Source organism: Bacillus stercoris (genome assembly GCF_029772985.1).
Classification (GTDB): Bacteria; Bacillota; Bacilli; order Bacillales; family Bacillaceae; genus Bacillus; species Bacillus stercoris.
This window is the reverse complement of sequence record NZ_CP121861.1, coordinates 2,522,444-2,580,114: the sequence shown is the minus strand read 5'-3', so window position 1 is coordinate 2,580,114 and position 57,671 is coordinate 2,522,444. Positions and strand designations below refer to the sequence as shown.

The following is a 57,671-nucleotide window of genomic DNA, read 5'->3' as shown; positions in this document are numbered from 1 at the left end:
ATCGTGCAAAAAAGCGGTTCATGGTACTCTTATGAAGAAGAGCGTCTTGGCCAAGGCCGTGAAAATGCAAAACAATTCCTGAAAGAAAATAAAGATATCATGCTGATGATCCAGGAGCAGATTCGCGAACATTACGGCTTGGATAATAACGGAGTAGTGCAGCAGCAAGCTGAAGAGACACAAGAAGAACTCGAATTTGAAGAATAAAAATAAAATAAATTTCAAATGATACAAAAGGCTGAGTGAAAAACTCAGCTTTTTTGTATTTTGCAAAAAAATGATAAAAATATTGCTTTTCTTGACAACTTTTTTAGGGCTTTATTCGTCTAACAAAACGTGTGCAAAATGGAATTTATTTCGGGAGGAAAAAATGAATGACGAGCCCAACCCGCAGAAGAACTGCGAAACGCAGACGGAGAAAACTAAATAAAAGAGGAAAACTTTTGCTTGGTCTTTTAGCAGTGATGGTTTGCATTACGATTTGGAATGCGCTTCATCGAAATAGTGAAGAAAACGAGCCATCTCAAGAAACTGCAGCGGTTTCAAATACCGATCAGAAAAAAGAGGTTAAAAAGAAAACTGCCAAAAAATCAGAGGAACAAATCAAAACAGTAGACCGAAATCAAAACATCAGCAATTATTTAAAAGAGATCGGTTTCAGCGGAACCGCTATGATTGTCAGAAATGGAGAAATCGTAACAAATAAAGGTTTTGGCTATGCAGACCGTGAACATCACATTCAAAATAATCCATTGACGTCTTTTTACGTCGGTTCGTCACAAAAAGCGCTGATTGCAACCGCTATTTTGCAGCTTGAGGAAAAGGGGAAACTTCAGACAAGTGATCCGGTAAGCACGTATTTACCTCATTTTCCTAACGGACAAACGATTACTTTGAAGAATCTGCTTACACATACATCGGGGATAAACGGACATATTGAAGGAAACGGCGCCATTACCCCGGACGATTTAATAAAAGACATAGAACTTCAGGGAATCAAACGTCAGCCTGGCGTATGGGACTACAAGGATTCCAACTATTCTGTTCTCGCTTATATCATTGCTGAAGTAAGCGGTGAGCCGTATGAACAGTACATAAAGAATCATATTTTTAAACCGGCGGGAATGACGCATGCAGGCTTTTACAAAACATATGAAAAAGAACCTTATCCTGCCGTCGGGTATAAGATGAAGGGCAGCAAAACGGTTACACCGTATATACCTGATCTATCTCAGCTGTATGGAGCGGGCGATATTTATATGAGCGCTATAGATATGTACAAATTTGACCAAGCGCTGATAGATGGAAAACTGTATTCACAAAAAAGCTATGAAAAGATGTTTACGCCAGGGAGCAACTCCACATACGGCATGGGATTTTATGTTGCTCCCGGAAGCTATTCAAACCATGGCGTTATGCCGGGCTTCAATATCTTGAACAGCTTTAGTAAATCTGGGCAAACCATTGTTATTTTGTTCTCTAACATTCAAAATAACGCTAAATTGGGCCAAGTAAACAATAAAATATATCAGCTTCTGAATCAAGAATGATCCGTGATCTTCTTTTGGATAAATTGCATTCGGCACGGGAAAAGACGTCGGGTCTGCAAACGTTAAGATGGCAAGCTTGACAAGTATTTCCGACACATTTACAATGAAGTTGTAACATTTGTTTTTTTAACATGATTGTTAAACCATTTAAACTTGACAAGGGCGATGAACATACTCATTCCCTGTGAAGGTTCTGTATGTTGAGAAAACTAGACAATGTACATGCCGACACTTATTTAAGCAACAACCAAGTTCATAGCAAGAGGAGGTGAAAGTATGACCCCAATTATGATGGTTCTCATCTCCATTTTGCTGATTCTACTCGGTTTAGTTGTTGGCTACTTTGTTCGTAAAACCATTGCCGAAGCGAAAATTGCGGGCGCACGCGGTGCAGCCGAGCAAATTCTTGAAGATGCAAAGCGTGATGCTGAAGCACTGAAAAAAGAAGCTCTGCTTGAAGCAAAGGATGAAATCCACAAACTTCGAATAGATGCTGAACAGGAAGTTCGTGAAAGACGAAATGAGCTTCAAAAACAAGAAAACCGTTTACTCCAAAAGGAGGAAAACCTTGATCGCAAACATGAGGGAATTGATAAACGGGAAGCGATGTTGGAGAAGAAAGATCATTCTCTGAATGAACGACAACAACATATTGAAGAGATGGAAAGCAAAGTGGATGAGATGATTCGTATGCAGCAGTCAGAGTTGGAACGAATTTCGAGTCTGACTCGTGATGAAGCAAAGCAAATCATTCTTGAGCGGGTTGAAAACGAGCTTTCACATGACATCGCCATCATGACAAAAGAAACTGAAAACCGTGCGAAAGAAGAGGCGGATAAGAAAGCAAAAAACATTCTTTCACTCGCCTTACAGCGCTGCGCAGCGGACCACGTTGCCGAAACAACGGTATCAGTTGTCAATCTTCCAAATGATGAGATGAAAGGACGTATCATCGGACGGGAAGGGCGTAACATTCGTACGCTTGAAACGCTGACAGGAATTGACCTGATTATTGATGATACACCTGAAGCTGTCATTCTTTCCGGATTTGATCCGATCAGACGTGAGACAGCCAGAATTGCTCTTGATAAACTCGTTCAGGATGGCCGAATTCATCCGGCACGGATTGAAGAAATGGTTGAAAAATCTCGTCGCGAGGTCGATGACTATATTCGTGAGATGGGTGAACAGACGACATTTGAGGTTGGCGTTCACGGCCTCCACCCAGATCTCATCAAGATCCTCGGCCGCTTAAAGTTCCGTACAAGCTACGGTCAAAATGTGCTTAAGCATTCCATGGAAGTCGCATTCTTGGCCGGTCTAATGGCATCGGAGCTTGGTGAAGACGCAAAGCTTGCCAAACGTGCGGGTCTTCTTCACGACATCGGGAAAGCAATTGACCATGAAGTAGAAGGAAGCCACGTTGAAATCGGGGTAGAGCTTGCGACCAAATATAAAGAGCACCCAGTCGTGATTAACAGTATTGCATCACACCACGGGGATGAGGAGCCGACTTCCATTATCGCTGTGCTGGTCGCTGCAGCAGATGCGCTTTCCGCTGCAAGGCCTGGCGCGAGAAGTGAGACGCTCGAGAATTATATTCGAAGGCTTGAAAAACTCGAAGAAATTTCTGAGTCCTACGAAGGTGTTGAAAAATCATTTGCCATTCAGGCTGGACGCGAAGTGCGCATTATGGTGAAGCCGGATTCAATTAATGATCTTGAAGCTCATCGACTGGCGCGAGATATCCGCAAGCGAATTGAGGACGAGCTCGACTATCCAGGTCATATTAAGGTGACTGTAATCAGAGAAACTCGTGCCGTAGAGTATGCAAAATAAAGTGATGCGCTAAGCATCACTTTATTTTTTTGACGGCTAAGGAATTTTCAAGAAGAAAGGATTTACAAAATGAGAATTTTATTTATCGGAGATGTTGTCGGTTCACCGGGCCGTGACATGGTCAAAGAATATGTACCAAAGTTAAAAACAAAATATAAGCCTCACTTTACCATTATTAATGGTGAAAACGCCGCACACGGAAAAGGCCTGACGGAAAAAATTTATCACAGCTTAATCCAGTCCGGCGCAGATGCAATCACAATGGGGAACCACACATGGGACAAAAAAGAAATTTTTGATTTTATAGATGACGTTCCGAATTTGGTTCGCCCGGCAAACTTTCCTGAAGGAACACCGGGGAAAGGGATCACATATGTGAAAGCAAACGGCAAAGAACTTGCGGTTATTAATTTGCAGGGACGTACGTTTTTACCGCCGCTTGATGACCCGTTTTTAAAAGCGGATGAATTGATTGCTGAAGCTGCGAAAAGAACACCGTACATTTTTATCGACTTTCATGCCGAAGCGACAAGTGAAAAGCTCGCGCTTGGCTGGTACACGGATGGACGGGCATCAGCTGTTGTAGGAACTCATACACACGTGCAGACAGCGGATAACCGCATTTTGCCGAAGGGAACGGCATATATTACTGATGTAGGAATGACTGGCCCATATGACGGTATACTGGGAATGGACAGAGAGACGATTATTAAACGATTCAAAACGAACCTTCCAGTCCGGTTTACTGTCGCTGAAGGGAAAACAACGCTCAGCGGAGTTGTCATTGACATAGATGATCAAACGAAAAAAGCCGTGAAAATCGAGCGTGTTTTAATCAATGATGATCACATGTTCTTTGAATAATTGAACATAGGTTATTTTATAAAAATATTAAAAAGAAAAGCAGGAATATAGCAACTCCTTAGTGAATATAGTAAAAATGGAAGGTAGCCCGCTATTTTTGAAAAGCATTGTGGGGATGGCTTTTTGGATAGCAACATCTAATAATGATTGTTCTAATGAACACTCACTTATCCATTGTAAAACTAAGGGGGAGCAGAAATGGAAATCTTAAAAGTTTCAGCAAAATCGAGTCCAAATTCAGTGGCAGGTGCGCTTGCAGGCGTGTTGAGAGAGCGAGGAGCCGCCGAGATTCAAGCGATCGGAGCTGGTGCATTAAACCAGGCTGTAAAAGCTGTGGCGATTGCCAGGGGATTTGTGGCGCCTAGCGGCGTAGATTTGATTTGTATTCCGGCTTTTACAGATATTCAAATCGATGGGGAAGAAAGAACAGCGATTAAATTAATCGTGGAACCTCGCTAAAAACAAATAAAGTATTCTCAACCTGTTTGCGTAATGCAAACAGGTTGTTTTTCATTTATTGTGATATTTTCTCCCAATAGTATTTTTGGCATATAATGGGCGGATATGCAAAATCAGAAATGAGCTAAAACATTTCAAAAAAAAATTCCGCCCATTTTTCAAGACAGATACTTTTGTCCTTCTGAAAAAGACAGTGCTGTTTACGCTTATTCCATATCATGGTACAATCCGAATGTAACAAGAATTTTTCAAGGAGGATTGTACATGCAGAGTGGAAAGATGAAAGCTCTAATGAAAAAGGACGGGGCGTTCGGTGCTGTGCTGACTGAAGTTCCTATTCCTGAGATTGATAAACATGAAGTCCTCATAAAAGTGAAAGCTGCTTCCATATGCGGCACGGATGTGCACATTTATAATTGGGATCAATGGGCACGTCAGAGAATCAAAACACCCTATGTTTTCGGTCATGAGTTCAGCGGAATTGTTGAAGCTGTGGGAGAGAATGTCAGCGGTGTAAAAGCAGGAGAATATGTGTCGGCGGAAACACACATTGTCTGCGGTGAATGTGTCCCTTGTGTAACAGGAAAATCTCATGTTTGTACCAATACTGCGATTATTGGAGTGGACACGGCAGGCTGTTTTGCGGAATATGTAAAAGTTCCCGCTGATAACATCTGGAGAAATCCTGCTGATATGGACCCGTCGATTGCTTCTATTCAAGAGCCTTTAGGAAATGCAGTTCATACCGTACTGGAGAGCCAGCCTGCAGGAGGAACGACTGCAGTGATTGGATGCGGACCGATTGGTCTTATGGCTGTTGCGGTTGCAAAAGCAGCAGGAGCTTCTCAGGTGATAGCAATCGATAAGAATGAATACAGGCTGAGGCTTGCCAAACAAATGGGAGCGACTTGTACTGTTTCTATTGAAAAAGAAGATCCGCTCAAAATTGTAAGCGCTTTAACGAATGGAGAAGGCGCAGATCTTGTTTGTGAGATGTCCGGCCATCCCTCAGCGATTGCCCAAGGTCTTGCGATGGCTGCGAATGGCGGGAGATTTCATATTTTGAGTTTGCCGGAACATCCGGTGACAATTGATTTAACAAATAAAGTGGTATTTAAAGGGCTTACGATCCAAGGAATCACAGGAAGGAAAATGTTTTCAACCTGGCGCCAGGTGTCTCAACTGATCAGTTCAAACGTGCTCGATCTATCACCTGTTATTACCCATCAGTTTCCGTTAGAGGAGTTTGAAAAAGGTTTCGAACTGATGAGAAGCGGCCAGTGCGGAAAAGTAATTTTAATTCCATAAAAGGGGGATAAACATGACGAAGGAATTTGAGTTTTTAAAAGCAGAGCTTGATAGAATGAAAGAAAACCATACATGGCAAGACATAAAACAGCTTGAATCTATGCAAGGCCCATCTGTCACAGTCAATCATCAAAAAGTCATTCAGCTTTCTTCTAATAATTACCTCGGATTTACTTCACATCCTAGACTCATCAACGCCGCACAGGAGGCCGTACAGCAGTATGGAGCCGGCACCGGATCAGTGAGAACGATTGCCGGCACATTTACCATGCATCAAGAACTTGAGAAAAAGCTGGCAGCCTTTAAAAAAACGGAGGCAGCACTTGTATTCCAATCAGGCTTCACAACGAACCAAGGCGTACTTTCAAGTATTCTTACAAAAGAGGATATTGTCATCTCAGATGAGCTGAACCATGCCTCTATTATTGACGGAATTCGACTGACAAAGGCGGATAAAAAGGTGTATCAGCACGTCGATATGAGTGATTTAGAGCGGGTGCTGAGAAAGTCAATGAATTATCGGATGCGTCTGATTGTGACAGACGGCGTATTTTCCATGGATGGCAACATAGCTCCTTTGCCTGATATTGTAGAGCTCGCTGAGAAATATGACGCATTTGTGATGGTGGATGACGCCCATGCATCCGGAGTGCTTGGTGAAAACGGCAGGGGAACAGTGAATCACTTCGGTCTGGATGGCAGAGTCCATATTCAGGTCGGAACACTAAGCAAGGCAATCGGAGTGCTTGGCGGCTATGCTGCAGGTTCAAAGGTGCTGATCGATTATTTGCGCCATAAAGGCCGTCCGTTTTTATTCAGCACATCCCATCCGCCTGCTGTCACTGCCGCTTGTATGGAAGCGATCGATGTCTTGCTGGAAGAGCCGGAGCATATGGAGCGCTTGTGGGAGAATACCGCTTATTTTAAAGCAATGCTTGTAAAAATGGGCCTGACTCTCACGAAGAGTGAAACGCCGATTCTTCCTATTTTAATAGGTGATGAAGGTGTGGCAAAGCAATTTTCTGATCAGCTCCTTGCGCGAGGCGTTTTTGCCCAAAGCATCGTTTTCCCGACTGTAGCAAAGGGTAAAGCCAGAATTCGCACGATTATAACCGCTGAGCATACCAAAGATGAACTGGATCAGGCGCTTGATGCCATCGAAAAGACGGCAAAGGAGCTCCAGCTATTGTAGGAGGAAGAGTAAACTCTTCCTCTTTTGATTCCTTATTGATTATTATTCTCAATGAGTGTATAATGATAGGTTGCCAGTTGTGCAGAGCTTCAATAACCTTTATACTGAAGGGTGGAAGTTTGGTTTGAAAGGAGAAAATATGATATGAATGAAAAACAAAAATTAGAGAGCGGACAAGTAAATCCATCGGACAAAAAATCCGAGAAGGATTACAGCAAGTACTTTGAAGCTGTTTACATTCCGCCTTCCTTAAAAGACGCGAAAAAACGAGGCAAGGAAGCCGTTACTTATCATAATGACTTTAAAATTTCTGAACAATTTAAAGGCTTGGGAGACGGAAGGAAGTTTTATATCCGTACGTATGGATGTCAAATGAATGAACACGATACAGAGGTTATGGCAGGAATCTTTATGGCGCTCGGTTACGAAGCGACAAACTCTGTTGATGATGCCAATGTCATTTTGTTAAACACATGCGCAATCCGTGAAAATGCCGAAAACAAGGTGTTTGGTGAGCTTGGGCACTTAAAAGCACTGAAAAAAAACAATCCCGATCTGATTTTAGGCGTGTGCGGCTGTATGTCTCAAGAGGAATCAGTCGTGAACCGGATTTTGAAAAAACATCCGTTTGTCGATATGATTTTCGGAACCCATAACATTCATCGCCTGCCGGAGCTTTTGTCAGAAGCATACCTTTCAAAAGAAATGGTCGTAGAAGTTTGGTCAAAGGAAGGGGACGTTATTGAAAACCTTCCGAAAGTCCGGAACGGAAAAATTAAGGGCTGGGTCAATATTATGTACGGCTGTGACAAATTCTGTACGTATTGCATTGTGCCGTACACACGCGGAAAAGAAAGAAGCCGCCGCCCTGAGGATATCATTCAGGAAGTGAGAAGGCTTGCGAGTGAAGGCTATAAGGAAATTACACTGTTAGGCCAAAACGTAAACGCATATGGAAAAGACTTTGAAGATATGACGTACGGACTTGGTGATTTGATGGATGAACTGAGAAAAATCGATATCCCGAGAATCCGCTTTACAACAAGTCATCCGCGCGACTTTGATGATCGCCTCATTGAAGTGCTGGCGAAAGGCGGAAATCTGCTTGATCACATTCATCTTCCGGTTCAATCAGGAAGCTCAGAAGTTCTGAAGCTGATGGCCCGCAAATATGACAGAGAGCGTTACATGGAGCTGGTTCGAAAAATTAAAGAAGCAATGCCGAACGCTTCTTTGACAACGGACATTATCGTCGGATTTCCGAACGAAACGGACGAACAGTTTGAAGAAACGCTTTCTCTATATCGTGAGGTGGAGTTTGACAGCGCCTATACGTTCATTTACTCTCCGCGTGAGGGCACTCCGGCTGCTAAGATGAAAGATAATGTACCGATGCGTGTGAAAAAAGAGCGCCTGCAGCGTCTAAACGCACTGGTAAATGAAATTTCTGCTAAAAAAATGAAGGAATACGAAGGCAAGGTTGTCGAAGTATTAGTTGAGGGTGAAAGCAAAAATAACCCTGATATTCTTGCCGGCTATACTGAAAAAAGCAAGCTTGTCAATTTCAAAGGGCCGAAGGAAGCCATAGGCAAAATCGTCCGCGTGAAAATCCAGCAAGCGAAAACATGGTCGCTTGATGGAGAAATGGTAGGAGAAGCAATCGAGGTGAAATAAGATGACGCTCTACTCAAAAAAAGACATTGTGCAGCAGGCACGGAACCTTGCAAAAATGATCTCTGAAACAGAAGAGGTTGATTTTTTCAAACGGGCTGAAGCGCAAATCAATGAGAATGACAAAGTGTCTGCAATCGTTAATCAGATTAAAGCCTTGCAAAAGCAGGCTGTCAATCTGAAGCATTATGAAAAGCATGAAGCGCTCAAACAAGTAGAAGCAAAAATTGACGCGCTGCAAGAAGAGCTTGAAGGGATTCCTGTTATCCAGGAATTCAGAGACTCGCAGATGGAGGTAAATGACCTACTGCAGCTCGTTGCACACACCATTTCCAACCAAGTCACAAATGAAATCATCACGTCAACCGGGGGCGACCTGCTGAAAGGGGAAACCGGTTCAAAGGTGAAGCATTCAAATAACAGCTGTTCTCTCTAAACACGGTGCCTTTACAGGCCCGTGTTTTTTTATCATTTATTTGGTATAAATGAACTAAATAATCTATGTACTAAATATTCAATTAGTTTTTCTATGCTCAGCCGCGAGTAAACTTTATCGCACTTATAAGTAAAGTTTCTAGGCACCCCTGCATACAATGGAACAGAAACTTTGTATTTTTATATTTTATTTATAAAAATGCACACTAGACAAATGCCCAGCATAAGATAACACGAAGAAGAACAAGGAGGCATGCCGGAATGTCTGAATACAGGGAAATTATTACGAAGGCAGTAGTAGCGAAAGGCCGAAAATTCACCCAATGCACAAACACCATCTCCCCTGAGAAAAAACCGAGCAGCATTTTGGGTGGTTGGATTATTAACCACAAGTACGATGCAGAAAAAATTGGGAAAACGGTAGAAATTGAAGGGTATTATGATATAAACGTATGGTACTCATACGCGGACAACACAAAGACAGAGGTTGTCACAGAACGGGTAAAATACGTAGATGTCATTAAACTCAGATACAGAGACAATAATTACTTAGATGATGAGCATGAAGTAATTGCCAAAGTGCTTCAGCAGCCAAACTGCCTTGAAGTGACTATTTCGCCAAATGGAAATAAAATCGTTGTGCAGGCAGAAAGAGAATTTTTGGCGGAAGTGGTAGGAGAAACAAAGGTAGTTGTTGAGGTCAATCCTGATTGGGAAGAGGAAGACGAGGAAGATTGGGAAGATGAGCTTGATGAAGAGCTTGAAGACATCAACCCGGAATTTTTAGTGGGAGATCCTGAAGAATAAAAAAGGGACTAGGGGAGACAGTACCCCCAAGTCTCTTTTTTATATTGATATATCATTCTTTTATCACTTTTTGTTTATGTTATAATGAAGGCTGGAAAATAGAAACGTTGATACATAGTGAGGGATTAAACAATGGCCGGATATACGCCTATGATACAGCAATATTTAAAAATTAAGGCAGAGCACCAGGATGCCTTTTTATTTTTTCGACTGGGTGATTTTTACGAAATGTTTTTTGAGGACGCTAAAAAAGCGTCACAAGAGCTGGAAATTACGTTAACGAGCAGAGACGGCGGTGGGGCGGAAAAAATACCGATGTGCGGTGTGCCGTATCATTCTGCTTCCGCGTATATTGAACAGCTTATTAAAAAAGGATACAAAGTGGCGATTTGTGAACAGACGGAAGATCCGAAGGCCGCAAAGGGTGTTGTAAAAAGAGAAGTGGTTCAGCTTATTACGCCCGGAACTGTAATGGACGGAAAAGGCATCCATGAATCGGAAAATAACTTTATCGCATCTGTTTCAGCCTGCTCGAATGGATACGGGCTTGCGCTTTCCGATTTAACAACGGGAGAAAATTTGGCTGTTTTGATTGAACGGCTTGAAGACGTCATATCAGAAATTTATTCAGTCGGCGCCCGGGAAATCGTGGTTTCAGGAAGCCTGGATGCCGATACAGTCGCACAGCTGAAAGAGCGGTGCGGTGCAACGATTTCAATTGAAGACGGAGAAATAGACGAACACGTCACGATCATTGAGCACTTAAATAATGAAGATGTAACAAAAACATTTATGCGCTTATATGCGTATCTGAAAAGAACCCAAAAGCGTAGCCTTGATCATCTTCAGCCCGTGCAGGTGTATGAGCTTGAGGAAGCGATGAAAATCGACTTGTACTCAAAGCGTAACCTAGAGCTGACCGAAACGATCCGTTCGAAAAATAAAAAAGGCTCCCTTTTGTGGCTGCTGGATGAAACAAAAACGGCAATGGGAGGCCGGCTTCTTAAACAATGGATTGACCGGCCGCTTATCAGAGTCAATCAAATCGAAGAGCGCCAAGAAATGGTGGAAACATTGATGTCCCATTTCTTTGAACGGGAAGATCTGCGTGAACGGTTAAAAGAAGTATATGATTTAGAACGTCTTGCCGGCCGCGTGGCATTCGGAAATGTCAATGCCCGGGATTTGATTCAGCTGAAGGAATCGTTAAAGCAAGTGCCTGGCATCAAACAGCTGGTTGCTTCACTTGCTCATGACAAGGCCAAGGAACGTGCAGAGCGTATTGACCCTTGCGGAGATGTACTTGAACTGCTGGAAGAAGCGCTGTACGAAAACCCTCCTTTATCGTTAAAAGAAGGAAACCTGATAAAAGACGGTTACAATCAAAAGCTTGATGAATACCGTGATGCAAGCAGAAACGGAAAAGACTGGATTGCCCGCCTGGAACAGCAGGAGCGGGAATACACAGGCATTCGCTCTTTAAAGGTCGGCTTTAATAAAGTTTTCGGTTATTACATTGAGGTGACAAAAGCAAATTTGCATTTGCTTGAGGAAGGGCGTTATGAGCGGAAGCAGACGTTAACGAATGCAGAGCGCTACATTACACCAGAATTAAAAGAAAAAGAAGCGCTCATTTTAGAAGCGGAAAATAACATCTGTGAGCTGGAGTACGAGCTGTTTACCGAGCTGCGCGAGAAAGTGAAGCAGTATATTCCGCGGCTTCAGCAGCTTGCAAAACAGATGAGCGAGCTGGATGCGCTGCAATGTTTTGCGACAATTAGTGAAAATCGTCACTACACGAAACCGGAGTTCTCTAAAGATGAAGTCGAAGTGATTGAAGGCAGACACCCGGTTGTTGAAAAAGTCATGGACAGCCAGGAATATGTCCCGAACAACTGTATGATGGGCGATAACAGACAAATGCTTCTCATTACAGGTCCAAACATGTCAGGGAAAAGCACGTATATGAGACAAATCGCGCTCATTTCCATTATGGCGCAAATCGGCTGCTTTGTACCCGCGAAAAAAGCGGTACTTCCGATTTTTGATCAAATTTTTACACGAATCGGCGCTGCAGATGATTTGATTTCCGGACAAAGTACATTTATGGTAGAAATGCTTGAAGCGAAAAATGCAATTGTCAATGCGACGAAAAACAGCCTCATTTTGTTTGATGAAATTGGGCGGGGAACGTCCACTTATGACGGCATGGCGCTGGCACAGGCGATTATTGAATATGTTCACGATCATATCGGCGCCAAGACGCTGTTCAGTACACACTATCACGAGCTGACCGTTCTGGAGGACAAGCTGCCCCAGCTGAAAAACGTTCATGTTCGCGCTGAAGAATATAACGGAACTGTTGTCTTTCTTCATCAAATTAAAGAAGGTGCTGCTGATAAAAGCTATGGTATCCATGTAGCTCAGCTTGCTGAGCTGCCTGAAGATCTGATTGCGCGCGCTCAAGATATTTTAAAAGAGCTGGAGCAGTCAGGAAACAAACCAGAGGTGCCCGTGCATAAATCTCAGGAGGCGAAACCCCAGGTGAAAGAAGAACCGGCACAGCTGTCCTTTTTTGACACAGCGGAAAAGCCGGCTGAAACACCAAAGCTTTCAAAAAAAGAAAAGCAGGTGCTCGATGCCTTCAAATCACTTAATATACTGGATATGACACCGCTTGAAGCGATGAATGAAATGTACAAGCTGCAAAAGAAATTACATTAAAACGGGGTGATGAATGTGGCAAAAGTCATCCAGCTGTCAGATGAGCTTTCAAATAAAATAGCGGCGGGCGAGGTTGTGGAACGGCCCGCCTCAGTCGTCAAGGAATTGGTGGAAAATGCGATCGACGCTGACAGCACAGTCATTGAAATCGATATTGAGGAAGCAGGCCTTGCATCCATTCGGGTTTTGGATAACGGCGAAGGAATGGAGAATGAAGATTGCAAGCGTGCCTTCCGCCGCCACGCAACAAGTAAAATAAAAGATGAAAATGATTTATTCAGGGTAAGAACGCTTGGTTTTAGGGGAGAAGCCCTGCCGAGTATCGCGTCAGTCTCTCATCTGGAAATTACGACAAGCACTGGTGAAGGAGCTGGGACGAAGCTCGTCCTTCAAGGAGGAAACATCATTTCCGAATCGCGGTCCTCAAGCAGGAAGGGAACTGAAATTGTCGTTTCGAACTTGTTTTTTAACACACCGGCCCGTTTGAAATATATGAAAACCGTTCATACAGAGCTTGGAAACATTACAGACGTGGTTAACCGTATTGCTCTGGCGCATCCAGAGGTATCGATCCGTCTGCGCCATCATGGGAAAAACCTGCTTCAAACGAATGGAAACGGAGATGTACGCCATGTCCTGGCAGCGATTTACGGCACTGCTGTCGCCAAAAAAATGCTTCCGCTGCATGTAAGCTCTTTGGATTTTGAAGTGAAGGGATATATCGCTCTCCCAGAGATTACACGGGCGTCGAGAAACTATATGTCGTCTGTGGTCAATGGCCGTTACATTAAAAATTTCCCGCTCGTCAAAGCGGTTCATGAAGGATATCATACGCTTTTGCCGATCGGACGCCATCCCATTACCTTTATAGAAATTACGATGGACCCGATTTTAGTCGATGTCAACGTGCATCCATCGAAGCTTGAGGTCCGGCTCAGCAAGGAAACAGAGCTTCATGACTTAATACGTGACGGAATTAAAGATGTATTTAAACAGCAGCAGCTGATTCCGAGTGCCCAGCTCCCGAAAAAATCAGCACCTGCCATCAAAAATGAGCAGCAGATTATAACCTTTGATGAAAAACCTGCGGAAAAAAAAGTTCCGGAAAAATCGACTGCGCCATCTTATTCACCAATGAAGCTCAGCTCAGTCGTGAAAGAGCCGGCTGATGCGGAGGAAGAATTGCCTCCTCTCCATTTTGATGCTCCACCTATCGATGATGAGGAACAAACCCTTGAGGTGTCCAGTGTTTCAGAAGAACAGTCTGAAACATATGAGCAGGAATACCATGAGGAACAGCCGCCGCCAACGTCTGAGCGGGTTCCGATTATGTACCCGATCGGCCAGATGCACGGGACTTATATATTGGCACAAAATGAGAATGGCTTGTATATTATCGACCAGCACGCCGCCCAAGAACGTATTAAATACGAGTACTTCCGTGAAAAGGTGGGGGAGGTTGAGCCTGAGGTCCAGGATATGATTGTACCGCTGACGTTCCACTACTCCACAAACGAGGCTTTGATTATCGAACAGCACAAACAAGAGCTCGAAAGTGTTGGTGTCTTTTTAGAGTCATTCGGGTCAAACAGCTACATCGTCCGCTGCCACCCGGCCTGGTTTCCAAAGGGAGAAGAAGCCGAGCTGATAGAAGAAATCATTCAGCAGGTGCTCGACTCCAAAAATATTGATATTAAAAAACTCCGTGAGGAAGCCGCGATTATGATGAGCTGCAAAGGCTCCATCAAAGCAAATCGCCACCTCAGAAATGACGAAATCAAAGCGCTTCTGGACGACCTCCGAAGCACATCAGACCCATTTACATGCCCGCACGGCCGCCCGATCATCATACACCATTCCACTTATGAGATGGAAAAGATGTTCAAACGCGTGATGTAGCGATGTTTGGTGAAGGGCAATATAACCTTTTCTATATTTTGTCTACGCATTTCAAGCATTGAGATATTCTTCGGAATAGCTTAATGCTTTTTTTATTGTGTTCTTTCAGTGATATGAATTTAAACATTTGAAGTCATCTTGACTGTAGAAAATAAAGACTTACGTCAGCATAGGGAAGTCATTACATGGATTATGACGGAAGAGGAGCGTTTGGAGTATATAAAAAACATCCAATCATCCCATTTATCCCGATGTATAATATTGGTAAATGAGATGAAAGTAACAAATGGTGCTATTGATTAAAGTATTAGGCTTTGAAGGAGCGGGAAGATTGAAAAGTAAATGAATGGTTTTACCCATTTAAACAACCTTTATCACGTGTATATTGGATTGTAGGGGAGGGATATCATGGTCAAGATCATATTGGCATTTGTTTATCTATTTGGCTTCGTTGTGTTAAGCAATTGGGCTTTCGACGGAATATTTTCCGAGAGCTATTTCTCGCCAATCGGTTTCCTTTGGTCTATTTTATTTACATTTTTCATAGGGGTTTATGCCGGCTTGCCTTTAATCTACAAAAAGTTTTCTCAATCAAGCCGTTTGACTTTGAAAAGTAAAAAGCCGATTTATTTCACTATCGGTACAGCCGTTATTCTCTTTGGGCTTTATTTTCTCAAAAACGAAATCGCCCCCTATTTGATGCTATGTGGCTATTTTTTAACTCCGGCATCAGGTATAGCCCTGACCATCTTATTACAGCCCAAAACCAACAACTGTAAAACAGTATAACCAACAAGAACTAATGAAAGCCCGTCTCATAAGGCGGGCTTTATATAATCAATATTTGCTTTTTATCTCCATCTCCAATTTATTTCGTTGTCATCCTCGTAAATACCCGGCAATGAAATTCCTATTCTTTTTTGCTTGTCATCAACAATAAACCAATTATCTTCGTCTATTAATTCATCGTCTAACTTTTCAATTGCAGAGGGATCATCTTCGTCCATCACGGCCCTAAAGAAGTCTTTGAATTTTTCCATCTTCTCATTAGGAATGATTTCCCTAATAAATTGAGGAGCGGCACTGCTAATGAGCGGGGGCGCTTTAAATTTTTGCTACTAATAGAACTGTGTACTAAATTTTCAATCATGAAAGTAATTTCGTGATTAGGAAAGTAAGTTTACGCCTTCTATATCCTTTCCTTTTACTGATAATTAGGTGGAGGAGAGATGACATGAATTTTGAAACTAAATATCTGATCAGATGGGGTATACCAGGATGGGTTTTTTTACTGATGAGTTTATGGCCATTTGTTATATTTTCTAAAGGCGTACCCGTTAATGATCCAGTGAAAAGTGTTAGCTTTATTTTTAGTGCAGTGGTAATTGGCTATCTCATCTATCAAATTTATTTTGTTATGATTGGTTGTTAGGTTTCTCGGAGAGGGAGTTTATAAATGGTAAAGAACTGTCTCTTAGACCAGGGGAAAGTGGTATTATTTCAACAAACGAAGTGCGTATAGAAAATACAAGGCTAAACAATACTACAAGTTGGAATTCGAATGGCAAAATGAATTATTGAAAATTACTGACGAAAACAAACGTAACTTATTGCGACGCGGTTTTCACATTTATTATCGACAACTCATAGTTTAGGAACTCTATGCTCGTTATTTATATCTTTATTAGTAAATTTACTTCAACTAAATTACCCAATTACTTATGAGAGAACATTGCTTCATACTGGATCAATTGTTTTAAATTGCATTTACATTATTTTATTACCTTCTATCGCCAATCTAATGTTAATGAAGGTGCTTTTTTATATTCTCTGTAAACTGCTTCCGGTAAATCTCAAGATAGACTATTGGCGGTTAACGGCTTTAGTGCGGTGGCAGTTTAGAGTGAATATTTGCCTTGTTTAGAAACTTTGTTGGCATGTTTCGGCAATCGCATGGCAAAACGCCATAAAAACTTCTTATGGCGTCTGCCGTACAGGGAGGTGAGTCAAAAAGACTTTGGATACTCTTAGATTAGTAAAGGAATGAAGCACCAACAATGATCAACAAGATGAACAACACTACGATCAATACGAAGCTGCTTCCGCCTGAATATCCGCCGCCAGAGTATCCACCAGAATATCCACCGTAGAATCCCATGATGTCACCTCCTTTAGTCGAGATAGAATAAGGTATGCGAAACAATAACTTTCGACATAGTTTTAAGTCTAAAAAAGAAGAAATGAATATTTTGTCTAAAGGTGGACCAGTGGATTTCAGCAGACTATTAACAGTTGTACCTCACCTTCATCTTCATCCGCAGCAGTTGCGATTGAACCAACCTTATTTAAAATACATCTCTACTTCAACCCCTGATGAAGTTTTGCGATATCAATGCTTTTTATGTATCCATTGGAGTGTGAAACGGTTGTAAACGTGTGATCCATCATACTTCACGGATATATCCATCTACATAACAAAATTTACATTTACAGGTAATTTAAAATAATGTATATTTTGGGTGAGGGGGTGGAAACACATGGCATGCGGTCCGAAGATCATTATCTTTTTGGATGAACTTGATGATCCGAATGTAAGAATCATTCTAGAATGCAGAATTTAAAATACTACATTGTGTTTGCTCCCTGTTCGTGTGAGCAGGGAGTTTTTTTCGTTTATATAACTGGTGATGTCCAAATATAAGGTGTTATGAATTCTCCATATCTGCCATCGGCATTTTTAAGCGGCTTCTCTATTTGGCTGGTTATCAAAAGCAAGTTCAATGAAAGCCATCAAAGCTGATATCACAACAAGCAAGACATCTGGAATATAAATAGACTGCATAAAGTAATCTGCAAAACAGATCGTTATAAGATTGCTGATAAAATACAGTATAAAAGCAAAAAGTGCAGTCTTTTTCAAAGAAAGTGATTTTTCCAAAATGATAGAGATTATCTTTGTGAGTGGGTCTATGATTACGCCTACAGCAAAGCAGGCTAAAATAAATAAAGCTAATGTTTGATTGGAAGCGTATGTGATGCCAAGTATGGAGAATAATCCTTTCATCCCGAAGAAAAAGCCGCCGAAGATGACTGCAAGTGCAATAGCCACAATAAAAATGACAGATACAATTTCGATTAATTTTGATTTCAGGTTAAAATCCTTAGAGTGCTCGTTCTGTTCTTTTTGGCACAAGGATGACACTCCCTTCACCTGCTTACTCATACAAACCTTTATCCTTAAATAAACCCAAAATATCTATAAGTCTGTTTCTGACGAAAGTAGTATAACATATTTTAACAAAAACAAAAAAGGCCCTTTCCGCTGGGGAAGGGCCTTTTTCACCATGTTAATTTCTGAGATTCGCCGAAGTTTTCTCTTTTTTTGGCCAAATAAAATAGCTGGCTGTAATGAGAAAGTCAATGCCTATAATGACAGTCCACAGTTTAAGAATGCCGCTCAATGCCTCGGTTCGGGCAGAGTCATTGATAAAATAAATCATCCCTGCCAATAGTCCCGCACCAATTAAGTAGGCCAGCACATGTCTTAGCCAGCCTTTCGCACCGTGCTTGGCATGATCCATTCCAAAACGTTTCAGAGGTTTTGCGCCTTTTTTTGTCACATAATATTGAAATTTCTCATCTGCCCATTGAATCATTTGTTTCCCATAAGCGATCGATATACCGATGTAAACAGCTGCAATTCCATGTGCTGCGGTCGCTGAGGCTCCGCGGTAAAGGTCCACACCAGTTGCCGCTAATAAGATCAAATCGATAACTGGAGTTAAGGCAAGGAATAGCAGTCCTAATGTATGTCGTTTGAATAGGTAGCGTACAGCAAGCCCCAAAACAATGACAACCCAAAACGCAATTTCACAGAAAACAATCATCCATGCGATACCGTTCAATCCATTCCCCTCTTTTCAATACAGTTGTATTATTTAAATAATATGTTACCACCTTTGTTTTTGTAACACAACTGTATTATAAAAATTGCCCTCTCATTTTTTTCTTGTTACAATAAAGCTATGCCAAAACAAATTGACCATGAGAAAAGAAGAAAACAAATTGCAGAAGCGACGTGGCGCGTTATTTTAGAACGGGGGATGGAGGGAGCATCAGCCAGGAACATTGCAAAGGAAGCAGGATTGTCATTAGGTGCGCTGCGCCATTATTTTACTACACAGGATGAACTGCTTGCGTTTGCAATGAAACTTGTTCAAGAAAAGGTGACGGCTCGAATTAAGGACATTGCCATGAAGGATTTACTCCCTAAGGAAAAAGTGTTGCACATTTTGCTTGAAATTGTCCCAACGAATGAAGAAACGATAAGAGAGATGGAGGTTTGGTTTGCTTTTACTGCTTATGCCAGACATAAAAAGGATATGTTTGATGCGAATCATGACGGGATTTTCAGCGGCATGCGGAATCTGATTGCCTATTTAGATGAATCCGATTTACTGAAGCAGAATGCTGATAAAAACATTGAAGCTGAGAGGCTTTACGCGCTTGTTGACGGCTTGGCTTTACATGCGATGCTTGACCCTGTGCGAGTGAATAAAGACAGAATCAAGCGGGTCATTATGCAGCATGTAGAGTCAATTTGCGTGGAAGGTACACGCGAGACACAAAAACGAAATCTCTAAGGAACTAGTGCGAAAAGCGATTCTTGTTGGACATGCTTCCAAAAGAATCGCTTTTTTTATATGCAAAGAACAAGGATCTCTGAAAAAAATGGAAAACAATCATACTGTTTGATAAAGTGGAATGAAAGATGGAGGGTGAACAACGGTCCATCATTTAAGAACTTTACATGATAGGGATGGTATAAATGAATCTTACTTATAAGGTGCATCCAATTAAAACAAGGTATCAGGGCTGGACGAATTATTGCTATATCATTGAAGATATTGTAAGCAGATCTGCAATTGTTGTTGACCCCTCATGGGAATTGAGTAAAATAACAACTGCACTTTCTGAACTAAAAGCTGAATTAAAGGCAGTCGCATTGACACATTCTCATTATGATCATGTAAACCTAGTAGACCCGCTGACGAAGATGTTTAACGCTCAAGTTTATATGTCGAAAAAAGAAATTGATTATTATCAATTCCGATGCAGAAATTTAATTAGCCTAGAGGATCATCAGACGATCAGCATAGGGAACACAAGTGCACAATGCCTTCTCACACCGGGGCATACAGCCGGCGGAATGTGTTATTTGTTTTCTGAAAGTATTTTTACCGGAGATACGGTGTTTACAGAAGGGTGCGGCATATGTGAGGATGATGGCAGTTCAGCGGGAGAGATGTTTGATAGCATTCAAAGAATAAAATCGGAGGTTTCACCTCATGTACGGGTGTATCCTGGTCACTCTTTTGGCAAATCGCCCGGCCATTCAATAAAGGATCTTTATCAGCATAATATTTACTTTCAAATTGATAAGAAGGAATACTTTGTGAAATTTCGCACCCGTAAAAATCAAAAAGGCATTTTTGATTTTAAATAATCTTTTTGAATCTATTATCCTATTTTTCTTCGAATATCTAAATGCTTTTTATTTTTCAAAATGATTACATAGGAGGGTGTTATTTATTTTGAAAACTTATTAGTAAGAAAATGAAGCGCATTATCTTGATATGTCGCCCTATACGTGATGCAGGTCCTTTTTCATATATTCTGTTATATCTCCTGATCCTTTATTCCTCAATTGAAAGAAGTAGAAAAACAATTGGGTTAACTGTAGGAAAAATTAACTTGACGGATAATATTTACAGAGGTTACCATCAACTTGAACATGCTACTATTTATCCGGTCATCACTATTTTTTATAAAATCATACAAAAGTGAAACACATCTACTATCGGAAGGGTGGCTTTGAGAGAATGATCACATATGTTTTTCCGGGGCAGGGTTCGCAGAAACAAGGAATGGGCAGCGGCTTATTCAATGAATTTAAAGAACTGACGGATCAGGCAGATGAGATCTTAGGCTATTCAATCAAACGTCTTTGCCTGGAAAATCCTTATTCCAATTTAAATAAAACGCAATTTACTCAGCCGGCGTTATATGTGGTAAACGCACTAAGCTATCTGAAAAAAATCAAGGAAAAAGAAGTTAAGCCTGACTTTGTCGCCGGCCACAGCTTGGGTGAATACAATGCGTTATTTGCAGCTGAAGCCTTTGACTTTGAGACAGGTTTACAGCTTGTCAGAAAAAGAGGCGAGCTGATGAGTCTGGTAAGCAACGGCGGTATGGCAGCTGTTATGGGACTAAATGAAGAGCAGGTTGCAAAGGCTCTGAAAGAACATCATCTACATGATGTTGATATTGCTAATGTGAACGCCCCATATCAAATTGTAATTTCAGGGAAAAAAGATGAGATTGAAAAAGCCGCATCTCTTTTTGATACGTTGACTGAAGTTACAATGGTACTCCCCTTAAACGTAAGCGGCGCGTTTCATTCCAGGTACATGAATAAAGCAAAAGAAGAATTCGAGGAGTTCCTTCATGCCTTTCATTTTTCGTCCCCGTCTATCCCGGTTATTTCAAATGTGTATGCCAAACCGTATACATCCGAATTCATGAAGCAGACGCTGGCCGATCAAATTAATCATTCAGTGAAATGGACTGAGAGCATAAGCTACTTAATGAATAAAGGCCATATGGAGTTTGAGGAGATAGGTCCAGGAAATATTTTAACCGGGTTAATACATCGCATAAAGAAAGATGCGGAACCAATGCCCCGTTAAAAACGTTTGTTCCTATGGCCTTGTACCTCGTTAATTAGAGCTAAAGACAGATTTCCTTTCCTTTAAGGTATAAAGTTTTAAAGAGTCAATCGTTCGTTTGACACTGTTTCTAATTGAATAACTTTATATACTGTTACATAAAGAGGCTGAAAAAAGTTAGACATTTGAACTATGTCAGCCAGATTGCCAAACCATCGCTCTCACATCTAGATGGTCCCTTTTTAACGCACCCACCAATCATAGAGTCGATGTTCTTTGCTGATCCTGTCATCATGTTACATCAATTTTGAGATATCAACATACATCTACGATCACTTCATAAATGAACCGCATCCAGAGCACTAATAGCATTCCTTCCAAAGTTGAATCTCCTTTACTTTTTTCATATAAGACTTTTTTATTTATTTTCTTTCTTTCAATCGCTGCTATATGTCTTTTACAGCATATATAGAACTGAAAAATCAAAATAGCCGTCATAAATATAAAAAAAGAAGGTTATACACATGAATGAACCGCTTGTTTTTATGTTTTCCGGACAAGGTTCCCAATACTATCACATGGGGAAAGAACTATTTAAGGAAAATGCCGTGTTTCGCCAATCGATGCTTGAAATGGATGCCATTGCAGCACGGCGAATCGGCACATCTATTGTTGAAGAAATCTACCATCCAGATAAACGGGTGTCAGATCCGTTTGATCGTATTCTTTTTTCCCATCCAGCTATTTTTATGGTTGAGTATTCCTTATATAAAGTTTTGGAAGACAGGGGAATTTATCCTGATTACGTATTGGGATCAAGCCTGGGAGAATTCGCATCAGCGGCAATTTCTGGTTTGTCAGACGCAGAGGATATACTGGATTGCATACTTGAACAGGCTATTGTCATCCAAAATTCCTGCGATAAAGGTAAAATGCTGGCCATTCTTGACAAACCGCAATTGCTGAAAGATTATCCGCAACTGTTTAGAAATAGTGAACTTATTTCTATCAATTATGATTCGCACTTCGTCATTTCTGGTGAAGAAAATCATATAAAGCAGATTATGGAGGCTTTAAAAGAGAAACAGATTCTTTGCCAGCTGCTTCCTGTATCCTATGCTTTTCATTCTTCGCTTATCGATCCGGCAGAGAGTGCCTATGAAGAATTTTTAAGATCAAAATCTTTTAAAAAACCGTTCATACCGATTGTATCGAGCTTAACGGGAAGCTGCCTTCACGTAATCGACAATCATTTCTTTTGGAATGCGGTCAGAAAACCAATGATGTTTCGTGAAGCGATTCGATATTTGGAAAGCAAGCATACATGCAAGTTTATCGATTTAGGGCCATCCGGCACCTTAGCTGCATTTGTGAAACAGCTGATTCCGGGTGATTCAGCTGACCGCTGCTGCTCAATCATAACACCATTTCATCAGGAGCTGAAAAATCTGAAAACGGTTGAGGGTTTCCGTACACCAGAAAGGAAGTTTACAAGATGATTACATATGTCTTTCCAGGGCAAGGCTCCCAGCAAAAGGGAATGGGACAAGGGTTATTTGAACAATATCAGCATTTGACTGATCAAGCAGATCAAATATTGGGCTATTCAATAGAGAAGCTATGTACAGAGAAATCCTATTTGGATGTAAACCATACTGAATACACGCAGCCTGCTTTATACGTTGTAAATGCACTCAGTTATTTGAAGCGAGTGGAGGAAACCGGCAGAAAACCTGATTTTGCGGCAGGACACAGTTTAGGAGAATACAATGCGTTGTTGGCTGCCGGTGCATTTGATTTTGAAACCGGATTAAGACTTGTCAAAAAAAGAGGAGAATTGATGGGACGCATTACAGGAGGCGGAATGGCTGCTGTGATCGGCCTGAATAAGGAACAAGTTACAGCCGTTTTAGAAGAGAACTGCCTTCATGACATTGATGTGGCGAATGAAAATACGCCTCGGCAAATTGTAATTTCCGGCCCGAAAAAAGAGATTGAAAAAGCTCGGGCTGTTTTTGAAAACACCAAGGATGTAAAGCTGTTTCATCCATTAAATGTGAGCGGAGCTTTTCATTCCAGATATATGAATCAAGCAAAACAGGTCTTTAAGCAATATATTGACTCATTCCAGTTTGCACCTTTGGCGATCCCGGTTATCTCCAATGTCTATGCAGAGCCATACCATCAAGAACGGTTAAAAGATACATTATCTGAACAAATGGACAACACAGTGAAATGGACGGACAGCATTCGTTTCCTGATGGGAAGAGGAGAAATGGAGTTTGAAGAGATTGGGCCTGGCACTGTATTAACCGGCCTCATTCATCGGATTAAAAATGAAGCTGAACCATTGACATATATACCGAAAAAGAACCTCGCGATCAGTGTGCATCTAAAAGAAAAACCCAATGTTCAAGCCGACATTACGGCAGAATCTTTAGGAAGTGCTGAATTTAAACAGGATTATCATCTTACATACGCTTATCTTGCAGGAGGAATGTACCGCGGAATTGCTTCGAAAGAAATGGTAGTAAAGCTCTCAAGAGCGGGAATGATGGGGTTCTTTGGCACAGGCGGTCTGAGCCTGAATGAGGTTGAAGATGCGATCCGTGCTATACAAGGTGAATTAGGGAAAGGACAAGCCTACGGCATCAATCTGGTACACAATATGAAACATACTGAATCAGAGGAAAAAATGATCGATCTTTTATTGAGGAATCAAGTGAGCGTTGTGGAAGCTTCAGCATTTTTAAGTGTCACTCCTGCATTAGTAAGGTACCGCGCAAAAGGAGTGAAACGAAATGAAAATGGTGAGGTTATATGCTCAAATCGTCTCATAGCAAAAATATCACGTCCGGAAGTTGCAGAGTCATTTCTGAGCCCTGCGCCTGAGAATATGCTGCAAAAGCTTTTAGGAGAAAATAAAATCACCATGAATGAAGCTGAGTTGCTGCGGTGCATTCCGATGGCTGACGATATTTGTGTGGAAGCTGATTCAGGCGGTCACACAGATGGCGGTGTGGCATACAGCCTGATGCCGGCGATGACATCTTTAAGAGATGACATGATGAAAAAATATCAATATCGGAAAAAAATAAGAGTTGGTGCAGCTGGAGGGATTGGAACACCTGAGGCAGCGATGGCGGCTTTTATGCTTGGGGCAGATTTTATTCTAACAGGTTCAATCAATCAATGTACGGTTGAGGCGGCAACAAGTGATAAAGTAAAGGATTTGCTTCAGCAGATGAATGTACAAGATACAGCCTATGCGCCTGCAGGCGATATGTTTGAATCGGGCAGTAAAGTGCAAGTGCTAAAAAAAGGCGTGTTCTTTCCCGCACGGGCAAACAAGTTATATGAACTGTACCAGCGGTATGGATCTATACGTGAGCTGGATGCAAAGATGCTGGCCCAGCTTGAGGAGAAATACTTTAAACGCAGTTTAGAAGACATATATAAGGAAATTGCCTTACATTATCCCGCGGCAGACATTGAGAAGGCTGAACAAAACCCGAAGCATAAAATGGCTTTGATTTTCCGATGGTACTTCAGATACAGCTCAAAATTGGCAATCAGCGGAAGCGAACATTCGAAGGTTGATTATCAAATTCACTGCGGTCCCGCGCTGGGAGCCTTTAATCAATGGGTCAAAGGATCGCAATTAGAAAATTGGCGAAACCGTCATGTCGATGAAATCGCGAAAAAATTAATGACAGAAACGGCAGTATTGCTTCATGAACGGATACAATCGATGTATCAGCCGTCGCATGAAACAGACAACATAAGGATAAAAGTTTGAATATTATGAAAATATACCTATAAAAATCATTAAAATGATCCATTGAAGGAGAGAGCGCGTTATGGATAAACAGAGAATCTTTGAAGTATTAATCACCAATATTTGCGAGGTGCTTCCTGAATTAGACGGACACAGATTTGAGCCTGAAGATCAGTTAGTTGAGCTAGGGGCTGACTCTGTAGACAGAGCTGAAATTATCACAATGGTGCTAGAGGATTTATCGTTAAAAATTCCTCGCATTGAGCTATCCGGAGTGAAAAACATCGGTGAATTAGCTGAGGTGCTTTATGACAAAGTGCAATCTGCCTGAGGTCGTAGTGACCGGTGTAGGCGTCACGGCCTCCATCGGTCAAGGAAAAGAGGACTTTGCTTCCTCGCTGCTGTCCGGCAGACATGCCTTTGATGTCATGAAGCGTTCAGGCAGACAAAAAGACAGCCGGTTTATCGGAGCTGAAATCGCATCATTGTCTTATCCCGACCGGCTTTCTAAAAAAATATTGCGGAAAGCATCATTTTCCAGCCGCGCTGCATTGGTAACTCTCACGGAGGCTTGGGAGGAGGCTGAATTGGACGATGCAGATTCCTCACGTATCGGACTGGTAGTTGGCGGGTCAAATTTCCAGCAGAGAGAAACCTTAGAGGTTTATGAAAGCTATCAAGCCCGCTCTGGTTTTATTTCGCCGGCGTATGGCCTGTCTTTCATGGATAGCGATCTTTGCGGGATATGTACAGATCAGTTTGGCATTACAGGATTGGCATATACGTTGGGAGGAGCCTCGGCCAGCGGCCAGTTAGCAGTCATTCATGCGATTCAGCAAGTCCTGTCAGGTGAAGTTGATACTTGCATAGCACTTGGTGCTTTAATGGATCTTTCTTATATGGAATGTGAGGCGCTAAGGGCTTTAGGCGCTATGGGAACGGACAAATATGCTGATGAACCTGAAAAAGCGTGCCGGCCCTTCGATCAAAACAGAGACGGATTTATTTATGGAGAATCGTGCGGTGCATTGGTAATAGAACGAAGGGAGACGGCTTTACAAAGAGGTGTTAAACCTTATGCAGCATTGCCTGGCTGGTCAATTAAACTGGACGGAAACCGGAACCCTGATCCTTCATTAGAAGGAGAGATTCATGTCATCCAGAAGGCGCTAGGGCGTGCCGGCCTTTCACCAGAAGATATTGATTATATTAATCCTCATGGTACAGGTTCTTTTATTGGAGATGAAACAGAATTAAAGGCGCTCCGTGCATGCGGGCTTTCCCATGCTTATATCAATGCAACAAAATCGATAACCGGACACGGGCTTAGTGCGGCGGGCATCGTAGAGATTATTTCTGTTTTGCTGCAAATGAAAAAATCTGCCCTGCATCCGAGCCGGAATTTGGATCATCCAATCGATGATTCCTTTCATTGGGTAAATGAGAAATCGATTTCATACCGCATCAAAAATGCGCTGAGCTTAAGCATGGGGTTTGGTGGAATGAACACTGCGGTTTGTATACAAAACATTGAGAAATGTGGAGGCGAATCATAAATGGTTTCAGCCGGAATAGAAGCGATGAATGTCTTTGGCGGAACGGCATACCTTGATGTCATGGAGCTGGCCAAATACAGACGCTTAGACACTGCCAGATTTGAAAACTTATTAATGAAAGAAAAAGCGGTAGCACTGCCTTATGAAGATCCCGTGACCTTCGGAGTCAATGCAGCTAAGCCGATAATTGATGCTTTATCTGAAGCAGAGAAGGACCGGATTGAATTATTAATCACTTGCTCTGAATCCGGGATTGACTTTGGAAAATCGTTAAGTACATATATCCACGAGCATTTAGGCCTCAACCGCAACTGCCGTTTGTTTGAGATTAAACAGGCATGTTATTCAGGAACGGCTGGATTTCAGATGGCGGTGAATTTTATATTATCCCAGACTTCCCCGGGGGCCAAAGCACTGGTTATCGCCAGTGATATTTCACGTTTTTTAATCGCAGAGGGAGGAGACGCATTAAGCGAAGATTGGTCTTATGCGGAACCAAGCGCCGGGGCGGGAGCGGTGGCCGTTTTAGTTGGCGAAAATCCCGAGGTGTTTCAAATAGATCCCGGAGCAAATGGGTATTACGGCTATGAAGTCATGGACACGTGCCGCCCCATTCCCGACAGTGAAGCGGGTGATTCTGATCTCTCTTTAATGTCATATCTGGATTGCTGCGAACAGACCTTTCTGGAATATCAAAAACGTGTACCGGGAGCCAATTATCAGGACACGTTTCAATATCTTGCTTACCATACGCCCTTTGGCGGGATGGTGAAAGGTGCGCACCGGACAATGATGCGTAAGGTGGCGAAGATGAAAACAGCTGGGATTGAGACGGATTTTTTAAATCGGGTAAAACCAGGTTTAAATTACTGTCAACGGGTTGGAAATATTATGGGGGCAGCCTTGTTTCTGGCATTGGCCAGCACGATCGACCAAGGGAGATTTGATTCGCCTAAACGAATTGGCTGTTTTTCCTACGGATCCGGCTGCTGTTCCGAGTTTTACAGCGGAATTACAACTCCGGAAGGCCAGAAGCGTCAGCGAACATTTGACATTGAGAAGCATTTGGATCGCCGATATCAGCTCTCTATGGAAGAGTATGAGCTGCTGTTTAAGGGGAGCGGGATGGTGCGGTTTGGGACGCGTAATGTAAAGCTAGACTTTGAGATGATACCGGGCATCATGAAGTCTACTCAAGAGAAGCCGCGCTTGTTTTTAGAAGAAATTTCTGAGTTTCATCGGAAGTACAGGTGGATCACGTGACCTATCAAACGATAAAGGTCCGCTTTCAAGCGTCGGTTTGCTATATTACCTTTCACCGCCCTGAAGCGAATAATACGATTAATGACACGCTGATAGAAGAATGCCTGCAAGTGTTAAACCAATGTGAAACATCATCAGTTACAGTTGTCGTTTTAGAGGGGCTTCCCGAGGTGTTTTGTTTCGGAGCGGATTTTCAAGATATCTATCAGGAAATGAAAAAGGGCAGAAAACAGGCAAGTTCTCAAGAGCTTCTCTATGATTTGTGGCTGAAATTACAGACCGGTCCTTACGTCACGATATCTCATGTCAGGGGAAAAGTGAATGCAGGCGGTCTTGGATTCGTTTCTGCCACTGATATTGCCATTGCTGATCAGACAGCGTCATTCAGTCTCTCTGAGCTGCTATTTGGCCTGTACCCTGCGTGTGTTTTACCGTTTTTGATCCGCCGTATCGGCTGGCAGAAAGCGCATTACATGACACTTATAACAAAGCCGATTTCCGTTCAGGAAGCCAGTGAATGGGGGTTAATAGATGCTTTTGATGCTCAAAGTGACGTGCTGCTGAGAAAGCATTTATTGCGTTTGCGGAGGCTGAATAAAAAAGGAATCGCACATTATAAACAGTTTATGAGCTCACTCGATCATCAAGTCAGCCGTTCGAAAGCCACCGCTTTAACTGCAAATCAAGACATGTTTTCTGATCCCCAAAACCAAATGAGAATCATCAGGTATGTTGAAACAGGACAATTCCCATGGGAGAATCAGTAACCGTTTGAACAATGAAATCAGAACCGTTAGGAGGACATCATGACGCATTCCGTTGTGGAGCTTATTGAAATTGAACACGCCATTATTCAGGTAAAAATGCATGATCGTGCTCATAAAAACGCGTTTTCACAAGAACTTACAGACGGTTTAATTCAAGCGTTTGAATACATACGGCAGCACCCCAAATATAAAGCGGTCATTTTGACAGGATATGATAATTATTTTGCTTCAGGAGGAACGCAAGAAGGACTGCTTCGAATTCAGCAGGGGTTGACCAAGTTCACTGATGACAATCTTTATTCTCTGGCGCTGGATTGCGAGATTCCAGTTATTGCGGCAATGCAGGGCCATGGAATTGGAGGCGGTTTTGTCATGGGGCTCTTTGCTGATTTTGTCATTCTGAGCAGAGAAAGCGTGTATACGGCTAATTTTATGAAATACGGATTTACGCCTGGAATGGGCGCTACCTTTATCGTTCCTAAAAAACTGGGATTCAGCCTGGCCCAGGAAATATTATTGAATGCGGGAAGCTACCGCGGAGCTGAGCTTGAAAAAAGAGGGGTGCCCTTTAAGGTGCTGCCCCGTGCAGAAGTGTTAGATTATGCAGTGGAGCTGGCGCAAGAACTGGCGGAAAAGCCGAGAAACTCATTGGTTACCCTGAAAGATCATCTGGTTGCCCCGCTTCGTGATCAGCTGCCGCGCGTCATTGAACAGGAATTGATGATGCATGAGAAAACATTTCATCATGAAGAAGTCAAAACAAGGATCAAAGGTTTATACGGGAATTAACTGAAAATCTATAAAAATTTCGCAGGTGAAATGGAGGCAGCGCGATGAGAAATAATGATAATATCCGCCTATTAGCTAACCCTTCTGTCAGTCATGGTGAGCCTTTACATATATCTGAAGAGCAGCCGTCAACAATACCTGAAGTTTTATACAGAACGGCTGCGGAGCTTGGAGATACAAAGGGAATCATTTATTTGCAGCCGGATGGAACTGAAGTTTACCAATCCTATAGACGATTATGGGATGATGGATTGCGCATTGTGAAGGGACTTCGCCAATCAGGTTTGAAAGCAAAACAAAACGTGATTTTGCAGCTTGGTGACAATTCACAGCTTCTCCCTGCGTTCTGGGGGTGTGTGTTAACAGGGATTGTTCCGGCTCCGTTAGCTGTTCCGCCAACGTATGCTGAATCGAGCAGCGGCACTCAAAAGCTGAAAGACGCATGGACGCTTCTCAACAAGCCGGCGGTCATTACAGACCGGGGGATGTACCAGGAAATGCTCGATTGGGCAAAAGAACAAGGGCTTGAAGGGTTCAGGGCGATTGCTGTGGAGGATCTGCTCAGCGCTGAAGCGGACACAGATTGGCATCAAGCCAGTCCCGAAGACTTAGCGCTTTTATTGCTGACTTCAGGCAGTACGGGAACACCTAAAGCAGTGATGCTTAATCATCGTAACATTATGAGCATGGTGAAAGGGATTATTCAAATGCAAGGCTTCACCAGAGAGGATATTACGTTTAACTGGATGCCGTTTGACCATGTCGGAGGCATCGGAATGCTGCATTTGCGAGATGTTTATCTTGGCTGTCAGGAAATTAACGTTTCAAGCGAAACGATCTTAATGGAGCCGTTGAAATGGCTGGATTGGATTGATCATTACCGAGCTTCTGTTACGTGGGCGCCGAATTTTGCGTTTGGTCTTGTCACTGATTTTGCAGAAGAAATAAAAAATAGGAAATGGGATCTATCTTCAATGCGGTACATGCTAAATGGCGGTGAAGCAATGGTAGCCAAGGTAGGGCGCAGAATACTTGAGCTTTTAGAACCTCATGGACTGCCTGCAGATGCCATCCGACCTGCATGGGGAATGTCCGAAACTTCATCGGGCGTTATTTTTTCTCATGAGTTTACCCGGGCTGGAACAAGTGATGATGATCATTTTGTTGAAATAGGCTCTCCAATCCCCGGCTTCTCTATGAGAATTGTGAATGACCATAATGAATTGGTTGAAGAGGGCGAGATCGGCCGTTTTCAAGTTTCGGGTCTTTCTGTTACTAGCGGTTATTACAAGCGGCCTGATTTGAATGAGAGTGTGTTTACAGAAGACGGCTGGTTTGAAACCGGAGATCTCGGCTTTTTGCGAAACGGGCGCTTAACGATAACAGGCCGTACGAAAGATGCAATTATCATTAATGGCATTAATTATTACAGTCATGCGATTGAGTCTGCAGTTGAAGAGTTACCTGAAATTGAAACTTCTTATACTGCTGCCTGCGCTGTCCGTTTGGGCCAGAATTCAACAGATCAGCTGGCTATCTTCTTTGTTACTTCCGCAAAATTAAATGATGAGCAGATGTCTCAGCTTCTTAGAAACATACAATCCCATGTCTCGCAGGTGATCGGAGTCACTCCAGAATATTTGCTGCCTGTACAAAAAGAAGAGATACCAAAAACGGCTATCGGAAAAATCCAGCGCACCCAGCTGAAAACTTCATTTGAAAATGGAGAATTCGACCACTTGCTTCATAAACCCAACCAGATGAAAAATGCGGTCCAGGACGGGGAGATACAGCAAGCAGACCATGTGAAAAGAGTAAGGGAAGAAATACAGGAGCATCTGCTCACCTGTTTGACTGAGGAACTGCACGTTTCCCGCGATTGGGCGGAGCCAAATGCAAATATCCAAAGTCTTGGTGTGAATTCTATCAAGATGATGAAGCTCATTCGATCGATCGAGAAACATTATCAAATCAAACTTACAGCCAGAGAGATACATCAATATCCTACAATTGAACGCTTAGCCAGCTATCTATCTGAACATGAAGGCATCAGCAGTTTGTCTGCTGACAAAAAGGGCACTGACACATATAAAACGGAACCGGAAAGGAGTCAGGCAATTTTTCAGCCCCTCTCTGAGGTTCAAAAAGGATTATGGACATTGCAAAAAATGTCACCCGAAAAAAGTGCATATCACGTACCGCTCTGTTTTCGATTTTCATCAGGGCTTCACCTTAAAACATTACAGCAGGCTTTCGACTCTGTATTGAATCAGCATCCAATCTTAAAGCACGTCATCCAAGAGAAAGACGGAGTGCCATTTCTGAAAAATGAGCCAGCGCTTTCAATTGAAATCAAGACAGAAAACATCTCAAGTATGAAAGAGTCTGATATTCCTGCTTTTCTTAGAAAGAAAGTAAAGGAACCGTATGTAAAGGAAAACAGCCCGTTAGTGCGTGTCATGAGCTTTTCCAGATCTGAACAAGAACATTTTCTATTAGTTGTCATTCACCATTTGATTTTTGACGGAGTTTCGTCTGTCACATTGATGCGCAGTCTGTTTGATACCTATCAGCTTCTTTTACAAGGACAGCAGCCGGATACAGCTGTTTCTCCTGCCATTTATCATGATTTTGCGGCATGGGAGAAAAACATGCTTGCCGGCAAAGACGGTGTGAAGCATCGTACGTATTGGCAAAAACAGCTATCGGGAACGTTGCCGAATCTTCAATTGCCTAAGGTCAGCGCAAGTTCAGGCGGTTCTGAGTTTGGAGAGGATACATACACCCGGCAGCTGTCCAACGGCTTCATGAATCAGGTCAGGACGTTTGCGAAAGAGCATTCTGTAAATGTTACGACGGTATTCTTAAGCTGCTATATGATGCTGCTTGGCCGTTACACCGGGCAAAAGGAACAGATCGTCGGCATGCCGGCCATGGTGAGGCCGGAGGAAAGATTTGATGATGCCATTGGACATTTTCTCAATATGCTGCCGATTCGGAGTGAGCTGAACCCGGCAGACACTTTTTCTGGCTTTATTTCAAAATTGCAATTAATGATATTGGATGGGCTTGATCATGCAGCTTATCCTTTTCCAAAAATGGTGAGGGATCTGCATATTCCTCGAAGTCAAGCAGGTTCACCGGTATTTCAAACTGCTTTTTTCTATCAGAATTTTCTTCAATCCGGAAGCTATCAAAGCTTGTTGAGCCGCTATGCTGACTTCTTTTCTGTCGATTTCGTTGATTGTATTCATCAAGAGGGCGAATACGAACTAGTTTTTGAGCTGTGGGAAACAGAAGAAAAAATGGAGCTGAACATCAAGTACAACACAGCTCTGTTTGATGCGGCTTCGATATCCGCCATGTTCGACCAGTTTGTTTATGTAACAGAGCAGGCGATGTTGAATCCTTCTCAGCCTTTAAAAGAGTACGCTTTATTACCTGAGGCAGAGAAGCAGATGATTCTTAAAACATGGAACGCCACTGACAAAACGTATCCATATACATGTTTTCATGAGTTGTTTGAGCAGCAGGCGAAAAAGACGCCTGATAGAGCAGCTGTCAGCTATGAAGGCCGAACATTGACGTATCGGGAGCTTGATGAAAGAAGCACACAGCTCGCCATTTATTTGCAGGCGCATGGAGTGGGTCCGGACCGTCTGGCGGGAATCTATGTGGATCGATCGCTAGAGATGCTAGTGGGATTATTAGCGATTCTTAAGTCCGGGGGAGCATATGTGCCGCTAGACCCATCCTATCCGGCTGAACGATTGGAATACATGCTAAAGGACAGTGAAGTTTTCATTACACTGACGACAGCAGAATTAGTAAATACTTTGAGTTGGAACGGTGTCGAAACTGTTCTTTTAGATCAAGATTGGGATGAAATTGCTCAAACAGCCTCAGATCGAAAAGTGCTTACACGAACTGTCACACCGGAAAACTTGGCATATGTCATTTATACGTCCGGCAGTACAGGAAAGCCAAAAGGTGTCATGATACCGCATAAAGCTTTAACAAACTTTCTCGTTTCGATGGGGGAAACACCAGGTTTTACGCCAGAGGATAAAATGCTTGCTGTTACAACCTACTGTTTTGATATCGCCGCTCTGGAATTATTTTTGCCTTTAATAAAAGGCGCACACTGCTATATTTGTCAAACGGAGCATACAAAAGACGTTGAAAAACTGAAACGGGACATCCGAATGATCAAACCAACAGTAATGCAGGCAACCCCCGCTACGTGGAAGATGCTCTTTTATTCAGGCTGGGAAAATGAAGAGAGCGTGAAAATTTTATGCGGAGGCGAAGCATTGCCTGAGACATTAAAACGATATTTCTTGCATACGGGCAGCGAAGCCTGGAATATGTTCGGGCCAACCGAAACAACAATCTGGTCGGCGGTTCAGCGCATTCACGATGAATGCTCTCATGCCACGATAGGAAGGCCGATCGCCAATACACAAATTTATATTACGGATTCTCAGCTCGCGCCAGTTCCGGTTGGTGTCCCGGGTGAGCTGTGCATTGCAGGAGACGGTGTGGCGAAGGGCTACTACAAAAAGGAAGAATTAACGGATTCGAGATTCATTGACAATCCTTTTGAGCCGGGGTCTAAGCTTTATAGAACGGGAGACATGGCCCGCTGGCTTCCGGGAGGACGAATTGAATATATAGGCCGCATCGATAATCAGGTGAAAATCCGCGGATTCCGTATTGAACTTGGTGATATTGAAAGCAGGCTTAGTGAACATCCCGGCATTCTGGAATGCGTTGTGGTTGCAGGTATGGATAACCTAGCAGCCTATTATACAGCTAAACATGCAAATGCTTCTATTACAGCGAGAGAGCTGCGTCATTTTGTGAAAAAAGCTTTGCCTGCCTATATGGTGCCTTCTTATTTTATTCAGCTGGATCATATGCCGTTAACGCCGAACGGAAAGATAGATAGAAACAGCCTTAAGACTATCGATGTAACAGGGGAACCGCTAATGGAAAAGCAGCCTTCACGTAAGAACATTCAGGATACTGTTTTGGCCATTTGGCAGGAAGTGCTGAAAACGAGTGAGATTGAATGGGAAGACGGATTTTTCGATGTGGGCGGGGATTCGCTTCTCGCGGTCACTGTGGCTGACCGCATCAAACATGAACTATCCTGTGAGTTTTCTGTCACAGACCTGTTTGAGTTTTCATCGATCAAAAATATCAGCCAATACATCGCTGAACAGCGCATGAACGATGCAAGCGATCATGTGCCGACAGAGCCAGCAGCTCATATTGCCCATTCTACCGATATGAGCGATCTCCCAGACTATTATGAGAATAGTGTGGCGATTATTGGCATATCGTGTGAATTTCCAGGGGCAAAAAATCATGATGAATTTTGGGAGAACCTTAGAGACGGCAAGGAAAGCATTACGTTTTTCAGTAAAGAAGAGCTCCAGCGCTCTGGCATTTCAAAGGAAATAGCGGAGAATGCCGACTATGTCCCGGCTAAATCTTTTATTGAGGGGAAAGACAGATTTGATCCAAGCTTCTTTCAAATCTCCCCTAAAGATGCTGAATTTATGGACCCTCAGCTTCGAATGCTGCTGACTCATTCATGGAAAGCAATAGAAGATGCCGGTTATGCTGCGAGACAGATTCCGCAAACCAGTGTTTTTATGTCGGCAAGCAATAATTCTTATCGCGCGCTGCTGCCGTCAGATACAACAGAGAGCCTGGAGACGCCGGACGGCTATGTTTCGTGGGTGCTTGCACAGAGCGGGACGATTCCGACAATGATTTCACATAAGCTCGGACTGAGAGGGCCAAGCTTTTTCGTCCATGCCAACTGCTCATCATCTCTGATTGGCTTGCATTCTGCCTATAAAAGCCTGCTGTCGGGTGAATCTGATTATGCTTTAGTTGGCGGTGCAACGCTGCATACCGAGTCAAATATCGGATATGTGCATCAGCCTGGGCTGAACTTTTCGAGTGACGGACATATTAAAGCTTTTGACGCTTCAGCTGATGGAATGATAGGCGGCGAGGGCGTTGCTGTTGTATTACTGAAAAAAGCTGCTGCAGCTGTAAAAGACGGGGATCATATCTATGCCTTGCTAAGAGGCATAGGTGTAAATAACGATGGCGCTGACAAAGTCGGTTTTTATGCTCCAAGTGTCAAAGGGCAGGCTGACGTCGTGCAAAAGGTCATGAATCAAACGAAGATACAGCCTGAATCAATCTGTTATGTGGAAGCACACGGGACCGGAACGAAGCTGGGCGACCCAATCGAGCTGGCGGCTTTAACGAACGTTTACAGGCAATATACAGATAAAACGCAATTTTGCGGCATTGGATCAGTGAAAACCAATATCGGACATTTAGATACAGCCGCCGGTCTCGCGGGCTGCATTAAGGTCGTGATGAGTCTCTATCATCAAGAGCTTGCACCGAGTATCAATTATAAGGAGCCGAATCCAAATACAGACTTAGCCAGCTCTCCTTTCTACGTCGTCGATCAAAAGAAAACGTTAAGCCGTGAGATCAAAACGCACAGAGCTGCACTTAGCTCGTTCGGGCTTGGCGGGACAAATACCCATGCCATTTTTGAACAATTCAAAAGGGATTCAAATCAGAGAAAGATAGACAAGTCCTGCATTATCCCGATCTCGGCGAAAAATAAAGAGAGGCTGCAAGAATACGCAGAAGACATTCTGGCCTATTTGGAAAAAAGAGGGCTTGAGAACAGCCAGCTGCCTGATTTGGCGTATACCCTTCAGGTGGGGCGGGAAGCGATGGAGCATCGCGTTGCCTTTATAGCTGAGCATGTAAATGGGTTAAAACAGAAGCTCGCAGATTTTATTAATGGAAAAACAGCGATTGAAGGCTGTTTTCAAGGAAGTAAGAACAATGCGAGAGAGGTTTCATGGCTGACGGAGGATGAGGACAGTGCTGAACTTATACGCAAGTGGATGGCCAAAGGAAAAGTAAACAAGCTTGCGGACATGTGGAGCAAGGGAGCGCATATGGATTGGATGCAGCTTTACGAAGGTGAGCGCCCATACAGAATGAGCCTGCCGACATATCCATTTGCAAAGGAACGATACTGGCCGTCACAGGATGACCGCAAACCGGTGGCGCAGAGATCCGGAAATGCAACAGGGGTCGGCTCTATTCATCCGTTGCTTCATCAGAATACATCTGATTTTTCTGAACAGAAATTCAGTTCGGTTTTCACTGGTGACGAATTCTTCCTGAGAGACCATGTGGTAAGAGGAAAGCCGGTGCTTCCTGGTGTTGCGTACCTTGAAATGGCGTACGCGGCTATAAACCAGGCGGCAGGAAGTGAAATTGGCCAAGATGTCAGAATCAGATTGAATCATACAGTCTGGGTTCAGCCTGTTGTGGTTGACAAACATTCAGCTCAAGTCGATATCAGTCTCTTTCCTGAAGAAGATGGAAAAATCACTTTTGATATTTACAGTACACAGGAAGACGGGGAAGACCCTGTTATTCATAGTCAAGGCAGCGCGGAGCTGGTATCTGGAGCCGAAACGCCGGTCGCTGACCTCGCCGAAATGTCACGCCGCTGCGGTAAAGGAGAGATGTCACCCGATCAATTTTACGAGGAAGGCAGGAGCAGAGGAATGTTCCATGGTCCGGCCTTCCAAGGAATTAAGTATGTGAATATAGGAAACAGAGAGGTTTTGGCGCAGCTGGAGCTTCCGGAAACCGTTTCTGGAACGAATGAACAGTTTGCGCTGCACCCAAGTATCATGGACTCCGCCTTGCAGACGGCAACGATATGCATCATGCAGGAATTAGCGGATCAAAAGCTGATTTTGCCATTTGCGCTTGAAGAGCTTGAGGTGATCAAAGGCTGTTCGTCTTCTATGTGGGCTTATGCTCGATTAAGTGACAACGACCACTCCGGGGGGGGTGTCCAGAAAGCGGATATCGATGTCATTGACGAGAGTGGAAACGTATGTGTCAGGATCAAAGGATTCTCAACAAGAGTATTAGAAGGAGAGGTTCATACTTCAAAGCCTTCAACACGCCACGAACGCTTAATGCTAGAGCCGGTGTGGGAAAAACAGAATGGAGAACGAGAGGACGAAGATCCTTCGTACACGGAGCATATCATTGTTCTCTTCGAAACTAAACGAAGTGTCACAGACAGCATTGCCTCCCACATGAAAGATGCCCATGTGATTACTCTGAACGAAGCTGAAGGACATATTGCTGAACGTTATCAATGTTACACGCAGAATCTATTTGAACTCCTGCGAAGCAAGTTCCGTGAGCTTTCTGCAGGCCGCATCATCATTCAAGCGATCGTTCCGTTAGAAAAAGAGAAGCAATTGTTTGCCGGCGTTTCCGGTCTGCTTAAAACAGCAGAAATAGAGTTCAGCAAACTGACTGCTCAGGTTATCGAAATTGAGAAACCTGAAGAAATAAAAGACCTTCATCTCATGCTGAAAGACGATAGCCGGAGGCCATTTGACAAACAGATTCGATATGAAGCTGGAAACCGTTTTGTGAAAGGCTGGCGGGAAATGGCGATTCCTTCAGCTGATACGCCCTATATGCCGTGGAGAGACGAAGGCGTTTATCTTATCACAGGCGGAGCAGGCAGCTTAGGCCTTCTGTTTGCAAAGGAAATTGCCAATCGAACTGGCCGATCGACGATTGTGCTGACGGGACGGTCTGTTTTAAGTGAAGATAAGGAAAACGAGCTGGAGGCTCTTCGAAGCATCGGAGCGGAGGTTGTCTATCGAGAGGCTGATGTAAGTGATCGGCAGGCTGTTCATCATCTTTTTGAGGAAATCAAAGAAAGGTATGGCACTCTCAATGGAATCATTCACGGTGCAGGCAGCATTAAAGATCAGTTCATCATTCATAAAACGAATGAAGAGCTTCAAGAAGTGCTGCAGCCGAAAGTAAACGGGTTGTTACATGTAGACGAATGCAGCAAGGATTTCCCATTGGACTTTTTCGTTTTATTCTCATCCGTTTCGGGATGTTTAGGGAACGCTGGACAAGCCGATTATGCAGCAGCCAATACGTTTATGGATGCCTTTGCCGCGTACCGCCGTTCTCTTGCGGCATGTAAAAAGCGATCCGGCTCCACCATTTCCTTCAACTGGCCGTTGTGGGAAGAAGGCGGTATGCAAGTCGGCGCTGAGGATGAAAAGAGAATGCTGAAAACGACGGGAATGGTCCCGATGTCGACAGATAGTGGCTTGAAAGCATTTTATCAAGGGATGGCATCTGATAAGCCGCAAGTTTTTGTGATGGAAGGACAGCTTCAGAAAATGAAACGAAAACTGCTTTCTGCAGGAACGAAAGCCAAGCGGAACGATCAGAAAAAGGCGGATCAGGATCACGGACAAGCTCGACAATTGGAAGCAGCCTTAATCCAAATGGTTGGCGCGATTTTGAAAGTGAACACTGACGATATCGATGTCCACACAGAGCTAAGTGAGTACGGATTTGATTCGGTTACATTCACTGTCTTTACAAACAAGATCAACGAAGAATTTGAGTTGGAGCTAACGCCGACCATTTTCTTTGAATATGGCAGTGTCCAAAGCCTGGCTGAATATGTAGTTGCTTCGTATCAGGGCGAATGGGATCAAAATGCTACTTTTAAAGGCGTAGAGGAAAGAACAAACTCATTGCACAGTTTAAACAGCCTGGAGGCATCATTAAGCAACATGGTAAGTACAATTTTAAAAGTAAATCGCGAAGAAATTGATGTCAATACAGAGCTAAGTGAATACGGATTTGATTCGGTTACATTCACTGTCTTTACAAACAAGATCAACGAAGAATTTCAGTTGGAGCTAACGCCGACCATTTTCTTTGAATATGGAAGCATCCAAAGCCTAGCTGAGTATTTGACTGCTAAATATGGGGACACCCTAGTTCAGGAGCGAGAAAAACCAAAGGGGCAGGAAGAGAGAAAAACATTATCCCCTGAAGCGCCGAAAATCACATCGCGTAGAAAGCGCCGCTTTACACAGCCAGATATTGCAAAAGCAGAAAGAAACAAAAAGCAGGCTGCCGATTTTGAGCCGGTTGCAATTGTCGGCATCAGCGGCCGATTCCCTGGCGCTATGGATATAGATGAATTTTGGAGAAATCTTGAGGAAGGCAAAGACAGCATTACAGAAGTCCCGAAAGAACGCTGGAATTGGCGGGAGCATTATGGAAACCCAGACACTGACGTCAATAAAACCGACATCAAATGGGGCGGATTTATTGACGGTATCGCAGAGTTTGATCCATTGTTTTTTGGTATTTCGCCGCGAGAAGCTGATTATGTAGACCCTCAGCAGCGATTGTTAATGACATACGTATGGAAGGCACTGGAAGATGCGGGTTGCTCGCCGCAAAACCTTTCGGGTACAGGGACTGGTATCTTTATCGGTACGGGAAACACCGGTTATAAAGATCTATTTCATAGAGCGAATCTTCCAATTGAAGGCCATGCTGCTACAGGTCATATGATTCCTTCGGTTGGCCCGAATAGAATGAGTTATTTTTTGAATATCCACGGTCCAAGCGAACCAGTCGAGACGGCTTGTTCCAGCTCTCTTGTAGCCATTCACCGTGCTGTGACTGCGATGCAAAACGGTGATTGTGAGATGGCGATCGCTGGAGGCGTGAATACGATCTTAACAGAAGAGGCGCACATCAGCTACAGCAAAGCTGGCATGCTTAGCAAAGACGGCAGGTGTAAAACCTTTTCCGCGGATGCGAATGGTTATGTCAGAGGCGAAGGGGTCGGAATGGTCATGCTGAAAAAGCTGGCAGATGCCGAGCGCGACGGAAATCACATTTACGGTGTTATACGGGGGACGGCGGAAAATCACGGCGGAAGAGCCAATACCCTGACATCGCCTAATCCGAAAGCACAAGCTGATCTGTTGGTGCGTGCATATCGACAAGCAGGCATAGACCCAAGCACTGTCACATATATCGAAGCACATGGAACAGGGACTGAATTGGGCGATCCGATTGAAATAAACGGGCTGAAAGCCGCGTTTAAGGAACTATCCAGCGAGAGACAGCTGGATGTTATTGATCACCGTTGCGGCATTGGCTCAGTTAAAAGCAATATCGGTCATTTAGAGCTAGCAGCAGGCATTTCCGGTTTGATCAAAGTGCTTCTTCAAATGAAGCATAAAACGTTAGTGAAAAGCCTGCATTGTGAGACGCTTAATCCTTATCTTCAGCTGACTGAAAGCCCGTTTTACATCGTTCAGGAAAAACAGGAATGGAAGGCTGTCACAGATCGTGACGGAAACGAGCTTCCGCGCCGTGCGGGAATCAGTTCGTTTGGGATTGGCGGAGTAAACGCTCATATTGTGATTGAAGAATATATGCCAAAAGCCAATTCAGAACACACGGCTACAGAACAGCCAAACGTGATTGTTCTGTCGGCTAAAAATAAAAACAGGCTGATAGATCGTGCCTCGCAATTGCTTGAAGCGATCCGCGATAAAAAATATACAGAGCAGGATTTACACCGCATCGCTTACACCCTGCAAGTTGGACGCGAAGAAATGGATGAGCGTCTTGCGTGTGTTGCGGGGACGATGCAGGAACTTGAAGAGAAACTGCAGGCGTTTGTTGACGGTAAGGAAGAAACAGAAGGGTTCTTCCGGGGACAGTCTCATCGAAATAAAGAGACCCAGGCTATTTTTACAGCGGATGAGGATATGGCGTTGGCAATTGAAGCTTGGATCAGAAAAAGAAAATACGCCAAACTTGCTGATTTATGGGTCAAAGGCGTCACCATTGAGTGGAACACATTATACGGAGAGACCAAACCGCGCCTGATCAGCCTCCCTTCATATCCGTTTGCGAAGGATTACTATTGGGTGCCGGCAAAGGAACATTCACAAAGGGACAAGAAAGAACAGGTGAATGCAATTGAAGACCGCATCCCATGCTTTTTGACAAAACAATGGAGATTGAGTCCAATTGGCTCAACAGTGCCGGGAACAAGAACGGTTGCTATCCTGAGCAACCAAGAGACAGCAGATTTAGCAGCAGAAGTGTCTTCGTATTTTCCAAATCATCTCTTATTAGATGTGAGCCGGATAGACAATAATCAGTCAGACATCGATTGGAAAGAGTTTGACGGTATAGTGGATGTCATCGGCTGCGGCGAGCATGATGAAGACCGGCTGGATTGGATTGAATGGGTGCAAAAACTGGTTGAATTCGGGCATAAAGAAGGACTCAGGCTGCTTTGTGTGACGAAGGGGCTCGAATCGTTTCAAAATGCATCCGTCCGGATGGCTGGCGCCTCACGAGCTGGGTTATATCGGATGCTTCAAAGCGAATACAGCCACCTTACTTCAAGGCATATGGATGCAGAGGGAATTATTGATCGTCACCGTCTCGCGAAGCAGATCGCTGATGAGTTTTATTCAGATTCTCATGATACGGAGGTTTGCTACAGGGATGGTTTACGGTATCAAGCTTTTCTAAAAGCTCATCCAGAAACAGGTAAGGAAGCGAAACAGAACGCGGCCTTCCCGAAAGATCATGTGCTTTTCATTACAGGCGGCACACGAGGCATTGGGCTATTATGCGCCCGACATTTTGCGGAGCACTATGGAGTGAAAAAGCTGGTGCTGACCGGACGAGAGGAGCTTCCTCCGCGAGAGGAATGGGCTCGTTTTGACACCTCGAACACATCAGTGGCCCAGAAAATCCAGGCAGTGAGGGAACTGGAAGCACAAGGTGTGCAGGTGCAAATGCTGTCCCTTGCTTTATCTGATGATGCTCAGGTCGGGCAAACGCTGCAACATATCAGGCAAACCTTAGGGCCGATCGGCGGTGTCATTCATTGTGCAGGTCTGACGGATATGGATACGCTGGCATTTATCAGAAAAACTGCCGATGATATTCAGCGGGTCCTGGAACCTAAAGTGTCAGGTCTTACAACGTTATATCGCCATGTGTGTAACGAGCCATTACAGTTTTTTGTCGTATTTTCTTCTGTTTCAGCCATTATTCCGGAGCTTTCGGCGGGGCAGGCTGACTATGCGATGGCCAATAGCTATATGGATTATTTTGCAGAAGCACATCAGACACATGTGCAGATCATCAGTGTTCAATGGCCGAACTGGAAAGAAACCGGTATGGGTGAAGTGACAAATCAAGCGTATCGGGCAAGCGGCTTATTGAGCATTACGAATTCAGAGGGATTACGTTTTCTCGATCAAATCTTATCAAGAATGTACGGACCGGTTGTTCTCCCTGCGATGGCGAATCAAACAAACTGGGAGCCGGAACTGCTGATGATGAGGAGAAAACGGCATGAGGGCGGTTTGCAGGAAGCTGCTTTACAGAGCACGTCAGCAAGAGACATTGAAGATGTCGATGCAGTTTCCAAAAATGATGGATTATTATCTGAAACACAGTCCTGGCTTGTTGACTTGTTTGCCGAAGAGCTGAGAATAGATCGTGAAGACTTCGAGGTTGACGGGTTATTTCAGGATTATGGCGTGGATTCGATCATTTTGGCGCAGGTGCTCCAGCGTATAAACCGCACATTAGAAGCAGCGCTCGATCCGTCAATTCTATATGAATACCCGACAGTTCAAAGGTTCGCAGGTTGGCTGATTGGTTCTTATTCCGAAATGCTGTCCGCTCTATTTGGAGGCAGGGTATCGGATGCATCAGCCCCTTTGGAGAACAAAATAGAGGCGGAGGTACCTGTTCCTGTGGAGGATCGAGCTCCTGCCACTCAGATTCAGGCGCCAGCGATTTTGTCACCGGGCTCTCATGCAGAAGATGTTGCTGTTGTCGGACTCTCTTGCCGTTTCCCTGGAGCAGATACACTGGAAACCTATTGGTCGTTACTATCTGAGGGGCGTTCGTCAATCGGCCCGGTTCCGGAAGAGCGCTGGGGCCGTAAGACGCCATATTATGCCGGCATGATTGATGACGTCAGGTATTTTGATCCGGATTTCTTTTTGCTTCATGAAGAAGACGTAAGGGCGATGGACCCGCAAGCACTGCTTGTATTGGAAGAATGTCTGAAACTCTTGTATCACGCCGGTTATACACCTGAGGAAATAAAGGGCAAGCCTGTAGGCGTTTATATTGGAGGCAGAAGCCAGCACAAACCTGATGAAGAGAGCCTTGATCATGCTAAGAATCCGATCGTGACAGTCGGCCAAAATTATTTAGCGGCAAATATTTCACAATTTTTTGATGTCCGCGGCCCGAGTGTTGTAGTTGATACTGCATGCTCATCAGCTTTGGTCGGCATGAATATGGCCATTCAGGCGCTGCGTGGCGGAGAAATTCAATCCGCCATAGTCGGCGGTGTCAGCTTGCTGAGCTCTGATGCCTCTCACAGTCTGTTTGATCGGCGCGGCATTTTAAGCAAGCATTCATCCTTCCATGTGTTTGATGAGCGTGCTGATGGAGTTGTGTTAGGTGAAGGCGTCGGAATGGTCATGCTAAAAACCGTAAAACAGGCGCTGGAAGACGGAGATACCATATATGCTGTTGTGAAAGCGGCCTCGGTCAATAATGACGGAAGAACGGCGGGGCCTGCAACACCTAATCTGGAGGCGCAAAAGGAAGTCATGAAAGATGCGCTTTCCAAAAGCGGAAAAAAACCAGAGGACATCAGCTATCTCGAGGCAAACGGGTCAGGTTCAATCGTAACCGATCTCCTTGAGCTAAAAGCGATCCAATCCGTGTACCGTTCCAGTCACTCATCGCCTCTTTCTCTCGGTTCAATCAAGCCGAACATCGGGCATCCGCTATGTGCTGAAGGGATTGCCAGCTTTATTAAGGTTGTGCTGATGCTGAAAGAGCGCCGCTTTGTCCCATTTTTATCAGGTGAAAAAGAGATGGCGCATTTCGATCAACAGAAAGCGAACATCACGTTCAGCCGAGCCCAGGAAAAATGGACAGATTCACGGCCCGCGGCGGCCATTAACTGCTTTGCCGATGGGGGGACGAATGCCCATGTCATCGTAGAGGCGTGGGAAAAAGATGAAAAACACGCCATCAAGCGGAGTCCAATATCGCCTCCTCAATTAAAGAAACGACTGCTTTCGCCAGGCGAGCCAAAGCTGGAAGCGGAGACTTCGAAAATGACTGCGGCAAACATATGGGATACTTATGAGGTGGAGGTCTAACGTGAAAAAGATAACGAAACAACTCACATTATCGTTAAAAAATCCGTTTATTTATCACCATGTGGTTTACGGACAAAATGTCCTGCCGGGATTGGCTTATATCGATATAATCTACCAGATATTCAGAGAATACGGCTTCTCCTGCTCAGAGCTTCAGCTGCGCAATTTATCCATCTATCAGCCATTAACGGCTGAACAGGATGCAGTAATTGTTCTTACTATCCAATGCGCGGAGAAAAAAGAAGGACAGTGGCAAATCACAGCCAAGGGAATTGAAAAACGTGATGGGACAGAAGCTTCAGAAGAAAAGCTCTATATGAAGGCTGACATGTACGCAGACTCCCCAGCCATATTTGAAGAAACACTGGATCTCAGTCAAATCAAAGCATCTGTACAGAACGTTGTTCAGCTTGATGATGTATATGAACAATGCAGACGTCAGGAATTGGTGCACAGCGAATATATGAAAGCAAGTGGCTGCATCTATGAAGAGGAAGACGGCGTCCTTCTTGAGCTTTCTCTCGGTTCGGAAGCAATGCTTCACGCAGAAGGCTTTATGTTTCACCCGACTCTCATAGACGGGAGCGGGGTGGGTGCCAATCATTTGCTCACATCTTTGCTTAAAGGAGAACAGAGGCTGTATTTGCCTCTGTTCTATGAATCCTTTTCCGCTTCTGCACTTTTGCAGTCGGATTGCATGACGAGAATTAAGCGCTCCTCCGTCCGGCGGGAAAAAGAGCTGATTTATGTAACACTTGAATTTTTTAATGCATCGGGAGAAAAAGTGGCTGAGTTGAAAAACTTTACAAGCAAATTGGTGCGCGAAGCGGAGCTGATTAGCGGAAAACATCAAGATGCACAGGAGACCCAGATGACAAGAGCGGACACTGCTGAGCGTGATAAACCTGCTGACGCAGTATCTTCTCCCATAGATTCCTATAGCGGGGCTGAACAGTTCGTAAGTCAATTAATCGCAGAGAAAATCAATAAGCCGATAGAACAAGTTGAAAAACAGGTCGGTTATTACCAAATGGGACTGAATTCATCGGGCTTGCTTGAGGTGGTAGAAACGATCAGTGATAAGATCGGTGAGAGCCTTTCGCCGACTCTTCTGTTTGAGCATACCACCATAGCGGAGCTGTCAGCGTTTCTTGCCGAGGAATATGCTGAGCATTTTAGTGCCGCTGGTTCCGTTGGCCAGAATGAAGGAGCATGCGTTTCCGACACAATAAACGATCGTAAGACTGTTGAAGAATCTCGTGCTGTACCTATCGAGGCAGCAGGCGACATTGCGATAATCGGTTTGGCGGGCAGGTATCCGAAGGCAGCCAATATTCATGAATTTTGGAACAATCTGAAAGAGGGGAAGGACTGCATTAGTGAGATCCCTGAATCGCGCTGGGATTGGCGGCGCTTTGAAGGAATCACATCTCCTTCGGGTAAGGACATTTCCAAATGGGGCGGATTTATTGATGATCCCGAATGCTTCGATCCCCAATTTTTCAGAATCACGCCGAGAGAAGCAGAGACAATGGACCCTCAGGAGCGGCTGTTTTTAGAGACATGCTGGGAAACGATTGAGGATGCGGGCTATACGCCAAAGACGTTAGCCAAGCCTAAAGGACGAAACAAAAGGCAGCATGTAGGCGTTTTTGCCGGCGTCATGCACAAGGATTATACATTAGTAGGAGCTGAAGAAACATCAGCAGAAAATGTGTTTCCTCTCTCGCTCAACTATGCGCAAATCGCCAACCGTGTTTCTTACTTTTGCAATTTTCACGGTCCGAGTATGGCGGTCGATACGGTATGTTCATCCTCTCTGACCGCAGTGCACTTGGCGTTGGAAAGCATACGCCACGGTGAGTGCGATGTCGCGTTAGCAGGTGGAGTGAACCTGTCTTTGCACCCGAATAAATATATGACATACGGGGTCTGGGATATGTTTTCCACTGACGGACACTGCCGTACGTTTGGAAAGGGTGGGGACGGTTATGTGCCGGCCGAAGGTATAGGCGCGGTTTTATTGAAGCCTTTGCAACAAGCGGAGGAAGACGGAGATCGCATTTATGCAGTTATTAAAGGAAGTGCTGTGAATCATGTGGGCACTGTCAGCGGCATTTCAGTGCCGAGCCCTGTTTCTCAAGCTGATCTGATTGAGACATGCTTGGAGAAAACGGGAATTGACCCGCGGACGATCAGTTATGTGGAAGCTCATGGAACGGGCACGTCCTTAGGAGATCCAATCGAAATACAGGGGTTAGTGAAGGCGTTCCGCCAATATACGCAGGATCGGCAGTTTTGTTCAATCGGTTCTGTAAAGTCAAACATCGGGCACGCCGAATCCGCTGCGGGGATCAGCGGTTTAAGCAAGGTTGCCCTTCAGCTTCATCATCAAAAACTTGTGCCTTCTTTGCATTCCGAAGAACTGAATCCGTACGTTGATTTTGAAAAGTCTCCATTTTATGTACAGCATGAAACAGAAACGTGGAAGCAGCCTGTTATCAAGGAGAATGGGGAAGACGTCCCTTATCCGCGGCGGGCGGGGATCAGTTCTTTTGGCGCAACAGGTTCAAACGCACATATTATTCTTGAGGAATATATTCCTCAAACAGCGGAGCAGGACGTTTCTTTGTCCTCAGATTCTGACATGTCCGCAGTAATTCCGCTTTCTGCGCGTAATCAAGAACGTCTTCGTGTATATGCAAAACGTCTCTTGGATTTTCTTCATGATGGGATTCTGATTAGAGATTTGGCGTATACATTGCAGGTAGGCCGTGAACCGATGGAAGAACGAGTTTCTTTCTTAGCATCCGGAATTCAAGAATTGAGCGACCAATTGAAGGCTTTTATAGAAGGACGAGAAACCATTCAGCATTCCTGGAAGGGCCGCGTGTCACGAGGAAGCGAATCATCGCTTTCTGCCGAATCGGTACATAAATTGCTGGAGCAAAGAAAGCTCGATCAGATTGCAGAGCAGTGGGCGAAAGGATCTGGTGTTGACTGGAAGCTGCTTTACGCCGGAAACAAACCAAAGCGGATCAGCCTGCCGACTTACCCATTTGAGAGGGTGAGTTATTGGGTGCCGAAAGCGGAGAAAAAGACTGATCGTTTAAAGGAGAAACGACACATCCTGCATCCTCTCCTGCATCAAAATGTGTCCGACATATCGGGTGTCCGCTTTCGTTCAACATTTACAGGACGTGAATTTTTCTTGAAGGATCATGTCATAAAGGGCGAACACGTTTTACCTGGCGCGGCATTATTGGAGATGGTTCGGGCAGCTGTGGAAAGGGCAGCTGCGGATCAGTTCCCGGCAGGGTTCCAGCTCCGGAACATCGTCTGGGTCCGGCCGTTTGCCTTCACGGAACAGCAAAAAGATATAGATGTATGTCTATATCCTGAGGACAATGGGGAGATTGCATTTGAAATCTGCCGGGCCCCTGAAAACACAGAGAGCTCTCCGATTATATACGGGCAAGGAAGTGCAGTGCTTGGTGAGACGGGTGAAAATCCGGTCATCAACATTGAAGAACTGAAGGCAGGCTATCATGAGCGGACTCTGTCACCTTTTGATTGCTACGAGGCTTATAGAGAAATGGGGATTCACTATGGCGACAGCCACAGAGCGATCGACAGCCTATATGCCGGTAAAAACGGAGTTCTAGTGAAATTGACGATGCCTCCTGTAGTTTCTGATACAGAAGACCATTATATTCTGCATCCGAGCATGATAGATTCGGCATTTCAAGCATCTATCGGTTTGAGGCTGGGAGAAGATATAAGTTTAGGAGACAGAAAGGCAATGCTGCCTTTTGCAATACAGGATGTCCAAATCTTCAAAGGCTGCGAGGCATCTATGTGGGCGCGGATCACATATAGCGAGGGAAGTACAGCTGGGGACCGTATAAAGAAGCTCGATATCGATTTATGCAATGAAGAGGGGCAGGTTTGCGTGCGGTTGAAAGGCTATTCTGCAAGAGTGTTAGAAACAGATGATGAAGATCCTTCTGGAGCGACTGACACGCTATTGTTCGAACACATTTGGGAAGAACGTGCTGCAGAGAAGCAAGAGTTCATAGAGTACGACACGCATAAAGTCGTTGTCTGTGATGTTGGAGAACAAATGGAAAGCATCCGAAATCATCTTGACTGTACAGTTCTGCAGCATGATGCTGAGGCAATTGATGAACGGTTTGAAGGTTATGCCATACAGTTATTTGAAGAAATCAAACAGCTGATGCACTCAAATACAGGGGGACATACATTCATTCAAGTGGCGGTGCCTGCGTTGGACGAGCCTCAGCTATTAAGCGGCTTAACGGGACTGCTCAAAACGGCTGAACTGGAAAATCCAAAACTGACAGGGCAGTTGATTGAAATAGAAACCGAGATGCCAGCCGGTGACCTATTCAAAGTATTGGAGGAAAACAGACGCTGTCCGCGTGACACGCATATCCGCCATTGGCAAGGAAAGCGATTTGTCAGCAGGTGGAAAGAAGCGTCTGGTGTGCACCTAAGTACTGACATGCCATGGAAGGATAATGGCGTGTATCTGATCACAGGCGGTGCAGGGGGTCTTGGATTTATCTTTGCAACTGAAATCGCAAACCAAACGACTGAAGCGGTTGTGATCCTGACAGGGCGCTCTCCGCTTGATGAAAGAAAACAGAAGAAGCTTCAAGCCTTACAGAAACTTGGCATCCAAGCGGTTTACAGACAAGCGGATCTGACCGAGAAACAAGCGGTTGATACTTTATTAAAAGAGATCCAAAACGTTTATGGCGACTTAGACGGCGTCATTCATAGCGCCGGTTTAATAAAAGATAATTTCATTATGAAGAAAAAGAAAGAAGAGGTTCAAACCGTTCTCGCTCCAAAGGTAGCCGGACTGATTCACCTTGACGAAGCAACGAAAAATATTCCGCTCGATTTCTTTATCCTTTTTTCCTCCGGTGCCGGAGCGGTAGGAAGCGCGGGACAGGCTGATTACGCAATGGCCAATGCATTTATGAATGCATTCAGCGAATATCGAAATGGCCAAGCGGAACTTCACAAACGTTACGGAAAGACTCTTTCAGTGTGCTGGCCGCTGTGGAAAGACGGGGGCATGCAAATTGATGCGGACACTGCAAGAATGCTGAAAAGCGAAACAGGCATGGTGGCCATGGAAACAGATCGTGGGATTCAGGCGCTATATCATTGCTGGTCGTCTGGAAAGCCGCAAGTGTTAGTTGCTTCCGGTGTTACTGATCGGATTTGTGCATTTCTACATGAAACGGGACATGGCATGGGCCAATCTCACTATATCAAAAAAGCAAGTCTCAATCAGGAGGCAGAAAAAGCAGGCATGATCGGGGAAGCCGATGAAGAGATACTGAGAGAAAAAGCGGAGAACTATTTTAAACAGGTGCTTTCTTCGGTGATCAAGCTGCCAGCCGGCCAGATTGATGCTAAAGCTCCTCTCGAAGATTACGGGATCGATTCTATCATGATCATGCATGTAACGGGTCAATTAGAAAAAGGATTCGGTTCTTTGTCCAAGACGTTGTTCTTTGAATATCAGGATATTCGGTCATTAACACGGTATTTTATTGATTCCCACAGAGAAAAATTGCTGGACATCTTGGGAATTGAAACAAGAAAAGCTTCTGTTGAAAGACAACCAGAACCTGAAAAACAAGAAATTCCAGTTACCCCAAGAAAGTCTGGATTTCTTCCTTTGCAAGGCAAAGAGCAGAAGGAGTTAAGAGAAAAGGAAACGGAAGAAATCGCGATCATCGGTATCTCTGGCCGCTATCCACAGGCAGACAATATTGATGAATTATGGGAAAACCTGAGAAACGGTCGAGACTGTATTACTGAAATTCCGGAAGAACGCTGGGATCACAGTCTTTATTATGATGAAGATAAAGACAAGCCTGGAAAAACCTACAGCAAGTGGGGAGGCTTCCTAAAGGATGTAGACAAGTTTGATCCGCAGTTCTTCCATATATCGCCGCGTGAGGCCAAATTAATGGACCCGCAAGAGCGTTTATTTTTGCAGTGCGTGTATGAAACGATGGAAGACGCAGGCTATACAAGAGAACACCTCGGCCGTAAGCGTGATGCTGAGCTTGGCGGAAGCGTCGGTGTTTACGTCGGTGTCATGTACGAAGAATATCAGCTGTACGGGGCACAAGAGCAGGTGCGGGGACGGTCTTTGGCTTTAACAGGAAATCCATCATCCATCGCGAACCGGGTATCTTATTATTTTGATTTTCACGGGCCGAGTATTGCTTTAGACACCATGTGTTCTTCTTCTTTAACGGCTATCCACTTGGCATGCCAAAGCTTACAGCGCGGAGAGTGTGAGGCGGCATTCGCGGGCGGCGTGAATGTGTCAATTCACCCAAATAAATATTTGATGCTTGGGCAGAACAAATTTATGTCCAGCAAAGGCCGGTGTGAAAGCTTCGGGCAGGGCGGAGACGGCTATGTGCCGGGAGAAGGCGTTGGAGCAGTGCTTTTGAAGCCATTGTCTAAAGCCATTGAAGATGGTGATCACATTTATGGAATCATTAAGGGGACGGCCATCAACCACGGCGGAAAAACAAACGGATACTCAGTTCCCAACCCGAATGCCCAAGCAGATGTCATCAAAAAGGCGTTTGTGGAAGCGGAGATTGACCCGCGGGCAGTCAGTTACATCGAAGCCCACGGCACCGGAACCTCTCTCGGTGATCCTATTGAAATCACAGGGCTGTCCAAAGTGTTTACGCAAGAAACCGATGATAAACAATTTTGTGCAATAGGGTCAGCCAAATCAAATATCGGGCATTGTGAGAGCGCGGCAGGTATCGCAGGAGTAACGAAGGTATTGCTTCAAATGAAATACAGGCAGCTTGCGCCATCCCTGCATTCAAACGTGCTGAATCCGAATATTGACTTCCTTAACTCACCGTTTCAAGTACAGCAAGAGCTAGAAGAGTGGAAGAGGCCGACCATCAGTGTCAATGGCAAAGACATCGAATTACCGAGAATCGCAGGAATCTCTTCATTTGGTGCCGGGGGTGTGAACGCCCATATTTTAATAGAAGAGTATGCTCCGGAACCTGTGGAGGAACGTTCCCAAGCGAGGAAGCAGCCAGCTGTTATTGTGCTCTCAGGAAAAAATGAGGAAAGACTTCAAAAACGAGCGGAAGATTTGCTGGATGCCATTCGGAAACAAAAATATGTTGAAGCAGATTTGCACCGAATTGCCTATACGTTGCAAGTCGGAAGGGAAGCGATGAACGAACGGCTGGCGTTCGTTGTGGAAACGATGCAGGAGCTTGAAGAAAAACTGAATGAATGTATCTCGGGAACAGAAAATCGTGAATATGTCTATCGCGGACAAGTAAAGCGCAACAAAGAAGCCATTGCTGCTTTTGCTGCTGATGAAGATATGTCAAAAACAATTGAGGCATGGCTGCAGAAAGGAAAATACGCGAAGGTTTTAGACCTGTGGGTAAGAGGTTTGCGAATCGACTGGAGCGCGCTTTATCAGGACCAAAAACCGCGGCGCATCAGTTTACCCGTCTATCCTTTCGCAAGAGATCGCTATTGGATAGACATAAATGCAAAGGCTGAGGAAAAAAGAACGGTAGAGACATTCGCTCCGGTACAGCCCGTTATTTCAAAGCCGTCTGTAGCCAGAGAAGCCAGCGGCAAGCCTGCCAATATAACGCTACAGCCTTTAACAGCAGACCAGGGAAAACCGCAGCTTTCAGCAGTCCAGCTTCCTCCAGATACAGAAATAGAGACCATTACAGCGGAGTCCTTGTGCGATGAACTGACAGCGAGCTTAGCGGAAGTGCTGTACATGGACCAAAACGAGATTGATCCAGATGAAGCATTCATAGATATCGGAATGGACTCGATTACCGGGCTCGAATGGATAAAAGCAATAAATAAACAGTATGGCACATCGTTAAATGTCACAAAGGTATATGATTATCCGACAACACGTGAATTCGCTGTTTACTTAGCACGTGAGTTAAGTCCACACGCTAGGGAGAAAAAACAAACGGAGACGTACCCGCCAATCAGACAAAAAACAGCTGTGCCTGCTGCTAAACCGGCTAATATATCATTGCAGCCGTTAGAACATCAGCCAGTGCAAAAAGAACCTGAAGAAACGATTCAATATGCAGCGGCAGAAATATCTGTATCAAGACAATATACGGAAGCAATTGAAACGCTGCATGAAAAATTGAAGGAAAGCATAGCGGACGTGTTATACATGGAGCCATACGAGGTGGATATTGACGAAGCGTTCATAGATATCGGAATGGACTCGATTACCGGACTCGAATGGATAAAAGCGGTGAACAAGCAGTACGGAACGTCTTTCACAGTGACTACAGTATATGATTATCCAACGATACGTGATTTTGCCGAAATGCTAAAGTCTGAGCTAGGAGCTCATCATGATAGAAAGATAGAGCATACTGTCCCGACCGAAGCAACGCAGCAAAAACCAGCAGCGCCATCTATTCCAAATCCGGCAGAGCGACCGCTACAGTCTGTTCAACATCCTATAAAGAAAGAACATGAGAAGGAACAAGTCTCTGTTCGTCAAGACCGCCCGGAGGATGCGATCGCGATTGTCGGGATGTCGGGAAGATACCCGGGTGCTCGTAATGTAAGAGAGTATTGGGATAACCTGGTTCATGCGAAGAATGCCATTCGGGACATTCCAACATCACGGTGGGATGTTGACAAATACTATGATCCTGTCCTCAACAAGAAAGGGAAAGTCTACTGCAAATCAATGGGGATGCTTGATGATATTGAACATTTTGATCCGTTGTTTTTTAATATTCCGCCGTCAGAAGCTGAACTGATGGACCCGCAGCATCGAATCTTTTTGCAGGAAGGCTATAAAGCCTTTGAGGACGCTGGGTATAACGCCAGAACTTTAAATGAGAAAAAATGCGGCGTTTATCTCGGCATTATGAGCAATGAATACGGGGTCATGCTGAATCGGCAGTCAAGAACAAATGCCACCGGAAACAGCTTTGCGATCGCAGCGGCGCGTATTCCGTATTTTCTAAATTTAAAAGGGCCTGCGATTCCGATTGATACCGCATGTTCATCTTCATTGGTCGGCACTCATTTAGCGCGCCAGGCACTTATAAACAAAGAAATTGATATGGCGCTGGTCGGCGGTGTCAGCTTATATCTAACGCCGGAATCTTACATCAGTATGTGTGAGGCCGGCATGCTTTCACCTGATGGACAATGTAAAGCTTTTGACAATGGCGCGAATGGTTTTGTGCCCGGCGAGGGTGCGGGTGCGCTTGTTCTGAAAAGGCTGAAAGATGCAGAAGCGGACCGTGACCATATTTATGGCATCATCATTGGCTCGGGTATTAATCAGGACGGGAAAACAAACGGAATCACAGCACCGAGTGCGAAAAGCCAAATGGACCTGGAAAGAGGCATATATGAAACATACGGCATACATCCTGAGAGTATCAGTTATGTCGAGATGCACGGAACAGGAACAAAACAAGGCGATCCAATTGAATTAGAAGCCCTGTCTGCCGTATTTCAAGAAAAAACAGACAAAAAGCAGTTTTGCGCAATCGGTTCCGTCAAAAGCAATATTGGCCATACATCGGCGGCTGCAGGAGTAGCCGGGGTTCAAAAAGTGTTATTGTGCATGAATCATAAAACACTTGTGCCGACATTGAACTTCACGACACCGAATGAGCATTTTCAATTTGAGCATTCTCCTTTATACGTAAATACGGAGCTCAAGCCTTGGGAACCGGCTGATGGAAAACCGCGGAGAGCATGTGTGAGCTCTTTCGGATATAGCGGAACGAATGCCCATATCGTAATAGAGGAATACCAGCCTGAAAAGAGGAACGATCGATTAACAAAGCAGCACCGCTCAGCATTATTTGTACTTTCAGCGAAAAAAGAGAAGCAATTGAAGGCCTATGCGGAAGCAATGAAAGATTTCGTAACCGCCAATGAAGATATCAATTTGGAGGATATGGCATACACACTTCAGACGGGCCGGGAAGCAATGGATTATCGGCTGGCATTTTTGGCGGATTCGAGAGAAATGCTGATCAAAGCTTTAGATGATTATTTGGCTGAAATGCAGAACAACAGTATATTTGCTGCTCACGTGAAAACGAAAAAGAGCGAAATCAAGCTGTTTGAAACGGATCACGATGCCAAAGCGTTGCTGCAAACATGGATAGAGAAAAAAAGGCTGGAGAAAGTAGCGGAACTATGGGTGAAAGGGCTGCAGATAGATTGGAATGAGCTTTATGGAGAATACATGCCTCGGCGAATCAGCCTGCCTGCTTATCCGTTCGCGGAAGAGTATTACTGGCTGCCAACTCAAGAAGGCGAAACCGAAACCATTGCTACAGCACTCCCTCATTCCGAACTGATGCCAAAGCGCTGCTTTCTGCGTAAACAGTGGCAGCCTTGTCCGATTGAACCGGCAGAAATGACGAATCAAACCGTCGCCATTTTGGCAAATGAGGAGACAATGGCATTAGCGGAAGAGCTTTCGATGTATTTCTCTAAATACCGTATATTTGACAGTCAAGAGCTGGATCGGGTGTCTGCTGCGGACTATGAACACGTTGCTGGAGCAATCGATCTGATCGGATGCGGAACGAGCCACGAGCAGTCTTTGGGCTGGATAAACTGGCTCCAAAAGCTGATCGAGCAAGGACGTACAAGCAAGCATCATTTGACAATCTTAGGTGTAACAAAGGGGCTGGAGGCTTATGCAAATGACGCTGTTCATTTGTCTGGTGCTTCGCGAGCCGGTTTATACCGCATGCTTCAAAGCGAGTACAGCCACCTTACTTCAAGACATGCAGATATGGAGTGCGAAGCCTCTCTTGAGGAGCTGGCCAGACTGATTGCAGCAGAGTTTTATGCCAAGAGCACAGAAGCAGAAGTCTGTTATCGAAACGGACAGCGATATCGCGCATATTTGGCGGAACAGCCAGGAGAAGCCGCTCATAGTCATAAGCAAGCATCGTTTTCAACAGACAAAGTCCTGCTCATTACAGGCGGGACAAGAGGACTAGGCTTGCTGTGTGCGCGGCATTTTGTAAAAACATACGGCGTTAAGCGGCTGGTGCTTATCGGCCGTGAAGAGCTTCCGCCGCGAGACCAGTGGAATTCGGTGAACATTGCCTCGCTTGCCGAGAAAATAAAAGCCGTTCAAGAGCTAGAAGACATGGGTGCGCAAGTTCAGGTGCTTTCTCTGGATCTGGGAGACAGGGTTACTGTCGAACAGAGCCTGAAGACAATACACGAAACAATGGGAGCGATTGGCGGAGTCATCCATTGTGCCGGGATGGTGAACAAACAAAACCCGGCTTTTATCAGAAAATCACTTGAAGAGATCGAACAGGTGCTTGAACCGAAAGTCGAAGGTCTGCAAACGTTGTTTGACCTGCTTTATGATGAACCATTGGCGTTTTTTGCTTTGTTTTCCTCAGTTTCAGCGGCGATTCCTGCCCTAGCAGCAGGACAAGCTGATTACGCGATGGCAAATGCTTTTATGGATTATTTTGCAGAGGCTCATCGAGATAAATGTCCCATTGTAAGCATTCAGTGGCCTAACTGGAAGGAGACCGGGTTAGGTGAGGTCCGAAGCAAAGCTTTAGAACAAACTGGATTGATCAGTTTAACAAACGATGAGGGATTACAGCTGCTTGACCAAATTCTATCTGACAGACAGTATGCTGTCGTGCTGCCGGCGGTTCCAGATAAAAACGTTTGGAAGCCAGACAAGCTGATGCAGCCGTCACTGCCTGCCGAAGCTCTTTCGCATCCTGAGATGAAAGAGCAGGCCGGCACTCGAACCCTGTTTCTTGAAACAGTTGACTGGCTCGTAACGCTTTTTTCAGAAGAACTGAAGATAGCTGCAGATGACTTTGAAACGGATGAGCCTTTCCAAGAATACGGAATTGATTCAATTATATTGGCCCAGCTGGTACAGCAGATGAACGAACAATTAAATGGAGATATTGATCCGTCAATTTTGTTTGAATATCCGACAATAGAATCCTTTGCACACTGGCTCATTTCGAAATATGACATAGCAGCTGTTTTACAACCATCTGTTCCTGAGAAACAGACACCTGTCAAGCCGCAATCAGCAATGAAGCAAAAGCCGGTGCCAGAACAGCGGCCGCAGCAGATAAGCCATGAGAAAACGGCACTTCTTGCTGAGGACATCGCCATCATCGGTCTTAGTTGCAGGTTCCCAGGAGCGGAAACTCTTGAAGAATACTGGGATTTAATACGTGAAGGACGGTCCGCGATTACACCTGTTCCGCCTGACCGATTCGGGAACTCCAGCTCCAATTACGCGGGCCTCATTGAGGAAATGAACCGATTTGATCATGATTTCTTCATGATGTCCGAAAACGATGTCAGAGCGATGGATCCCCAAGCTTTGGCTGTATTGGAGGAAAGCTTGAAACTGTGGTATCACGCCGGTTATACAGAGAAAGAAGTGAAAGGCATGAGGGCTGGTGTTTATATAGGAGGCCGCAGCCAGCACAAGCCTGATCCGGCCAGTCTTTCAAAAGCAAGAAACCCGATAGTCGCTGGCGGACAAAACTATTTAGCAGCTAACATCTCACAATTTTTTGACTTGAAGGGACCGAGTATTGTCCTGGATACTGCTTGTTCCTCTGCGCTTGTGGGGCTGAATATGGCCATTCAGGCTCTGCGAAGCGGGGATATTGAGGCAGCAGTTGTAGGCGGCGTCAGTTTGCTTGATGCTGATGCGCATCGAATGTTTCATGAACGCGGACTTTTATGTGACAAACCGTCATTCCATATTTTTGATAAGCGGGCAGACG

Annotated in this window: 30 protein-coding genes and 1 pseudogene (2 of these 31 running past the window's edge); 27 read left to right on the top strand and 4 right to left on the bottom strand. The window is 44.4% G+C overall.

What is annotated here, in order from left to right:
- The 13 genes from recA to QA442_RS13365 form a co-directional block, all read left to right on the top strand.
- A protein-coding gene (recA, locus tag QA442_RS13425) for a recombinase RecA (RefSeq protein WP_003245789.1) crosses the window boundary here: on the top strand, positions 1 to 207 show its end. Its footprint begins 840 nt before the window's first position; the window shows 207 of its 1,047 coding nt (coding positions 841-1,047); its start codon lies off the left edge, out of view; it ends in the stop codon at positions 205 to 207.
- 167 nt (positions 208 to 374) lie between these two features.
- Entirely contained in the window at positions 375 to 1,550 is a 1,176-nt protein-coding gene (locus tag QA442_RS13420; RefSeq protein WP_095431320.1) for a serine hydrolase domain-containing protein, read from the top strand.
- A 276-nt stretch (positions 1,551 to 1,826) separates the two neighbouring features.
- Complete coding sequence (gene rny, locus QA442_RS13415) at positions 1,827 to 3,389, top strand: ribonuclease Y (protein WP_003221010.1); 1,563 nt, start codon at positions 1,827 to 1,829, stop codon at positions 3,387 to 3,389.
- A 69-nt stretch (positions 3,390 to 3,458) separates the two neighbouring features.
- Positions 3,459 to 4,253, top strand: coding sequence for a 2',3'-cyclic-nucleotide 2'-phosphodiesterase (gene ymdB / locus QA442_RS13410; RefSeq protein WP_040083141.1), 795 nt, complete (start codon positions 3,459 to 3,461; stop codon positions 4,251 to 4,253).
- A gap of 198 nt (positions 4,254 to 4,451) precedes the next feature.
- Positions 4,452 to 4,712, top strand: coding sequence for a stage V sporulation protein SpoVS (gene spoVS, locus QA442_RS13405; RefSeq protein ID WP_003154135.1), 261 nt, complete (start codon positions 4,452 to 4,454; stop codon positions 4,710 to 4,712).
- Between the two features lie 264 nt (positions 4,713 to 4,976).
- Entirely contained in the window at positions 4,977 to 6,020 is a 1,044-nt protein-coding gene (gene tdh, locus QA442_RS13400; RefSeq protein WP_095431321.1) for an L-threonine 3-dehydrogenase, read from the top strand.
- 13 nt (positions 6,021 to 6,033) lie between these two features.
- Positions 6,034 to 7,212 (top strand): glycine C-acetyltransferase, encoded by a 1,179-nt coding sequence (locus QA442_RS13395; protein WP_095431322.1) that lies wholly within the window; start codon positions 6,034 to 6,036, stop codon positions 7,210 to 7,212.
- A gap of 144 nt (positions 7,213 to 7,356) precedes the next feature.
- Positions 7,357 to 8,886, top strand: coding sequence for a tRNA (N6-isopentenyl adenosine(37)-C2)-methylthiotransferase MiaB (gene miaB, locus QA442_RS13390; RefSeq protein ID WP_014664026.1), 1,530 nt, complete (start codon positions 7,357 to 7,359; stop codon positions 8,884 to 8,886).
- 1 nt (position 8,887) lies between these two features.
- A complete protein-coding gene (ricA, locus tag QA442_RS13385; protein ID WP_014664027.1) occupies positions 8,888 to 9,319 on the top strand; it encodes a regulatory iron-sulfur-containing complex subunit RicA in 432 nt (143 codons plus the stop codon).
- A gap of 260 nt (positions 9,320 to 9,579) precedes the next feature.
- Positions 9,580 to 10,125: an outer spore coat protein CotE gene (gene cotE, locus QA442_RS13380; protein ID WP_003221022.1), complete on the top strand. Its 546-nt coding sequence runs from the start codon at positions 9,580 to 9,582 to the stop codon at positions 10,123 to 10,125.
- Between the two features lie 132 nt (positions 10,126 to 10,257).
- The gene (mutS, locus tag QA442_RS13375) at positions 10,258 to 12,849 is read left to right on the top strand and encodes a DNA mismatch repair protein MutS (protein WP_095431323.1); all 2,592 of its coding nucleotides are present in this window, start codon (positions 10,258 to 10,260) and stop codon (positions 12,847 to 12,849) included.
- Positions 12,850 to 12,864: 15 nt separating this feature from the next.
- Positions 12,865 to 14,748: a DNA mismatch repair endonuclease MutL gene (gene mutL / locus QA442_RS13370; RefSeq protein ID WP_095431324.1), complete on the top strand. Its 1,884-nt coding sequence runs from the start codon at positions 12,865 to 12,867 to the stop codon at positions 14,746 to 14,748.
- Between the two features lie 408 nt (positions 14,749 to 15,156).
- On the top strand, positions 15,157 to 15,537 hold the full coding sequence (locus tag QA442_RS13365; RefSeq protein ID WP_095431325.1) for a hypothetical protein: 381 nt from the start codon (positions 15,157 to 15,159) through the stop codon (positions 15,535 to 15,537).
- 62 nt (positions 15,538 to 15,599) lie between these two features.
- On the opposite strand, the gene QA442_RS13360 is transcribed toward QA442_RS13365, so the two are convergent.
- On the bottom strand, positions 15,600 to 15,788 hold the full coding sequence (locus tag QA442_RS13360; RefSeq protein WP_095431326.1) for a hypothetical protein: 189 nt from the start codon (positions 15,786 to 15,788) through the stop codon (positions 15,600 to 15,602).
- A 194-nt stretch (positions 15,789 to 15,982) separates the two neighbouring features.
- On the opposite strand from QA442_RS13360, the gene QA442_RS13355 reads away from it, so the two are divergent.
- The gene (locus QA442_RS13355) at positions 15,983 to 16,180 is read left to right on the top strand and encodes a BA5345 family protein (RefSeq protein ID WP_255220398.1); all 198 of its coding nucleotides are present in this window, start codon (positions 15,983 to 15,985) and stop codon (positions 16,178 to 16,180) included.
- Positions 16,181 to 16,780: 600 nt separating this feature from the next.
- Here the strand turns inward: QA442_RS13355 and QA442_RS13350 are convergent.
- The 3 genes from QA442_RS13350 to QA442_RS13340 all read right to left on the bottom strand — a co-directional run bounded on the left by QA442_RS13350 (position 16,781) and on the right by QA442_RS13340 (position 18,653).
- The gene (locus QA442_RS13350) at positions 16,781 to 16,906 is read right to left on the bottom strand and encodes a YjcZ family sporulation protein (protein WP_014664033.1); all 126 of its coding nucleotides are present in this window, start codon (positions 16,904 to 16,906) and stop codon (positions 16,781 to 16,783) included.
- Positions 16,907 to 17,485: 579 nt separating this feature from the next.
- Positions 17,486 to 17,941, bottom strand: a complete 456-nt coding sequence (locus QA442_RS13345; RefSeq protein WP_095431327.1) for a regulatory YrvL family protein — start codon at positions 17,939 to 17,941, stop codon at positions 17,486 to 17,488.
- Positions 17,942 to 18,095: 154 nt separating this feature from the next.
- Positions 18,096 to 18,653, bottom strand: coding sequence for a hypothetical protein (locus tag QA442_RS13340; RefSeq protein ID WP_041521340.1), 558 nt, complete (start codon positions 18,651 to 18,653; stop codon positions 18,096 to 18,098).
- Between the two features lie 120 nt (positions 18,654 to 18,773).
- Between QA442_RS13340 and QA442_RS13335 the strand changes: the two genes are divergently transcribed.
- The 13 genes and pseudogenes from QA442_RS13335 to QA442_RS13275 all read left to right on the top strand — a co-directional run.
- The gene (locus QA442_RS13335) at positions 18,774 to 19,391 is read left to right on the top strand and encodes a TetR/AcrR family transcriptional regulator (protein ID WP_095431328.1); all 618 of its coding nucleotides are present in this window, start codon (positions 18,774 to 18,776) and stop codon (positions 19,389 to 19,391) included.
- A 185-nt stretch (positions 19,392 to 19,576) separates the two neighbouring features.
- Complete coding sequence (locus tag QA442_RS13330; protein WP_040083127.1) at positions 19,577 to 20,254, top strand: MBL fold metallo-hydrolase; 678 nt, start codon at positions 19,577 to 19,579, stop codon at positions 20,252 to 20,254.
- 110 nt (positions 20,255 to 20,364) lie between these two features.
- Positions 20,365 to 20,634 (top strand): annotated as a pseudogene (locus QA442_RS13325) (hypothetical protein).
- Complete coding sequence (gene fabD, locus QA442_RS13320; protein WP_095431329.1) at positions 20,631 to 21,497, top strand: ACP S-malonyltransferase; 867 nt, start codon at positions 20,631 to 20,633, stop codon at positions 21,495 to 21,497. Before QA442_RS13325 ends, fabD (QA442_RS13320) begins: the two are co-directional and overlap by 4 nt.
- A gap of 503 nt (positions 21,498 to 22,000) precedes the next feature.
- Entirely contained in the window at positions 22,001 to 22,975 is a 975-nt protein-coding gene (locus QA442_RS13315; RefSeq protein WP_095431330.1) for an acyltransferase domain-containing protein, read from the top strand.
- Complete coding sequence (gene fabD / locus QA442_RS13310) at positions 22,972 to 25,275, top strand: ACP S-malonyltransferase (protein WP_095431331.1); 2,304 nt, start codon at positions 22,972 to 22,974, stop codon at positions 25,273 to 25,275. Before QA442_RS13315 ends, fabD (QA442_RS13310) begins: the two co-directional genes overlap by 4 nt.
- A gap of 61 nt (positions 25,276 to 25,336) precedes the next feature.
- Positions 25,337 to 25,585 (top strand): acyl carrier protein, encoded by a 249-nt coding sequence (locus QA442_RS13305; protein ID WP_003231809.1) that lies wholly within the window; start codon positions 25,337 to 25,339, stop codon positions 25,583 to 25,585.
- The gene (gene pksF / locus QA442_RS13300; protein ID WP_279473172.1) at positions 25,563 to 26,810 is read left to right on the top strand and encodes a polyketide biosynthesis malonyl-ACP decarboxylase PksF; all 1,248 of its coding nucleotides are present in this window, start codon (positions 25,563 to 25,565) and stop codon (positions 26,808 to 26,810) included. Before QA442_RS13305 ends, pksF begins: the two co-directional genes overlap by 23 nt.
- The gene (gene pksG / locus QA442_RS13295; RefSeq protein ID WP_014664042.1) at positions 26,811 to 28,073 is read left to right on the top strand and encodes a polyketide biosynthesis 3-hydroxy-3-methylglutaryl-ACP synthase PksG; all 1,263 of its coding nucleotides are present in this window, start codon (positions 26,811 to 26,813) and stop codon (positions 28,071 to 28,073) included.
- Positions 28,061 to 28,840, top strand: a complete 780-nt coding sequence (locus QA442_RS13290; protein WP_095431333.1) for an enoyl-CoA hydratase/isomerase — start codon at positions 28,061 to 28,063, stop codon at positions 28,838 to 28,840. Before pksG ends, QA442_RS13290 begins: the two co-directional genes overlap by 13 nt.
- A 39-nt stretch (positions 28,841 to 28,879) precedes the next feature.
- Positions 28,880 to 29,629, top strand: a complete 750-nt coding sequence (locus QA442_RS13285; RefSeq protein WP_095431334.1) for a polyketide synthase — start codon at positions 28,880 to 28,882, stop codon at positions 29,627 to 29,629.
- 44 nt (positions 29,630 to 29,673) lie between these two features.
- Positions 29,674 to 44,793, top strand: a complete 15,120-nt coding sequence (locus QA442_RS13280) for a non-ribosomal peptide synthetase (RefSeq protein WP_279473171.1) — start codon at positions 29,674 to 29,676, stop codon at positions 44,791 to 44,793.
- Positions 44,777 to 57,671: the 5' portion of a type I polyketide synthase gene (locus QA442_RS13275; protein ID WP_279473170.1), read on the top strand. Its footprint extends 731 nt past the window's final position; only the first 12,895 of its 13,626 coding nucleotides appear in the window; it begins with the start codon at positions 44,777 to 44,779; the stop codon falls past the right edge of the window. Before QA442_RS13280 ends, QA442_RS13275 begins: the two co-directional genes overlap by 17 nt.

Excerpts from the sequence above, each read along its gene's own strand:
- QA442_RS13420 (WP_095431320.1), top strand. The coding sequence starts at position 375 with ATGACGAGCCCAACCCGCAGAAGAACTGCGAAACGCAGACGGAGAAAA.
- pksF (WP_279473172.1), top strand. The coding sequence starts at position 25,563 with ATGACAAAGTGCAATCTGCCTGAGGTCGTAGTGACCGGTGTAGGCGTC.
- QA442_RS13395 (WP_095431322.1), top strand. The coding sequence starts at position 6,034 with ATGACGAAGGAATTTGAGTTTTTAAAAGCAGAGCTTGATAGAATGAAA.
- QA442_RS13280 (WP_279473171.1), top strand. The coding sequence starts at position 29,674 with ATGAGAAATAATGATAATATCCGCCTATTAGCTAACCCTTCTGTCAGT.
- QA442_RS13305 (WP_003231809.1), top strand. The coding sequence starts at position 25,337 with ATGGATAAACAGAGAATCTTTGAAGTATTAATCACCAATATTTGCGAG.
- fabD (WP_095431331.1), top strand. The coding sequence starts at position 22,972 with ATGATTACATATGTCTTTCCAGGGCAAGGCTCCCAGCAAAAGGGAATG.
- tdh (WP_095431321.1), top strand. The coding sequence starts at position 4,977 with ATGCAGAGTGGAAAGATGAAAGCTCTAATGAAAAAGGACGGGGCGTTC.
- QA442_RS13365 (WP_095431325.1), top strand. The coding sequence starts at position 15,157 with ATGGTCAAGATCATATTGGCATTTGTTTATCTATTTGGCTTCGTTGTG.
- QA442_RS13335 (WP_095431328.1), top strand. The coding sequence starts at position 18,774 with ATGCCAAAACAAATTGACCATGAGAAAAGAAGAAAACAAATTGCAGAA.
- mutS (WP_095431323.1), top strand. The coding sequence starts at position 10,258 with ATGGCCGGATATACGCCTATGATACAGCAATATTTAAAAATTAAGGCA.
- QA442_RS13355 (WP_255220398.1), top strand. The coding sequence starts at position 15,983 with ATGAATTTTGAAACTAAATATCTGATCAGATGGGGTATACCAGGATGG.
- miaB (WP_014664026.1), top strand. The coding sequence starts at position 7,357 with ATGAATGAAAAACAAAAATTAGAGAGCGGACAAGTAAATCCATCGGAC.
- rny (WP_003221010.1), top strand. The coding sequence starts at position 1,827 with ATGACCCCAATTATGATGGTTCTCATCTCCATTTTGCTGATTCTACTC.
- ricA (WP_014664027.1), top strand. The coding sequence starts at position 8,888 with ATGACGCTCTACTCAAAAAAAGACATTGTGCAGCAGGCACGGAACCTT.
- ymdB (WP_040083141.1), top strand. The coding sequence starts at position 3,459 with ATGAGAATTTTATTTATCGGAGATGTTGTCGGTTCACCGGGCCGTGAC.
- QA442_RS13350 (WP_014664033.1), bottom strand. The coding sequence starts at position 16,906 with ATGGGATTCTACGGTGGATATTCTGGTGGATACTCTGGCGGCGGATAT.
- QA442_RS13315 (WP_095431330.1), top strand. The coding sequence starts at position 22,001 with ATGAATGAACCGCTTGTTTTTATGTTTTCCGGACAAGGTTCCCAATAC.
- spoVS (WP_003154135.1), top strand. The coding sequence starts at position 4,452 with ATGGAAATCTTAAAAGTTTCAGCAAAATCGAGTCCAAATTCAGTGGCA.
- QA442_RS13285 (WP_095431334.1), top strand. The coding sequence starts at position 28,880 with ATGACGCATTCCGTTGTGGAGCTTATTGAAATTGAACACGCCATTATT.
- cotE (WP_003221022.1), top strand. The coding sequence starts at position 9,580 with ATGTCTGAATACAGGGAAATTATTACGAAGGCAGTAGTAGCGAAAGGC.
- QA442_RS13360 (WP_095431326.1), bottom strand. The coding sequence starts at position 15,788 with ATGGAAAAATTCAAAGACTTCTTTAGGGCCGTGATGGACGAAGATGAT.
- fabD (WP_095431329.1), top strand. The coding sequence starts at position 20,631 with ATGATCACATATGTTTTTCCGGGGCAGGGTTCGCAGAAACAAGGAATG.
- QA442_RS13330 (WP_040083127.1), top strand. The coding sequence starts at position 19,577 with ATGAATCTTACTTATAAGGTGCATCCAATTAAAACAAGGTATCAGGGC.
- pksG (WP_014664042.1), top strand. The coding sequence starts at position 26,811 with ATGGTTTCAGCCGGAATAGAAGCGATGAATGTCTTTGGCGGAACGGCA.